Consider the following 57,671-nt stretch of genomic DNA (forward strand, 5'->3'; position numbering starts at 1 on the left):
CCAAACTTGTGTTTTGCTGGACATGTTGATGTTGTACCACCAGGTGAGTTAAAAGATTGGATATCTGATCCATTTAAGCCAGAAATTAGAGATGGAATGCTATATGGAAGAGGAGCAGCTGATATGAAAAGTGGAATAGCCGCATTTATTGCTGCTATGGTAGATTCAGTTGCAGGTAAGTTTCGATTCAGTGGTTCAATCAGTGCATTGATTACCAGTGCTGAAGAAAGCGCGGAAGAACATGGAACAAAGGAAGTTTTGAAATGGATGAAAAGTAAGCAAAAAAAGATAGATTTTTGTGTAGTTGGCGAACCAACTAGTAGTGAGAAATTAGGTGATACAGTAAAAATAGGTAGAAGAGGTTCTGCAACATTTAAATTGATTTGCCATGGTAAACAAGGGCACGTTGCCTACCCAGATCTAGCAGATAATCCAATATATAAAATGGTATCGATACTAAGTAAGATAAAAGATACCACTTTTGATACTGGTAATAAATACTTTCAGCCTTCACATTGCGAAATTACTACTATCGATGTTGGAAATAATACTAATAATCTAATACCTAGTTCAATAGCAGCAGGTTTTAATGTTCGATATAACAATACACAAACACCAGACGTTTTATATAACATGATTGATGCAATATGCACCAATGTGACTAACGATTATAAACTTTCTATGCAGAACAGCAGGGACGTTTTTCTCTCTACTCCTGACAGAAATACTGATATTATGCTTGATGCGATAAATAAAATTACCGGTATTGATGCTGTGCTGAGCACAAGTGGTGGCACATCTGATGCTGCGTTTATTAAGGATATTTGTCCAGTAATTGAATTTGGTATGATCAACAAAACCGCACATCAGGTAAATGAATGCGTATCAATAGACGATATACATAAATTAACAGCTATATATAAGGAGTTTATAAAAAATTATTTTTACCCCACTAATAAAATATTAAACCAGATCAATGTAATTGGTAATACGCCTGATGGTCCATTATTAGCCTGAGGTGCAGTTGCATAGAGAAGAAAACTTACTAGACACATTTTACCAGCCCCTTATTATAATATTAAGGGTATTTTTGACTCAAAACTTGTCTTTGATCTGTGCAAGCTCAATAACAAAAACTCAGTAAAAAGCTTATTAGCGAGAATTATCTGTTCAGCAAAGTGGCAAAATAAGATAGACAAAAAAGTATAAGAGAGAAATCGGTGTCATGCAAGTAGCTGACATAGGTTTCTTTATAATGCCAGTGCTCATACCAAAATCCATTACTGACGGAACAAATAAGAAACATTACAAACTCGTTTAATAGTAGTACTGGAAATATTGACAATAAAATTACACAAAACATCTTCAAGTAAACCTATGGTATCGTAGATACTATTGCGTAAAGTATTGTATTTGATATATTGCCACAACCTTTCAACAGGATTCAGTTCCGGTGAATAAGGAGGCAAGTATATGATGGTAATGTTTTCCTGAATTTTCAAACTTTTTGATCTATGCCAACTTGCACAATCCATTACAAGAAAGGCTTCTTTCGTGCCTAAATCTTTCGACATCTGCTCCAGAAATATATTCATACAATCAGTGTTTACATATGGAGCAAGTAGGCTGATTTTCTTACCACTTCTTGGATTTACCGCACTTTAGATATAGAAATTTTGTCTACCAATTTTCATTTTAACCTGCGTTCTGACCCCTTTTAAACCATCCGTGTCCGATTTTTGAATGAGTCCCAAATCGTGATTCATCAAAAACACCTCCCTTTTAGGGTGGAAATTGACTATTTTATTGAAGTATCTTTTAAACTCTTCTTGCTTGTTTTTATCTTGTTTATGGTCCATTGGCCTCGGTGTTATGTAAGAAAATTTCATCCTTTGTATCTCACGGTGGACTGTTGATTTGCTGATGTTTAGGGCAAATTCCTCTGAGATTTTTATTTGTACTTCCTTAATAGTAATATTTGGATTTCTTTCTACCCATATTTCAATTTGCTCACGTTGATTTTTGTTTAATTTGCTTTTTCTTCTCCGCTGAAACGGGGCAAATAATTTTTCTACTCTACCAAATTTTAGATGCTTTATCCATTCAGTCAAAGCAGTCCTTGAAATTTTACATATTCTTGCCACAGCGCTTATACTATAGTATTTCCCAAAGCAAATGATAAAGGTATAACAAAGTATTTGAGTTATAATGGCATATAGTGTGGATTTAAGGGAAAAGGCAGTATTGATGATAGAAAAAGGGAAGACAAAGGTTGAGATAGCAGAGCTCATGGAGATAGGAATAGCAACTCTGTACCGCTGGTTAAAAAAGAAAGCTGCTGGTGAAAGCTTAAAGCCATCTAAAAACGGTAGCTTTATTCGAAAAATAGACCCAAAAATACTCGAAGAATATGTTACAAAGAATCCAGATCATACTCTGGCAGAGATGAAACAAAATCTTGGATTTGGAATAAATTCAATTTGGTATAGACTAAAACAGCTAAAAATTACTTTAAAAAAAGTCACACTATATCAAGAGCGCAATCAAGAAGATAGGCAGCAATTTATTGATAAAATCTCAAAATAGAACATTCCAGCATCTTATATATAGATGAAGCAGGAGTTGATAATAAGTTATACCGAGAAAATGGACGTGCTCCAAGAGGAAAGAAAATTTATGCAGATGTTCCAGGAGAACTCGAGAGAGAATCAGTATAGTAGCCGGGTGGATTGGAATGAGATTTATTGCACCAATGACTTTCAAAGGTGGGTGTGAAAAAGAGGTATTCAATATATTGTTGGAGAAGATGTTATTACCTAAATTGCCACTTGGCACAACCATAGTTATGGATAATGCTACATTTCATAAGACCACTAAAACAAAATCATTAATAGAGTCTTTTGGCTTTCATGTGCTGTATCTTCCAACATATTCACCAGATTTGAATCCCATAGAACACTGTTGGCATACCATCAAAAGCCGCCTCAGACCTCTAATGTATAAATGTACAGACTTACAACTTTTGGTTGGTAATACCATAATGGAAATTTATCCATTCATTTTAGAAAATACTATACTTTCTTTTCCTGCTATCACCGCTTGTAACTTTTTTGAAACATATGCGTTATTTCTTACCTTTTTTAACATTTCTTTCGCTAAATTTACAACTCTTTCGTCTAATAGTTTTGACCTTAATGCCATTTATACCTCGCTATTTCACTTACTCTAGTATGACTTTTTTCCCCATTATTCTCTATCTGTTCTTTCTATAGCGGGAATTGGTATCAGACACTGGTTTTTGATCGAAAATGTTGTCTTATTTGTAATCAATTTTCCAGTGTTGCGCATTGATCATTTTTTTCTATAGTTGTCTTTTCTCGTCTACCTTATTTTGCTACCCGGCTCTACCGATCCAGATGCTTCTAGAGAATTTCTTAAACATTTATAGCTCATACAAAACCCGGTCTGACTGTCATAAAGGCTGCTCGCTTCAGCAAGACAACTTTCGCACTACTTTAAATCCTAATTTTCAACTTAAAGAGGTACATAATGCCAAATAACTTCAATTTCAAAGAATTTTTTCACCATCACGAAGCAAATAGCACTTTAGATGATATACAAAGGTACTGCATACTGTGGCAATCAGTGATATCACAGGCAATGATTGATGCAGCAAGTAACTGTAAAAAAACAGAAAGCTTGGTAGAGAAACGCAAAGCAATTTCCTGGCTATCAGAGTTCAGTCAAGATTTTGTTGAAACATGTATACTGGCTGAATGTGATCCGTTATACATAAAAAACAAAATACAGCCAATTCTAAAAAAGATAAAGCCCTTTTAATGAGGTTTACCCCTCTCACCAAGAAAAATATCATTTAATCTTTTTTCTATAGCTTCATCTATATCTTGGATTAATAGCTGCTTTATCATATTCACTTTCCGTTCTGCCTCTTGAAGATTATTGTTACCGTAACTGTTCTTATTACTATAACCATAACTACTGCCATTTGGTTTATTACTCATTTTTCTTCTTGTGCTGAGTATCTGAACTATCTTCTCCTTGAAAAAAGACTTCCAGCCTGTGCCAGAAAATAATTTGTAGAGAAAATGCGGAGTAAGAAACGCTACTAATATTCTAATAGAAACTCCATAACCCAAATCATCTCTATTTTCATAATACCATTTTAAATATTGATACAAATGGTAAAATGCATTTTTGAAAGAGCTAAACTCCACAGTATACCAAAAGCCATTGGTGAGAAACATGAGCATAATGCTCGATGTATAAAGATACAGAGTGAAAAGAAATAGCTTGACAACCATATCTTTCAAACTGCCCAGTATGTAATTAAATAACCTTAATTTATAAAAAAGTGATATCATTTCACGCACACTTCAATAAAGCTGGGGTGGAAGGATTCGAACCTTCGCGTGGCGGTATCAAAAACCGCTGCCTTACCACTTGGCTACACCCCAATATTTTTTATATCAATAACATTATTAACCCAATTAGTAAAAGATTTATTCGCTTTTCCTATGGGTATTATCACAACGGCTGGTTGATCATAAGAATGCATTGCCTCGATTTTTTCTACAATCTTATCAGCCTGATCATTCCTACTCTTCATAATTGCCACTACTTCACAATTACTATTAATTTTACCTTCCCATAAATACAGAGAATTTACTTCAGGAAATATATTTACACACACAATTAACTTCTCGTTTAACAATTCTTCAGAAATAGCCTTAGCCTCTTTCAAGTTCGAAAAAGTTATATAGACTAAAACTAAATTGCTCATTAACCGCTACATAAATGCATTTTTACTATACTCTACTTAGATTTATTCATCAAGAGAAAATAGGAGAGACCTCTTCAGTGCTTGACACACAGAAATTGAAGATGTCATTTAGTAGCTCTCCCCTTGTTATCCCAGTCTGGGATGGCTTTGTTGCATCGCTCAAGTGAAAAGAACTGGCAGTTACTGACAAAATTCATTATAAATAGCCATTTAACTGTTGAAGAAAAAATATGCCACAAAAAATGAGAGTCAGTAACTGCCATGAATATAACAAATTTCTCCAAGAAAGAGGAAGCATTTTTTGTTATATCAATGACGCCATAGAAAATTGGTATGAAAATAGTCCAAAAATGCAGGGCGGCAACTATATTTATAGTGATAAAGTTGTGATTTTAGTTCATATAATCGTCAGTTTCTTTAGAATTGGTTTAAGACAAACAGTAGGGTTTGTAAAAGGATATCTGCAACAAATAGGAAGAGATTTGCAGCTATTCACAAGCATCAAAAAAAACTTAGTATTAAGATAAATGATTGCAGAAAATAATATAGAAGATATTGAAATTGCTATAGACAGTACGGGAATTAGTATATACAACAACACACAGCAAGGAAAATAGCACTGACAGAGTGGCTATGAGCAAACGAGAAAATCGTACGTAATGTTGAATATAAACAACAAAAAGCCATAGCTGTAAAATACAGTAACGGTGTCTACTCTGATCACTTGTGATTTGCTAAAAGAAGTTGATTTTCAGCATGCCATAAAAGTACTATATGCAGATAGAGCATGTGATAGGCACAAGTTTTATAAGTTGTGTAACGAATATGATATAAAGACAAAAATTCCACCAATAAACAATGCGGCAGAACATCCAGAAATAAATTATATGTCTGACAGGAATGCTGCTATTAGGTTAATAAAATTATACGGTGAAGATGGCATGAAAGAATGGAAAAAGAAGTAAATTATGGGAAAAGATCTTATATTGAAGGGTTTTTCTCAAGATTAAAGCAAATATTTGTTTAGGAATAAATCTGAGATAAATCGAGAAAAAGAACTAAATGCTATTTGCTTAATAAATTCACTGATATAGGTATGGCTAAATTTGAGATAGTTACATGAATTTACCATAAATCACCATCTCATAAAGTGTTATGCAACAAAGCCATCCCAGACTGGGATGAAAGGAAAAAAAGGCATTCTGATGACACTATTTTTTGTACTTTTGCATTCAATATTCGTACAATTATGTGTCAAGCAGTGGAATGACATTATCTACTATGCAAGATGTGAATTATAATAAGAAATGGAAAATATGAACATAACTATACATTCACAAGAAGACTTTGACTTTATGCGTAAAGCTGGCAGGCTTACAGCTGAAACCCTTGATTTTATTGCACCATACGTCAAAGTAGGCGTAACAACTAATGAATTAAATGATCTATGTCATGATTTTATAATCAATGCAGGTGCAATTCCAGCACCACTGAATTATAAGGGATATCCGAAATCAATTTGTACTTCGAAAAATGCTGTTGTATGTCATGGTATTCCTGATGATAAACCTCTTAAAGATGGAGATATTTTAAATATTGACGTTACAGTGATTTTAAATGGCTGGTATGGTGATACAAGTCGCATGTTTTGGACTGGTAAACCCTCAATAAAAGCAAAGCGTTTGTGTAATGCTGCCTACAATGCGCTAATGGAAGCGATAAAACAAGTTAAGCCCGGCAATAAGTTAAATGAAATAGGATTTGCTATAGAAAAATATATTGAAGATTTTGGATATTCTATCGTACGCAATTATTGTGGACATGGCATAGGAAAGGTTTTTCATGCTCCACCAAATGTTGTACATTTTTATGATGAAGGTGAGGATCTTATCTTAAAAGAAGGCATGTTTTTTACGGTAGAACCAATGATCAATGCTGGAAAACATGAAACTCTGCTCAGCAAGCTAGATGGCTGGACAGTGACAACACGTGATCTTTCACTTTCTGCACAGTTTGAGCATACGCTTGGAGTCACAAAAGATGGAGTTGAAATATTTACACTATCACCTAAAAATTGGCATTTTCCACCTTATGATTAGATTTTTTAAACACTTGGTTTTTGAAAAAATCTAACTCTTAACTTGTGATATAGCAACTAACCCAATTAGTGCACAGAAAATCATGTAAAAACTTGCTAAAGTTCCTTGTCCTGTAACTTTGATAATAGTTGTGCATATAAATGGTGCAAGACCACCAAAAAATCCCGAAGCTATATTTCTTGATAAACCAAATCCACTGTATCGTACCTTTACTGGGAATAATTCGCACATAAACGCGCTAACAGGACCAAGAGAAGCAGCTATTGGGATTATAAAAAGAACGTGCGCCATTATGGTGAGCAAATTATTACCACTTAGTATCATTGAAAAAACTGGATAACTTACTACTATAAAAGTCACAAATGCAAATTTCATGACTCTTTCTCTCCCTACCTTATCAGAAAGTATTGCAAATAGTATAGTCAATCCTCCAAGTGCAACCTGATTCAATATTTCTACTGCGTGATTAAAGTGAGTGTTTATTGTTGATGCAAGTAGATTAAAAAACACTAAATATATGTAAAGAGATGCATTCTCAACTATGTCAACTCCAATTGATATTAAAAAAGGTTTTTTATAGCCATTTAACAGTTCTTTTAACGGTAATTCATGTGGCTTTTCCTGCTTTTTATATTCTGGGCTTTCATCGAGTATATATCTCATATATATACTGATTAATCCTATTACAAAACTGAAAATAAAAGGCAATCTCCATCCCCAAGATTCAAAATCGGATACTTTTTTGCATATAAGCACCACTATAAGACTTAATATTGAGCCAAGAATTGCGCTCAATACTTCAATACTGCCAAAGAATCCTCTTTTATTTTTAGGAGCATGCTCTATTAAAAATGGGGCATTTCCTGCCTCTCCTCCAAGAGATATACCCTGCAATAATCTTAAACATACCACCAGTACTGATGCGAGTACCCCAATGTTCTGATACCCTGGAACAAATGCAATAAGTACGGTTGATAGAGTCATCAATATGATAGAGAGAAATAGAGCAATCCTTCTTCCATATTTATCGCCAATGTGGCCAAATATAGCAGCACCAATTGGTCTTATTAAGAAACCCAATGCAAATACTCCAAAAGCTTTAAGTATGCTGACTAATTTGTGGTCTGATGGAAAAAACACATCTCCGATTATGCTTATTAGATGGCTGAAAAGCATGTGATCATACCACAACAAAGTGTTACAAATTAAACTCGATAGTATTACTTTTGTTATTTGTTGCACGAAATCTTCCGTAATTTGTTTGATACTATAGTAATATTACTTACTTTTTCAAACGTGAATTATGTAAATGTTATATTAATAATATTATCTTATTAAATTTTTATATCGTTGATTATATTTAAATATTCTTATACTATACCTATATATTTCCATATATTTTTTGGCGAGAAAGTTATTTTAATTTAAGTGCACAAAGTCTCTTGATATGACACATATTCCAGTTTTGTTAAAAGAGATGCTACTGCAATTGTCACCACACAGTGGTGGTATATATGTGGATGCCACGTTTGGAGCTGGAGGATATAGCAAAGCAATATTGGAATCCGCTGATTGCAAAGTGTATGCAATTGATAGGGATGAAACAGTTACCAAATTTTATGATGATCTGAACGTTAAATACCCTGATAGAATAAATCTATTTATTGAGAAATTTAGTAATATTAAAAATTTATTAGATAGTAATAATATTAAAGGTATCAATGGAATAGTTTTCGACGTTGGAGTTTCATCTATGCAGCTTGATAATGGAGATAGAGGATTCTCATTTCTACGTGATGGCCCACTTAACATGAGAATGGATAACTATTCTCATATGAATGCTTCGACGTTTGTTAACGCTTTACGTGAAGAAGAGATTGCGAACACTATATATAATTATGGGGGTGAGCGTCATTCTCGTAAAATCGCAAGAGCGATAGTAAATGCGCGTAAGAAGAAAATTATCAAAACTACATTTGAACTTGCGGATATTGTACGTTCTGTAGTGTTTCGTGGAAAAAGCAAGATTGACCCTGCAACTAGAACATTTCAGGCAATCAGAATATGGGTAAATGATGAGCTAGGAGAGCTTGAAAAGGGTATTAAAGCTGCATCTGAGATTTTAAGTGAAAACGGCAAATTAATTGTAGTTACCTTTCATTCTCTAGAAGATCGTATAGTTAAAACCCTTTTTAAAGATTTGTGTGAACCAGGACCTACAAAGACATTCTCCCTTTTAAACAAAAAAGTGATTAAAGCAAGTGCGGAAGAAATAAATGCAAATCCGCGTGCGCGTTCAGCAAAATTAAGAGCTATACAGAGGTTGTCATGAGAACCTTCTCTATTATTTCAATAACTATGTTTTTACTATAGGGTTATTTAAGGTAAAATTACATGTCCACTCACTAAATAAATAGCTAACACAAATAAAACGTGAAATTAATTTAGTGCAAAGCAACATAAAAGTTCTTCAAGCAGAATGAGGTTATTTGAGTAATCCAAAAAAACTTGCAGTCTTACGGAGAAATACCTAAAAAATAACTCTTTGATACTATAGTATTTTCTAAAATGAATGGATAAATTTCCATTATGGTATTACCAACCAAAAGTTGTAAGTCTGTACATTTATACATTAGAGGTCTGAGGCGGCTTTTGATGGTATGCCAACAGTGTTCTATGGGATTCAAATCTGGTGAATATGTTGGAAGATACAGCACATGAAAGCCAAAAGACTCTATTAATGATTTTGTTTTAGTGGTCTTATGAAATGTAGCATTATCCATAACTATGGTTGTGCCAAGTGGCAATTTAGGTAATAACATCTTCTCCAACAATATATTGAATACCTCTTTTTCACACCCACCTTTGAAAGTCATTGGTGCAATAAATCTCATTCCAATCCACCCGGCTACTATACTGATTCTCTCTCGAGTTCTCCCTGGAATATCTGCATAAATTTTCTTTCCTCTTGGAGCACGTCCATATTCTCGGTATAACTTATTATCAACTCCTGCTTCATCTATATATAAGATGCTGGAATGTTCTATTTTTGAGATTTTATCAATAAATTGCTGCCTATCTTCTTGATTGCGCTCTTGATATAGTGTGACTTTTTTAAAGTAATTTTTAGCTGTTTTAGTCTATACCAAATTGAATTTATTCCAAATCCAAGATTTTGTTTCATCTCTGCCAGAGTATGATCTGGATTCTTTGTAACATATTCTTCGAGTATTTTTGGGTCTATTTTTCGAATAAAGCTACCGTTTTTAGATGGCTTTAAGCTTTCACCAGCAGCTTTCTTTTTTAACCAGCGGTACAGAGTTGCTATTCCTATCTCCATGAGCTCTGCTATCTCAACCTTTGTCTTCCCTTTTTCTATCATCAATACTGCCTTTTCCCTTAAATCCACACTATATGCCATTATAACTCAAATACTTTATTATACCTTTATCATTTGCTTTGGGAAATACTATAGCTAGCCAGGTTCGACTATCTAAATGACCTTAGTGTGTTAGCAAAATCATAGTAACGATTAGGTTTAGGTTTTTAGATAAACACACTACGATAAAACTTACTTTGATACGAAATTATTTGCATAAGATTTTGGCAGTCTTTTAACATCTTTTGGCATTTCAATTGTGTACTTTGTGTTGTGTTTCTTTGCGTAAGATATTGCTTTTTCAAGAGAATCAAACTTTAATACAATCTGTTTTTGGGGATCTTTTGAGCCAACCCATCCCATCAAAGGTTCAATATAGTAAGAACAAGGCTCAATTTTTAGGTACCAGAATTTTGTATTACCTAAGCCAGATTGTGTTGCAGTTTTTGTTGGCTTATAAATCTTAAAAACTACTTGATCGTTAATACCCATAGCTCTTACTACGTAATCTTAAGTATATATCTAAATAAATTTTTCCACAAAGAATTAGTGTGAAAGAATGAAGTTTGAAATAAATATTTTTATGTTATATTATTAAATTATATAAAAAGGATTAGCTGAATAGGAGTAATCGATGGCACAGCAAGAAATGGTAACAATTAATGCAGAGTTACGTGATGTAAAAAAAAAGAAAGCGATTCAGGCTCTGAGGGAGAAGGGAAGTATACCTGCAGTTATATATGGTAAAGTGCATGATAACGTAAATTTGACATTGTCTGCAAAGGAATTTACTAAACAATATAAATCAGGTGCTCTTTCTGCACATTTAATAGAACTAGATATTTCAGGGAAAAAAGAATATGCTCTTGTTCGTGATATTCAATGGCATGTAGTAAAGGATACTGTGCAACATGTTGATTTTCAGTTTGTTGATAAAGGTAGTGAAATTAAAATAGATATACCTTTATCATTCATCAATGAAAGTAAATCACCAGGAATCAAATTAGGTGGAGTGCTTAATGTTCTGTGTCGTTCTATTACTGTCAAATGCTCTCCTGAGAAAATACCTCAAGTCATAGAAATTGATTTGTCTGGCAAAATGATTGGTCAGTCTATACATATCAATGATGTAAAATTGCCAGAAGGTGTTAAATTTGTAGCTCATGAGGAAGAAAATTTCACCATTGTAACAATCTCTGCTGCCGATAGTGATGTTGAAGAGACTCAAACAAAAACAGAGGAGTAGTGCATTTAATAGCTGGGCTTGGTAATCCTGGTAGTCAATATGAGTTAACTCATCATAATATTGGTTTTATCGTTATTGACGCAATCTACAAATATTGGAATTTTCAGTCATTTTCTAAGAAAGCCGATTACTTGATAACCTCTGGCATAATTAACAATAATAAAGTTATGCTAATAAAGCCTTCTTCATTTATGAATAATTCAGGTATTCCTGTTGCAAAAATAAAAAATTTTTACAAATTATCGCTAGACAATATTGTTGTCATACATGATGATGCTGACTTAAAATTTGGAAGAATAAAAGTAAAAAAAGGTGGTAGTTATGCTGGACACAATGGACTTAAGTCTATAGATAGCTTTATTGGTAACGATTATTGGCGTTTGAGATTTGGAGTAGGTAGGCCTGAAAATCGGAAAAGCTTAGCAGATTATGTATTATCAAAATTTGAAAATTTTGATAACGCTATCCTCTTAGTGGAAAAAATAGCAAAGAATATACATCTAATGCTGCAAGGAGATAACGCAGCTTTCATCAACTCGGTTGAGAGTGAAACTTTAGTGTAGCAATTGAATACTGCCCAATACAAGCATCTAGATTAGAACACTGATTCTTCTAGAAGTTGTTCACGCTCCTCTTCTATTGCAATAGAGTTATCGTGATTTTTAAATAAATCTTTGATTTTTATTTCTATTTCATTTGCAATTTCTTTATTCGCCTTGAGGTAGCTTTTTACATTTTCTCTTCCTTGCCCAAGACGCGTATTGTTATATGAATAATAAGCGCCTGCCTTTTCAAGGACACCAAGTTTTGCTCCTATATCTATTATTTCCCCAAGTTTTGATATGCCTTCATTATACATTATATCAAATTTTGCCTCTCTAAATGGAGGAGCGACTTTATTTTTTACAACTTTAACTCTCGTTTCATTACCCGTAATATTCTCTTTATCCTTTATCGCACCAACTTTTCTTATATCAAGTCTTATAGAAGTATAGAATTTTAACGCATTTCCACCAGTGGTAGTTTCAGGATTTCCATATACTACTCCTATTTTCATACGAATTTGGTTGATAAATATCAATATACAGTTTGCTTTTGAAACTACAGAAGTTAGTTTCCTGAGTCCATGGCTTAGAAGCCTTGCTTGCAATCCCATGTGCTGATCGCCCATATCCCCTTCAATTTCAGCTCTTGGAGTTAGTGCTGCAACAGAATCAATAACTATTACATCAACTGCACTAGAACACACTAAATACTCAACAATATGCAAAGCCTGCTCTCCAGTGTCTGGTTGTGAAATTACCAAATCATCAGTTTTCACTCCAAGTTTACGAGCATATATAACATCCAGTGCGTGTTCCGCATCGATAAATGCACATAAACCTCCTTTTTTCTGTGCTTCAGCAATTACATGCAAAGCAAGGGTAGTTTTACCAGAACTCTCAGGGCCAAATATCTCAATTATACGTCCTTTTGGCAATCCCCCAACACCCAGAGCTGAATCAAGTGCAATCGACCCTGTAGATATCGTGTCTATTTTTTCTACAGGGTTTTGCTTTAGCTTCATTATTGCACCTTTACCGAATGCTTTTTCAATTTGACTTATTGCATTATCTAGTGCTTTTTGCTTATCATTATTTCTTTCTTCTGGATTATGTGCCATGGATCATTTATTAACTTGTATAGTCTCCATGGTAATTGAACGCAACCAATCTGCCAAGGGTTTTTTAATAACGAAGAACGTTAGTTACCTAAAATTAGATAGATAGACTTTGTAGTGCGATACAAAATAACGATAGAATACAATGGTAGTGGTTTCTCTGGCTGGCAAAAGCAACAACACTCTGCTAACTCAATTCAGGAAACCATAGAAAACTCTATATTTAATTTCAGTGGCGAGAGAGTCTCTTTGCATTGTGGTGGCAGAACTGACACAGGGGTTCATGCTTTAGGGCAAGTTGCTCATTTCAATATGGAAAGGCAATTTGAGCTTTACAGAATAAGAAATGGAATAAACTATCACTTAAAAGCGATTCCTATAGTTGTGCTTAGTGCAGAAGCCGTAGATGATGCATTTCATGCGCGATTTTCAGCAAAAAAAAGATATTATGAATATAGAATAATTAATCGCTACGCTCCTACAGCTCTGGAAATCGGTTATGTGTGGCAAGTATTTAACCCACTTGACGTAAACATCATGCGTGAAGCTGCTAGACACCTGCTTGGAAAACATAATCTTTCAAGCTTCCGCTCAAAAGATTGTCAAGCTACAAATCCGGTCAGAACAATCGATGATATTGATATAGTACAAAATGGAAGTCACATATACATCAAAATATCTGCGATTTCCTTTTTGCATAACCAAGTGAGGATTATTGTTGGCACTTTAGTTGAATTTGGAAAAAACAAAACTAATCCACAAGAAATGCTAAATATATTAAGTCAATGTAAAAGAAAGGCTGCTGGAATCACTGCGCCGCCTCCCGGCTTATACTTAGTAAAGATAGATTACTAGCTTAAGTCCTCATTGGCATCACTATGTATAGTGCACTTGGATCATCTTCATCAGTGATAATTGTAGCGCTATTACCATCTGATAAGCTAAATTTACACTTGTTTTCTATACAGGATAAAACATCAAGCAAATAACGAGAATTAAATCCTACTTCCATAAGAGCTCCATCGTAATCCACTTCTATAGACTCAGTTGCATCACTACACTCTTGAGAGTTTGAATGCAGAGTTAATAAATTCTTTTGCAATGAAAATTTAATGGATTTTATTTTATCGGACACAACAACAGAAACTCGGTCTATAACACTAGCAAGTTTGCTACTCTCAACAATCATTTGTTTATCTTGAGACGTTGGAATGACAGCTTTGTAATCTGGAAAAGTCCCATCTATCAATTTTGATATTAGAATATACTCACCACATGTAAATTTTATTTTTCTATCTGAAAGTTTTATATTTATCTCATTACAATCACCCAATACTTTCAACAGTTCCATGATAGTTTTACGTGGAATGATCACCCCAAATTCTCCGTTGATATCTTCAGATTTAGGCCTTTTTATACATGATAAACGGTGGCCATCAGTTGCAACGCAGTGCAGAAATTTCTCATCTGTATGAAGATATATCCCGTTTAAATTATACCTTGTATCATCCAGCGACACAGCAAACTTCGTTTTAGTCAACAAGTCTACCAAATCTGCACTTAGTAGAGTGAAATCGTATTGATGATCACCTTCTTCAAGAACAGGGAAGTTATTTGAAACTACGTTCGGTAAAGAAAAATTTGCATTTCCGCAGGATATCAATAATTTTCCTTGATTATTCATTTCGAAATTGACATCCAAATTAGTTGGCAATTTTTTCACTATGTCATGTAAAGTATGTGCTGAGATTTTCACTTCTCCTTCTGCTGATACATTTGCAGTAAGTGAGGCAAATATTGAAATGTCAAGATCGGTAGCCTTTAGTTTTATGCTGCCATGTTGTGCTTTGATATTTATACACGCTAAAACGTCTACCGCGTTGCGCCTTTCAACCACCCCGCTCACTCTGGATAGCGTATTTAAAAGACTTGCTCGGCCAACGCTAAAACGGATTTGCTCACATACAACTTGCTCTTTACCTGCAACCTCTAACATACTAATTCTGAAAAGTATATTTTAAATGATATCCACATTCTATGTAAAGTGCTATTTATCTTTTTATCTGAGAGATAAAAACAGCCTATCTTATACTTTAGTAATCAATAATTTACTTTGTATGGCATAAGTCGTGCATTTTTTGGTAAGCTTTTTGAAACCCAAGCAAGGAATAAGTATCATCAACATTTGCTGTTTTTACTTTTCCATTAACTACCATTGATAATCCCTGCTTCATTTTTAGAATCAAATCTTGGTCCATTTTTGTATCATCTGTCCACGCAAGACTTCCCTGTATTATTGGCAATTGATATTTAATTTTTTTATCGATATTGAGAACTACAGGCTCATTATTATACTGAAAGCCAGAAGTGACGCTCACCTCATCTGCTTTTTTATCAACGTAACTGACCATTACATACGGCTTGCGATCGGCTGTATAATGTTCACTTTTTTTCTTAGGATGAGATACAATATAACACACTTTTTCACCATCTTCCAATGCAGTATAAACAAACCAGTCTTTATATTTTTCGCTCAGTTGTACATTACTAACCGATGCAAGAGTGTCTATTGAAAGAAATATTAGAAATACGAAAAGACTACGCATGTAAACCGAATTTCAAACTCTCTGATTTTATATGTTGTTTTACCTTACTCATCGCTTGCTCAGCCAGCTGTCTTATTCTTTCTCTTGAAACACAATATTTTTTGCTAAGCTCATCCAAAGTCTGAGTATTCTCAGACAAGTATCTGCTAATGAAAATGTCTCTTGATCTTTCATTAAGACTTGCTAATGCATTGCTTAATATTGTTTCTTTTAATGCCTTTTCTTCATGATTCTGGTAAGCTACTTCTTGACTAACTAAATTACACGGAATCATATCTTGTAACTCCTTTTTAGAGTCATCACCTATTTTTATACAATTATTTAACGACTGATCCTTACAAGCCAGACGATAGCTCATCTGTACAACATCTTCTTCAGATACAGAAAGCTCATTTGATATTGCTTTTATTTCTTCTTTACTCAAAGTTTCTCTGTTTGTGTATTGTAAAATTCTTTTTTTTATTTTACGTAAACTAAAAAACAATCTCCTTTGTGCTTGCGTTGTACCTATTTTTACAAGTGACCAAGATTTTAATATAAAGTCTTTCATTGAAGCTTCAATCCACCATACTGCATAAGTTGAAAAACGAAATCCCAAGTCAGGATTGAACTTTTTCACTGCATGCATTAAACCCATATTTCCTTCCATGACCAGGTCCATCAACAATAGACCGTAATTCTTAAATTTCATTGCAATTTTTACTACCAAATTCAAATGGCTAGTAATCAACCTGTGAGCAGAAGAAATATCCTGGTATTCTTGCCAATTTTTTGCTAATCGCACTTCCTCTTCTTGGGAAAGGATAGGAAATTTTCGCACTTCAGCAATATATTGCATGAGATTAGTGCTACTATTAACACATAAATTTACTACTGGGGTCAACATAATAACTTAAATTAAAACTCTATACATATAATATATTGATTTTCAGTGAAAAATTCAAGCTTTAATTAAAAAAGCACAATTTTACATCTAATTGAGATCTTAGTAGCAATACACTTCAGTATCAGCTACCTGATTAACATTGCTAGCGTGTAAGGATAAAAACTACATTAAATAAATAATGTGTTATTCCAGTGCTAAAACACTGGAATTCACATTTCTTTTTTCTAGATCCCAGTGTCATGCTACTTGAATGACAAGAAAAACCCACTGGGATAATAAGACAAAGATAGACTAGAAATTAAACGCTACTCCAGCTTCTGCACCAACAGTGCTGTAAAGAACATTTTTGATACCAGTATCATCCTTATTTGCCTTATCAAAACTAGCACCATAAGAACCGAAGTAACGAGCTCCAGCAAAGAGTTTGATTTCTGGGGTTACATCATAACTAACACCAGCTTTTGCTTGATAAGCAAAACCAAATCCTTTTTGATCTTTAACTTCATTAGCTTTTGAAGGATTGCTGATATATGCTGCACCAACACCAACACCAACGTATGGAGTGATAGGCATATCTTCAATCGCTATATCGTAATAAACGTTAACCAATCCTGAAAATGCTGTTACACTATCTGCAGCCTTGTCATCAGATACTACAGTTGCATCTTTAGCCAATTGTGAGTAAAGCCCTTCAACATCAACTCTAATGTCATCCATTTTATAACCAAATGCACCACCACCAGCTAGAAAAGATGCTTTTAAGGGACTTTTACCTGATGTATGTGTAATACCATCAACTTTTGTATAAAGAGGTAAAATTTCACCGTTGTATTGTAAACGAACGTAGTAGCTAGTTTCTTCATCACTTATTGGACCAATAGGGTCTGATGAAAAAGCAGAGTTTGATAGGCTTAGCAACGTCACTAAAGCAGCTGCCGAAAAAAACTTTTTATAATGCATAATTGCCCTCGTTAAAAAAATTAAAATTCCACTTTAGCAGTCTAAATAATCACTAAAGTTAAGTCAAGTGCTAACTTAATAACACAAAACCTTCTGTATCTTAACTAACTTTTAGGAAAATACAAAGATTTTATTAATTAATAAATAGAGTTACTCTACTTTTTTTTACTCTTGATCTTCTTACACCTATTTCACTAATGTCTTTTTATCTTCTGATCTGCATTCATCATTGTGAATTGCTGAATATTCATGCAGTAATATGAATGTACTTCATGGAAGTACTAGTATAAAAGGAAAACACTTAGTTACTGCATTAAGGCAAACTTCAGTAGTAAATTTAAAAAGGAAGTTTAAATCCAGGTGGTAACCCCATCATACCTGCAAGATCAGAGGTTGCATTTTCCATATCTTCTTCTGCTTTTTTAATGGCATCATTAAACGCTGCTGTCACTAAATCTTCTACTATATCTTTTTCTTCATTTCTCATAAGTTCTAAGTCTATATTTACCTTTTTAGCTTTATAGCCACCTATTTTTATAACTTCCACTAATATAGAAACTTTGCCACCACCAGAAATACCTTGAAACTCTTTTCCAATATATTTTTCTTGGGCTTCCGCAAGCTTTTTTTGCATTTCTTGCGCTTGCTTCATTATTTGACTAAAATCCACAACCTACTCCTTATTTTCTATATTAACTACCTTTGCACCTTTAAACGTATTTAATATATCCTTAACTACAGGTGTATAATTTAAATTGCTCACTTCCCTATTCATATAACCCGTATCAACTATAATAACCCACTCCTGATTAGTAGCTTGATTTAAGTAACTTTTCAAGTCATTACAAAAATTATTGTTCAAGTTAGATACAGCTTTTAATTTTAAATACCCAAATTTACAATCTATTAATTGTAGATTACTACACAGTTGTTTGTAAAGATAAATTTGGTTACTCCGCCTTAATAGTTGCAAAATCTTATCAAAATCGTAATTTTGTTGTTTATTTTTCACATGGATCCCAGTGTCGCGCACTGGGATGACAGAGTGGGGTTTTTCCACATATTTTTTTGGATCCGAGTAGTCAGCTACTTGGATGACAGAGGGAGAAGGTGCAACAGGTCTGCCCTGTCTATTTCCTTGCTCTACATTCTGTGAAAGAATTTTTTTGATCACCTGTTCCGGAGAAGGCAAATCAGAAAGATAACAAAGGCTAATTAACATCATTTCAGCAGCAACCTCATTGCATGTTGAAATTTTTATATCTTGAATACCCTTAAGCAGCACCTTCCACAATCTCGAAAAAAATATTAAAGACTTTTTTGCACTCAAATCTTTTACTCTGCTCTTCTCATATTCTGTATCAATCTCTTTTGTAATTAAAAAACGGCATATTAACTGGATTGTTTGCAGCAGATCTTCAAAAATATTGAGCGGATTTGCTGTTTTTACCACATTGTCGAATACTAACAAAGCCTTCTGTAAATCACTATCTAATACTGCTTCCAGTAGATCAAATATAACGTTTCTATCTACTAGACCAAGTATGTCTGTAACACTTTGAGTGGATATTGTACCATCTTTGCTATATAGCACTGCTTGATTCATCAAAAATAAAGCGTTACGCATTGAATTGCTACAGTGGTGAGCAATTAATTCCGATGCTTCTTTTTCAATAAAATAATTTTCTTTTTGTGCAATATCATTTAAACGCTCCATTATCTTAGCTGAAGGAATGTTATGTAAGTCAAACCTTTGACAACGTGCAATAACAGTTATTGGTATCTTTTTTATTTCTGTAGTTGCTAGAATAAACTTTACGCTAGATGGTGGTTCTTCTAGAGTTTTAAGTAATGCATTAAATGCATTACTGGATAACATGTGTACTTCATCTATAATGTAAACTTTAAATTTAGAACTTATTGGTAAATAGCAAATATCTCCCAAGATCGCTCTAACATCCTCAACACTAGTGTGACTTGCCGCATCGATTTCAACTACATCTGGATGGCTTGAATTTTTTATTGCCAGACAACTTGTACATGATCCACAAGGTTCAAAAGTTGGCCCCAATGAGCAGTTCAAACATAAAGCTATTATTCTTGCAGTGGTGGTTTTACCAATTCCACTGCTACCAGAAAGCAGTATAGATTGTGGAATTTTGTTGAGAGTAAAAGCATTTTCTAGTATACGCACCAATATATCTTGACCTACTAAATCTTTAAAGCTACTAGGACGATATTTTAATGCTATGTTCATAGCCTAGAATAAAACAAATAGTACAAATAGGTATGCAACCCAAAAAGATTCTGATATGGTTGCTTCATTTCTGACCTGACCAAGTTACAGAATTTTTGCCTGCATACCTTATCAAAGGTTATACTTTTTTTTTTTTTTAGCAAGGTATATTCTATATTAGTCTTATAATTTATATGTTAGACCTTTTGCAACATTACTTTGGAGTAAACAGCTGTTACCTAAAATACTCTTCTTCTGTCATCCCAGTCTGGGATGGCTTTGTTGCATAGCACCTTAAGCAGTGATGGTTTACGACAAATTCATGTAATGATTTCAAATTTAGCCATACCAATATCAGTGAATTTATTAAGCAAATAGCATTTAGTTCTTTTTCTCGATTTATCTCAGATTTATTCCTAAACAAATACTTGCTTCAACCTTGAGAAAAATCCTTCTATGTAAGATCTTTTTCCATAAATTGCTTCCTTTTTCCACTCTTTTACACCATCTTGTCCATATAATTTTATTAACCTAATAGCAGCATTTCTGTCAGACATATAATCTATTTTTGAATGTTCTGCTGCATCCTTTTTTGGTAGAACTTTTGTCTTTATATCGTATTTCTTACACAATTTATAAAGTTTTTGCCTATCGTATGCCCTATCTGCATATAATGCTTTTATGGCATGCTGAAAATTAACTTCTTCAAGCAAATCGCAAGTGGTCAGAGTAGACGCCATTACTGTATCTTGCAGCTATGGCTTTTTTACTATTCACACTTAACATAACATGTAACTTTCTTACTTGCTCGTAGCTTCGGTACTTTCTATCTTCACTGTTTTCCTTACTTTGGCCAGGAGTGTTACTGTAAATTTGTGCTATCTATGATAATTTCAATATTTTCCATGTTGCTTTGATCAATCCTGCAATCATTTATCTTAATATTAAGTTTTTTTTTGATGCTTGTGAATAGCTGCAAATTTTTTCCTATTTGTTGCAGATATCCTTTTATAAACCCGACTGTTTGTCTTAAACCAATTCTAAAGAAACTGACGATTATATGAACTAAAATCACAACTTTATCACTATAAATATAGTTGCCGCCCTGCATTTTTGGACTATTTTCATACCAATTTTCGATAGCTTCATCGATGTAACGAAAAATATCCCCCCTTTTTTCAAGGAATTTGTTATATTCGTTTTGGTTACTGACTTTCATTTTCTGTGGCATATTTTTTCTTCAACAGTTAAATGGCTGTTTTATTTTGAAACTTGTTTGAGAAACGTAGCTATAAAAACCGCAGGTACCAGTTGGTTTTTATCAGCTAAAGTAAAGGTAAAATATCTGGAATTCTGGACATAAAATCCCCCTGTAAAAAAGATTAGAAAAAAATGCAGCGCACACATGACAGAAATTAAGTATACACTGAAGAATACATTTTTTATGAGTTTAATAAAAAAGGTCTGCAGACGGAGATAGATTTTTGAGCTCAATAAATATCTCTAATTGTTATTATAATCAGATTTAAAATATGCGGAAGTAATTTTTTTAGCTATAAAATAATTCTGTCTTGTAAAAGTTTAACAAGAGAACCAAAAAGTTAGTGTCATAAATATTTTTATCAAAAACTATTTTAAAAAAATTTAAATAGAGTTGAAAAATTTTAAAGATGAGATACCCTAACTGAAATGCAACCCCTGTAAAATAAAGAAATATGAAAGGTGAAATAAACACTGCAGCAAATTTTCACGCAGAAGACCTTGAGTCTAAAAATGCTACAGATCTTGATTGTTTAGCTCACTCTCTAAATTCTTTGAATGCAAAGAGTGCTGAGATTAAAGATAAAAAGAACGATGTGCCTTTTTCCAGTAGAAGAAGCAGCTCGCATGTTTTAGAACTTTTTTCTAGTGAAAATGTTGAGATTAACATTCCAGATGAAACACCTTGTGCCACTCGGAGTGAATCAGGTATAGCTGAACTGTTTAGAGGTATAGCTGGGTTGTTTAAAGGCAGGGGTAGTATGAACATAAACCTTTATCAATCTAAAGTGAAACGTAGCTCTGCAATTGATTACAGTACTACAGAAAGTACAGGGTCACGGCTATTAAATATCTGTGAAGGAGAAGAAGATATCTATTTTGACCAAGAGATTGATTCTCTATATAAAGAGGGCTGTTTGTATGATGCCTTATTGTTGCAAGATAAGAAAAATCAGGACACACCTTTACATTTGGCCATAAAAAAATCGTGCTGATTTTGTAAAAAAGCTTTTGTCTATTCTCAAGGAACCATACTGTTCGAATGAGTTTTACAAGCACAAATATTTTGAACGTAAGCAAGAGAATGAAAAGCCGCTTTCTAAAGTTATTAATACTAAGAACAAAGACGAAAGAGATGTAATTACTCTGGCTATTGAAGGTAATAATTCAAAATGCGTTTCAGTTCTTTTCGACTACTTAACTCGTGAACATATTAACAGAAGGAAAGATGTTGAAAGTGATACCAATTCCCGCTATAGAAAGAACAGATAGAGAATAATGGGGAAAAAGTCATACTAGAGTAAGTGAAATAGCGAGGTATAAATGGCATTAAGGTCAAAACTATTAGACGAAAGAGTTGTAAATTTAGCGAAAGAAATGTTAAAAAAGGTAAGAAATAACGCATATGTTTCAAAAAAGTTACAAGCGGTGATAGCAGGAAAAGAAAGTAGTATAAGCGCTGTGGCAAGAATATGTAAAATTTCAAGGACTGCTTTGACTGAATGGATAAAGCATCTAAAATTTGGTAGAGTAGAAAAATTATTTGCCCCGTTTCAGCGGAGAAGAAAAAGCAAATTAAACAAAAATCAACGTGAGCAAATTGAAATATGGGTAGAAAGAAATCCAAATATTACTATTAAGGAAGTACAAATAAAAATCTCAGAGGAATTTGCCTAAACATCAGCAAATCAACAGTGCACCGTGAGATACAAAGGATGAAATTTTCTTACATAACACCGAGGCCAATGCACCATAAACAAGATAAAAACAAGCAAGAAGAGTTTAAAAGATACTTCAATAAAATAGTCAATTTCCACCCTAAAAGGGAGGTGTTTTTTTTTTGATGAATCACGATTTGGGACTCATTCAAAAATCGGACACGGATGGTTTAAAAGGGGTCAGAACGCAGGTTAAAATGAAAATTGGTAGACAAAATTTCTATATCTAAAGTGCGGTAAATCCAAGAAGTGGTAAGAAAATTAGCCTACTTGCTCCATATGTAAACACTGATTGTATGAATATATTTCTGGAGCAGATGTCGAAAGATTTAGGCACGAAAGAAGCCTTTCTTGTAATGGATTGTGCAAGTTGGCATAGATCAAAAAGTTTGAAAATTCAGGAAAACATTACCATCATATACTTGCCTCCTTATTCACCGGAACTGAATCCTGTTGAAAGGTTGTGGCAATATATCAAATACAATACTTTACGCAATAGTATCTACGATACCATAGGTTTACTTGAAGATGTTTTGTGTAATTTTATTGTCAATATTTCCAGTACTACTATTAAACGAGTTTGTAATGTTTCTTATTTGTTCCGTCAGTAATGGATTTTGGTATGAGTACACACCTCTACACGAAGCTGTGCTTCTTGGCAAGAATGAAGTAATCAAAGAGCTTCTAAAATCAAGAGATATAGATACTGAATTTATGGATAAGGAATCTTGCAAAGCATGTAATTATGCTAATAACAAAGAGGCAATAGAATTGTTTATTAAGCACTATAGTAGTAAAATTAGTGAGTTGCGTATAAAATTAGAAGATAATAATAAAAAACTAGCGCGAATTAAGTGCGTCCTAAACAAAACAAAACTTACTTGCGTATGCTTAGCAGCCTTCGGCTCTTGTTTTAGAATGTATAAAAATTCTCATGACATAATAAATGAAGAAGTGAGTGAAGATATGTTATATTATTCTCTTGAATTGCTCTCCAACACTACAGGTCTAATATTATTTTTTAATTATTTGATCGATACAATACTTTCCAAGTATGAAGAAAAAAATTCTAGTTTGAATAAAGAATAGGACAGTTATGTGGAAGAAAGAAATATGTTGAAAAATAAATTACGTCATTTTCAAAAAGGAAGTACCGTAGTATAGCTCTTTTCATAATAGTCCGGAAAGTTCATAGAAAAGCAGAATCAACAGCATGACGAAAAGATGTGAATAGAGGGATGTTTTTCCTAGCTCTATTTTTTATAGCAAACCAATGATGCTCAATTTTATTGAAATCTGGGGAATACGTAGGAAGATACAAAATTTCAGCACCAACTTCTTTAGCAAGTTCAGTAATCTTATTAGACTTATGAAAAGTAGCATTATCAAGGATAACAGTTTGTCCAGGTTCCAAAATAGGTGTCAAAAACTGCTCAAACCATTTATTAAAGATATCCATATTACAATGGCCCTCAAATGTTAACGGAACAACTATTTTTCTACTATTTAGAGCTGCAATCATGCTAATTCGTTGAGTTTTCTTTCCAGATTTTAGGGCATAAAATCGCTGTCCTTTCTGGAGAATATCCATAGGGATAGTCTTCGGTATTATCAATACCAGATTCATCTATATATACTAAGTTTTGAGGTTCTTTCGTTGCTATAATTTTCAAAAATTCAGCACGTTTTTCTTCATTCCTTTCTTTGTATCCATATGTCTTTTTTTGCGTGTGAGTCCAATTTTTTTAAGAGCTAGATGAATCGTTGGGATACTAACATTACTCCAAAGCTTAGCCATTTCCGATAGAGTTTTTCCACCATGTTTTTTGGCAAATTCAGTAAATTTATTCCAGTCGGTAATTTTATGATTATAACCTCCATTTCCAAGTTTTTTCGACTGAAAATCTCCTGTTTCTTTTTTTCTTTGCTGCCACTCCCATAATGTAGTTCTTCCAATTTTAAATCTTTCTGCTACCGTTTCTCTGCTTTCCCCTTCGTCTAGTACCTCCATTGCTTTTTTTCTTAAATCATAACTATATGCTGCTGGCATACTTACCTTCACTACTATAAACTCTTATTTTAAACCGTTTGGACCATTATGAAAAGAGATATAACTACGCAAATGCGTGAGATAATTTCAGTTATACCTGAATCAGAGTTGGGTTACAGTAGATTGTGATTACATTAATTTTTTCAAGACAGTTCTAAAAAAAAAGTGGGAAATCTTTTTCATAGCCAATCAAACTAAGCTTTCTTTACGAAAGGTTTGATGTTATCATTTTATAAACTATATCCTGAATTTGTTAAATGAACATTAATATAAAGAATTTAGTTCATGCTTTTTCTAAATTGCCAAGTTTAGGTCCATCATCATCACGAAGGTTAGTTATACATTTGCTCCAGAACAAAGAGAGAGTCATGCTACCACTTGCATCTTTGATTAGAGAGCTGGCAGATCTTATAATAGAGTGTAAGATTTGTGGAAACCTAGATACTAAATCGCCGTGTTCTATTTGTACTAACCCAAAGCGTGACACCAAGTTAATGTGTGTAGTAGAAGAATTGGGTGATCTATGGGCACTTGAAAAAGGAAATATATATTCAGGTATGTATCATGTTTTAGGTGGCAGACTATCAGCAATAAATGGCATAGGTCCAAAAGAACTCAATCTTGATAGCATTCCTAAAAGAGTTACAGAATTTAAAATTGAAGAGGTCATTGTTGCAATCAATCCGACATTAGAAGGCCAAGTTACTGTACAATATATAATTGAATTGCTAAAGAATTTGAATGTAAAAATATCGCGCCTTGCTTGTGGTATACCGATGGGTGGAGAAATTGACTACCTAGATGAAGGGACGCTGAAGATAGCGCTTACGTCAAGACAAGAGTATGAGTTAAATATAAAGTAAGGTATGTGCTTAAAAAAACTTACATCCCTAATAACCTTCAGAAAAAAAGAAACGGAACATCTACCCAAGGTAACAACTTGGGAAGGTGATTGCTTAGGCTATAAGCAAGTTGCAAGTAGATTTAGTAATATAATTAAGACAATTGATCAGTCTTTTTCGATCGCATCCTTAGAAGGATATGATAAGTGGGGTAAGACATTTTTTTTGAAAGAATGGGTAAAGGATCTAGAGCAGCAAAATGAAATTGCAGCTTATTACAGCGCATGGGATATTAGTGCGCTAGATCAACCATTGCCTTCTTTTTTGCATTTCTTGTTTGAGGATCTATTTGCATCATACGAAGTAAAAAGAAGTGTTATACAGCAATTTAAAAACATAAACCAAGAACTATTTTCTCTCAATACATTAGGAAAACTAATCAGTAAATCTCCACTCGCTATGCTTTCAGTATTTCTCGATGCTGCAAAAGAGGCTGACAAGAAAGACATAGGTTTTGTCTTGGGTGAATTAAATCTTCTCCAAAGGAGAAAAGAGAACATTAGAGATTTTAAAATACAACTAGCAGATGTGGTTAACAAAATCAGAAAAGGTAAAAACATTTATATAATGGTCGATAATCTTGATATATGCCGTCCTAAATTCATTGTCGATTTTTTAGAATCCATAAAGTACATGCTTGATGTTGAGGGACTGGTTTTCATTATCTCTGTTAGTCAAGATAAAAGTAACGTGCAAAGAGCAATCAGCACAATACTTGGACCAAATTTCAGCCTAAAATCTTTTACTGATCTCTCTTTGCATTTGCCAAAACAGCCAATAGAGAAATTTACAAGAAAGCTGTTTCGAAATATTGAATTGCCGAAAAAATCAAAGAGCCTAATTATAGATAGCTTTATATTTTATGCAGAAAGCTTCTCATTATCATTGCAGGCAATAGAATACTGCGTAAAGAAAATAAAGCTATGTTATGCGAAAATTGATCCGAATTTATTTACATTTTTAGTAATACTACAGTCAGTAAACACTAATTTGTATGAGGAATTATATTCATCACCTCAGAAAGCACTGGAGAAGATTGAGAGCGCTTTGATTCTAAACGGTCAGAAAGAATGGGAAAAGCTTAAAACTTCTCTTGAGACTACTTTTAAAGAAAAAGAATCAAAGACTCACAAATCTTTGAAGCAAATAAGAGATGTCTTATTCTAAGAATAAAGAGAATTGTGGAACAGAACCCTCTTCTTATCATTTCAGCTTGCATGACAATTGGCTCACATAATTTTAGCATATATGACCTTGAAAGATCGCTGTGCAATACTTAAATTATTAGAATAGCAGGCTAATAATGGATCTCAAAATGCACAACATACAAGAAACTGAAAGTTTAAAATTTGACGCTGAAGTAGGCAAAGTACTAAATATAGTAATTCATTCACTTTATACCAATAAGGATATTTTCTTGCGTGAGTTAATATCAAATGCATCAGATGCATGTGATAAATTGCGCTATGAATCACAATTAAATGCTGATTTATTAGATTCAAGTGATGAGTTGAAGATTACTATTAGCTCCAGTAAAGATAAGAATGAGCTGTATATAACCGACAATGGAATTGGCATGAACAGGCAAGATTTAATAGATAATCTTGGCACGATTGCAAGTTCTGGTACGCAAAAATTCTTGGATGCAATTAAGAATAATAAAGATTCGAGCCAAGCTGTAGAGCTGATTGGAAAGTTTGGTGTTGGTTTTTATTCAAGCTTCATGGTTGCTTCAGAAGTTATAGTAGAATCAAGGAAAGCCGGAGAAGAAGAGTCTTGGGTGTGGAAATCTAAAGGAGATGGAGAGTATTCAATCAGCAAATTAGATGGTCAAATCTCTCGTGGCACAAAAATTACGCTCATCATGCGTCCTGAAGAAAGCGAATTTTTAGACAAATTCCGTATTGAAAACATTGTTACTACTTACTCTGACCACATAAATTTTCCCGTTGAGTTTGTAAATGAAGAGGGAAAAAGTGAAAAATTAAACAGCAAAGCTGCAATTTGGACTAAGCCAAAAAATGACGTTACTCAAGAAGAGCACAACGACTTCTTCCGCGGTGTTGCCCATGTAGGTGGTGAGCCTTGGATGATACTGCATAATAAAAATGAAGGTGCAATAGAATATACGAATTTGCTTTATATTCCTTCTATCAAGCCTTATGATTTGTTTCATCCAGATAGACGCTGCTCTGTAAAGTTATATGTCAATAAAGTATTTATTACTGAAGATAATGTACAAATTATACCACAATACCTGCGTTTCTTGAAAGGTGTGGTTGATTCACCAGATTTGCCTCTTAACATCAGCAGAGAAACACTGCAGAATAATCGCGTTGTTGAGCAGATTAGGAAATCCCTAACTAAACGCGCGGTATCAGAGCTCGGCAAAAAAGCAAAAGATAATTTAGAGGAATACACAAAATTCTGGGGCAATTTTGGTGCGGTGTTAAAAGAAGGTCTTTGCGAAGCTATGCCAACTGATGAAAGAGAAGCATTGCTTTCCATTTGCAGATTTCATAGCACCAGTGATGATAAGCTAGTTAGTATTGATGATTATATAAGCAGAATGAAGCCTGAACAGGAACATATCTACTATCTCACAGGAAATAGTCTCGATTCAGTAAAAAACAGTCCACAACTTGAAGGATTCGTCAGCAAAGGATTGGAAGTGCTTCTATTTGTTGATCCAGTTGATGATTTCTGGACTAGCGTGATTCATGAATATAAAGATCAAAAATTTAAATCTGTAACTCGTGCTGATGTTGATTTAGAAAAATTCTCTTCAGAAAAAGGTAAGAAAGATGAAGAAAATAAATCAGATGAAAACAAAAGCGAAGAAAACGCGGATTCTATACTCGAATACTTCACCAAGGTTCTTGGAAGCTTAGTAAAAAGTGTAAAGATCTCTAAGAAATTAACCGATAGTCCTGTGTGTCTAGCAGTTGATGAAGGAACTATGGATCTTCGTATGGAGCGTTTTTTACGTGAACAGAAGCAGCTAAATTACCGCACGCCAAAAGTACTTGAAATTAACATTAAGCATCCTTTGATAAGAAACATAATGGAATCTCACGCTGAAAATGGTGAAAATCCAACACTTGGAGATATGATTTACTTATTGTTCTATCAAGCTTGTATAGTGGAAGGTGAAGAGATGGAAGACGTAAGTCTATTTGCTAAAAGACTCAATAATTTGCTTGGCAAAATTTCTGTTTAATGTTATAATTAACAATACTATAATTAATTTAGCTAATCTTCAGGGGGTAAATCATGGGTGGTTGTAATTTACTTGGTGAGCTCGTGCCGCCAACAACAAATCATGCAGAAGAAAAAGAGCGTCTCCATTACAGAGATTCAGGCAATTGTTCAGAGGTTGAGGAAGGACAAAATACTAACAGAGCAATTGAATTGGAATTTCAGCTAACACAATCTTTGCTAAGTCAAGTAAAGGCAGGTGAGAATAATAGGTATGCAAATTCTGGCAAGCAAGCACGACTTGATTTGGAAAGAATCTCTTTTGTAATTAATGGGAAAGAAATAACCAGCGATAATGTTCAAAGTTTATATTGCAAGCTCGATCAATTAATTTCGGGTGAAAATGCAAATTACCGCCTTTTTGCTAAGCAAGTTTTCACAGAAATCTTTGAATATGCTAAGGCAGAAATTCCAAATGACAATATATTAGAAGAGTTAATTACTAATTGCAATCAGGCTGGGTATGATGGCTCTTTGTTCACGCAGCTCTATCATATATTCTCTAATCATCAACTAACATTGCTTAGTCCCAAAGATAGAAAGATAAGTATTGTATGTAATAGCCAAGGTTCTCTCGATATTCAGTATTGTACAAGTATCGCTGTTCGAGAACTTGATACGAATAAGAAAATATGCAGGGTTGATGCTATTTTAGAGTTCACCCTTGAGTTTCGAGATAGTAAGGTAGAGTATGAAAACGGCAAAGTAAAGTTTGCCATTCCTGAACAATTAAAGAATTACAAAGATGATGGCAAAAGTTTGTCAGGTGAAATAAGTAGGTATTTCAAAGATGAGGATAATAGAATTATAGAGACTCTTGAGAAAAATATGAATGAAGGACCCAGGTCATTTGCTGCTGAAGACTTGTCTATTACTGAGAGTTCATCTGATAGTAGTGAAGTAGCAAACAAAGTAGTTACTCATCCAGGCATTTTAGGTAATGTTGCGAATTTATTGCTAAGTGTTGCAGAAGTTGTATCAGTTGTAGTACCAGAGTTATTGTGGCCTAAATATCAGGTTAATATAGAACCAAGGCATAATGAAGAAGAATTTGCCATTATCCCTGAAAATTTAACCTTTGATGAATTAATGGACATTATAAATAAAGCAAAAAATTATGGTGATTACACAGGTTTAGATAAAAATATAAATAATAAAGAGGAAAGCGTCAGATTTATTACTCATTTGAATTGTGGTAATTTGAAGGATTTTTTCTCTCAACATCTTAATTTGACTGATCATATGCACAATGTGCTGTTGAGTCATAGACATGATGAAACAAATGGTTATTATAATTATTCAGTAAAAGAGCTTTCACTACTAGCCATTGCAGCTGATGACACACTTGTGCAAAGGTATGTAAAAGACTATGTAAAAGAACATAAAACTATATTATTTAAGCAAGATGAAGATCTCGATAGGCTACTTATTGGTGTTGGTGGACAGCGCTATACTCAGCTTTTATTAGAATATTTGGAAAAAGAACGAGTTTCTTATATGCCTTGGTATACCATATGTCAAAAACTTCAAAGGGCGTTGTATATTGGTAATCAAGAATGCGTGAAAGCGGTATTAGATAAATTTAAAGATACTGAACCCATCTGTATGATTGATGGTCTGAAACACAAATTTTTGCACTATGCTATACAACTAGATTTTATAGATGTAGCAAAGGCTATTATTGATCATAAAATTATTGCTGATATTAATATTATAGATCATTATGGAAGTGCACCTTTGCATCATGCTTCACTACGTAATAATTTAGAATTAGTGGGCTTGCTTATTCGAAATGGCGCTGAGATTGATATTCAAGATCTGAGCCGTGGCAGAACATCTTTACATTTGGCTGCTTGCGGTGATAAATTTGAAATAGTAAAATTACTTGCAAACAAGGGAGCTGATTGGAAAATTAAAGATAAAGATGGCAAAACAGCTTTAGATCTGGTACTAGAGAAAAGTTTACGTCCTTCAAGCAAAGGAAACAGGGAAAAATCTTCTAATGAATTAGAAATCACAAAATTTCTTCGAGGTTTAGATGATAAAACACCTTTGCATTTAAATATTAAAAAAGATCCAGAATCCAAAAATATTGATAATCAACAGCCCCAAAGAAACATTGTTGATAAAGTAGAGAATATTATGAATAATGAAGAGGCTTCAATAGAAGAAGCTATAGGTAATAATTGTGAGGAGGGTAAAATGCCTGGAAATGAAAAAATTATAGGAGAAGGTCATGAAACAAGAATATCTGTAATTGACACAGTGGAAGCTGAAGCAACAGCTAATGGTACTGTTTCTAGTAATTCTGTTCCTTGTACTTTAGGAGTAGAATTAACAAGTGATGATGAAGATCTTAATAATGATATTAACGTTAATCAACCTACTGAGCATGTAGAACAAGTTGCTAACGGAAATCGACAGCCAAAAACAGAATTGCCAAGAATTAATGAGCAAAGCAGCAAAAGTGGCCTCAAAAAAAATCCACAAAATACAAAGAAGTATGTTGTAGCTGCTTCTGCGCTTGCAATAGCCGGTATTGTTTCAGGGGTGGCTGTTGCAGTTTACTTGGAAATGTTAGCGGTAGGAATAGCAGTTGCAGCTTGTTGTCTTATTGCAGCTACAGTTACATACTGCTGTAGACCTAAAAGCTTAATTGAGAATGGTGAGCCTGCAGAGATTGTGTTCAAGGAAAGGTCTGTATACTAAATATAGTAGTCTATTATTTAATAATTTATTATAATTATATTGATTGTTAATAGATAAAAACTTGGTGTACTACGAAGAGGTGCTTGCTAAGTTGACAAAATTGCCACTTAATGCTACACTTAGCTTAGCTACTAATTAGTGAGGGAAAACATGTTAGGTTCAGATTTTGTATCACAGGAATCAAACAAAATTTTAAAGAAATCAGATTCTAGGGATTCGGGAACTGAAGAAGGGTTTGAAATTTTAGAACGAGAGGAAAAAGAACGCCTTCGTTCTGAGGATTCAGGTAATGAAAGTCAAGAGGAATCTGGCGTTAATAATTCTGATAGTAAATCTAGTGCAGTAACTACGTTAGAATTTCAGCTAACACAATCTCTGCTGGGTCAAGTAAAGGCAGATGAGAATAATGAAGATGTAAAGTCTGGTAACACAGCTTATCAAGACCTATATAGAACGGATTTTTTTGTAATCAATGATCGCACTATAGATAATAGTTTAATTAAAGGATTATATGATAAATATAATGAGGGAAATGATAAACGTCTGTTTGCAAAGTATGTTTTTACGGAAATTTTTAAACATGCTAAAGTAGAGGTTCCGAATGATTCCCTCATAGAGGAATTAACTACAAGTTGTAATCAAGCGGGGTATATGTCTTTCCTTGCTATCCGAATGCATAGTATATTAATAAAATATCAGGTACTTTCTAGCGATTCTTACAAGAAGATCATGTACATCGATTGTTTTGATGAGAATTATGTACGCATTAACTATAAGTCATCAATGGTGGTACGCAATTCTTATAACCCAGAAAAGAAGATATGTGAATTAGACAGTTTACTTAGATTCACACTTAAATTTCATAAGGGTGAAGTAGAGTATGAAAATGGTAAAGTAACACTTATCATTCCTGAGGAATTAAAAGCTGGTAGGGAAAGTTTACTAGACGATATTAATGAACGTTTCACAGATTATGATGATGATGGATTTATTCATTTACACGTTGCAGCACAAGAAGGTAATGTTGAGCTTGGCAGGCGTTTACTAGAATGTGGTGCAAATATTGAGATTAAATCAAAAACAAAAGTAGGTGGTGACACTGCACTTCATTTAGCTGCTAGAAATGGTCATAAAGATTTTGTGAAGCTTTTACTTGATAGCGGTGCAAATGTTAACTCAGTGAGCAGTACAGGCAGCAGAGTAACTCCTTTACATGAAGCAGCGTACGATGGACATTTAGATGTTGCGGAATTGCTAATAGATCGTGGCGCAACAGTTGATGCTAAAGAACGATATAATCTTACTCCTTTGATGTATGCTTCTGCATAAGGTAATTCGGCAATGGTGGAATTACTTTAAAAAAAAGGCAGATCTTTATTTACAACATCATAATGGTGAAACTGCATTGCACTTAGCTGCTGATAATGGTCATTCTGATGTAGTTGCCATTTTGATAGGTGCAGCAAAAGATAAAAAAAAAGTATGTTAATACACAAAGTAGGGATATTGGTACTGCGCTACATGTTATAGCTTATAATCGAAAAATAAATGAAGGGCATAAAAAATCTGCAAAATTGATAATAGACAATGGTACAAGCCCCTATTTAGAAAACGATCCAATTATTAATAAACCATCAGATACTCTTTTGAAAGGAAGCTATTTAGATATGGCAAAAAAACGAGGAAATAAGGGATTTTTGGAATTTATGTCATCTTTAGGCTATTCAGCAACCGTACCAAGCAATTCAAAGAATGATCCACAAAACACAAAAAAGTATGTCGTAGCTGCTTCTGCGCTTGCAATAACTGTTATTGCCTTAGGAGCAGCTGTTGCAGTTTACTTGGAAATGTTATACCAAAATCCATTACTGACGGAACAAATAAGAAACATTACAAACTCGTTTAATAGTAGTACTGGAAATATTGACAATAAAATTACACAAAACATCTTCAAGTAAACCTATGGTATCGTAGATACTATTGCGTAAAGTATTGTATTTGATATATTGCCACAACCTTTCAACAGGATTCAGTTCCGGTGAATAAGGAGGCAAGTATATGATGGTAATGTTTTCCTGAATTTTCAAACTTTTTGATCTATGCCAACTTGCACAATCCATTACAAGAAAGGCTTCTTTCGTGCCTAAATCTTTCGACATCTGCTCCAGAAATATATTCATACAATCAGTGTTTACATATGGAGCAAGTAGGCTAATTTTCTTACCACTTCTTGGATTTACCGCACTTTAGATATAGAAATTTTGTCTACCAATTTTCATTTTAACCTGCGTTCTGACCCCTTTTAAACCATCCGTGTCCGATTTTTGAATGAGTCCCAAATCGTGATTCATCAAAAAAACACCTCCCTTTTAGGGTGGAAATTGACTATTTTATTGAAGTATCTTTTAAACTCTTCTTGCTTGTTTTTATCTTGTTTATGGTGCATTGGCCTCGGTGTTATGTAAGAAAATTTCATCCTTTGTATCTCACGGTGCACTGTTGATTTGCTGATGTTTAGGGCAAATTCCTCTGAGATTTTTATTTGTACTTCCTTAATAGTAATATTTGGATTTCTTTCTACCCATATTTCAATTTGCTCACGTTGATTTTTGTTTAATTTGCTTTTTCTTCTCCGCTGAAACGGTGCAAATAATTTTTCTACTCTACCAAATTTTAGATGCTTTATCCATTCAGTCAAAGCAGTCCTTGAAATTTTACATATTCTTGCCACAGCGCTTATACTACTTTCTTTTCCTGCTATCACCGCTTGTAACTTTTTTGAAACATATGCGTTATTTCTTACCTTTTTTAACATTTCTTTCGCTAAATTTACAACTCTTTCGTCTAATAGTTTTGACCTTAATGCCATTTATACCTCGCTATTTCACTTACTCTAGTATGACTTTTTCCCCATTATTCTCTATCTGTTCTTTCTATAGCGGGAATTGGTATTAGCAATAGGAATAGCAGTTGCAGTTTGTTGTCTTATTGCAGCTACAATTACGTACTGCTATAGGCCTAAAAGCTTAGTTGAGGATAATCAGGTCAAAAAGGTTATGCAGACAGAAGAATGTCAGTCTAAGTAATAAATATAGTAGTCTATCATTTAATAATTTATTATAATTATATTGATTATTAATAGATAAAAACTTGGTAGACTACGAAAAAATATTCTTAAATAAAATCAAAGATATAAAAGAAGAAGGGCGCTATCGTGAATTTACGCATTTTGCGTCATTACCTGGCAAACTTCCCTATATTATGGATTATGAAAGAAATAGAGAGGTTATTGTCTGGTGCAGTAATAATTATCTGGGAATGTCACAAAACGATAGTGTCATTGCTGCTATTCAAAATTCATCTCTTGGTGCTGGAGGAACAAGAAATATATCAGGTACAACAAAGGAAGTTGTTGAGCTCGAGAAATCTTTGGCTGACTTGCATAAAAAAGAAGCTGCTTTAACTTTTGCTTGTGGCTATCTTGCCAACCAAACTACACTTAGTACTTTATCGTCTGTTATTCCGGGCGTGGTAATTTTTTCAGATGAGAAAAACCATTCTTCAATGATAGAAGGTATAAAATCAGGAAAAAGACCGAAGCACATATTTAGGCATAATGATGTTGATCACTTAGAGCAGTTGCTAAAGTCTATAGATATAAAAACGCCGAAAATAATAGCACTTGAATCTGTATACTCAATGGATGGTGATGTAGCACCGCTTGAAGCGATATGTGATCTAGCAGATCAGTATAATGCAATTACCTATTTGGATGAGGTACACGCAGTTGGCATGTATGGACCGCGCGGTGGCGGAATTGCAGAAAGAGAAGGTTTGATGGATAGAATAACTGTTATTCAGGGTACATTATCAAAGGCTTTTGGAGTGATGGGTGGATATATAGCGTCTTCAAAGAGCTTGGTGGATGTAATAAGAAGTTCAGCCCCAGGATTTATTTTTACTACTGCTATGTCGCCCGTTTTAGCAGCAGCAGCAAAGGCAAGCGTTGAGCATCTAAAATCAAGCAACATTGAAAGAGAAAAGCAGAAGCAGGTGGTTGAGAAAGTAAAAGACTCACTGAGAAATGCAGGAGTGAATTTTATGCAAACAGAAACTCATATAATTCCAATCATAATTGGCGATCCTGAGTTGTCCAAAAAAGCATCAAAATTGTTATTTGATGAGTATGGAATATATGTACAACATATAAATTACCCAACAGTTTCAAAGGGGAATGAGCGCTTCCGTATTACTCCTACGCCTTACCATACAAATGAAATGATAGAGCATTTAACAAAATCTCTTGTAAAAGTTTTTGAGAAATTGTCTGTTTGTGTCTGTTGTTGAGTTTAAAGTTGCCAAGAATAAGGTATCTATTTAAAAGCATGGTTAATGTACAAAATCAGTGCTTTATTTCTTATCATGAAAGTAGCTAACACTGGGATCTATAGCTCACACAGGTAAAGTTTACTCTTTTGTCATCCTATGGCTTGACCATAGGATCCAGTCTAAACAATCTGGATTCTAGTGTCACGTGCTGGAATGACACTTTATAGTGCACCCATTTGTCTAGACCATTTTTTTAAAGTGATCCGATTTTTAAAATGAATATGTTGATAAATACGTCGACACACATTTAAAGTATTTATCAATATATTCATTTACTGTTTATGATAATAAAGATCAGCAGGAACTTTATAATTTAGAGTCTGATGTAGCCTTCTATAGTTATACCAACCAACAAAGTCATTTATTATAAGATTCAAATCTCTGATACTATTTGGTCTATAATAATATATAGCTTCTTGCTTTAAAGTTCTCCATAAGCGCTCAACAAATATATTGTCGAAGCAACGTCCTTTATGGTCCATACTGATTTTAATATTAGCATGCTCTAATTCCGTAATAAAGTTGTAGCAAGTAAACTGTACCCCTTGATCACTATTAAAAATCTCATGTTTACCTTGTTTTAGAGCTTCTTTGAGAGTATAAAGGCAAAATCCAGCATCGAGATATGGTGATAATGAATGAGCAATAATATAGCGACTATACAAGTCCATTATTGCCACAAAATAGACAAACTTACCTTCTACCATAATATATGTTATATCAGTAGCCCATACCTGATTAACTCTACAAATAATCAAATCTTTGAGTAGATAAGGATATATTTTATGCTTTTTTCTTTAATACTTGTATTACATCTTTTTCTACAATACAGCCCACTAATCTTCATTTTTTTCATAATTCTTAAGATTTTTTTGCGATTGACTACTACCCCACTCGCTATGATTTCAGCAGTAATTTTACGATATCCATAACGGCAATCAGAAGCCAAATATACTTCTTGAATCAAATTTGCTACTTCACTTTCGTTATTAATTATAGGCCTATAATATAGGCTAGATCTGCAAATCCCCAATAAATCAGCATGTTTCCTAATTGACAGATCAGAATCTTTTTCTATAAACCTTACTCTATCTTTTTGCTTATTTCAGTAATTTTTTTTTCAAATAGCTATTTTCCACTGTCAATTCTCCTATTACTTTATGTAAACTTTCTATTTCTTGCGCTAAGATTCTTTGTTTTCTCGCACTTTCACTTTCTTCAACAAATAGGTCTTTTAACCTTGCCAATACTCTATCACGCCAATCATATAGATTTGTTGATGGTATTTTATATTCACTACATATCTCAGCTGTGCTTTTTTGATTTTTTATTGCTTCCAAAGCTATCTTTGCTTTTAACTCTGGTTCATATTTTTTTTTGTTGCCATTCTTTTACCCCTTTACCTTCCTACTCGGATCAACCATTTTTTTGTCTAGTTTATGGGGTGCGTTATAATCTATTTTGTATTAACGCACCAACTATAATTACAGCACTAATTACATATGGTATGGTAAGAAAAATGTCCTTATTTTTATTCTCTTGTATTTGATTATCTAATATTTTTTTCTTATTTTCAGAAATTGGCAAAACTATTGAAAAGTTTGCTTTTTGCGATCTATAAGACTTAAATTTGGTTTTATCTCTATTTTCAGAGCATTTTCAGCGATTTCACTCATCTCGTTGTCTTTGCCACCTCTAATTTTATTATTTATTAATTACTCTATCAACTTTTCTCCTTCTTTTATCTCCTGCTTATGCATATATCTCATAGCAGAAGAGGCTACAAAAGTTGTTAAAAGAATAATAGAAACCAAAGTGTAAATTGGCATGAATGTTGGGTTAAAAATATCTGTAATAAACCTTAGATCATTATGGGTTATTATTATTGCAGCTACATAAGCCAAAGAAAATTGAAGCCAAATATTTACAGTCGCTATGGGTAGAGTGTTACTTACAGAATATTTCTTTGTTGCACGCCATAACCTAGGAAAAAAAACCAACAGCATCATCTATTTTGGCAAAATTATGATCTACTTTAACATTGAAAGGATTTGTTGTATCTAAAGGCATAAATTTCCTCACATCCTAATTAAGTAATTATATATAAATGATACTTTAAAAACAAGTTTTTGGCTTATGCCAAGGACGATTAGAACGCACTTTACTAACCTTTATACCACTATCTGTTAGCCAAACAGAGTGTGTGCCATATTCCTCTAAGTCAGCGTATTTGATGATTTTAGTATTGCAAGCTGGATAGTTAAACTTGCTTAACTGAATTACTAGATCGACATTGTTACAATTTTCTAAAATATCTTCTCTTTTGTGAGATAGCAACACTGACTTATTATTTCCTTTATTATATATACAGTCATAATCATTACATTTTAGCCTTTTGTTTGAATTGCTGAATTTAGTATGATTCACAATTTGATTCTGCCCGTTTTGCTTTGCCCACGTTTTGACAACAAAATTTCTGTTTTTTCTAGTAAGGGAATATAGTAAATTGTCATCTTCTTTTACAGCAAGATTATCAGCACTGACTAGAATGTTAGGAGTTGTATACATAGCGCTAGAGAAAATACCTAGCACAACAAAGAAAATTCCAAAGAAACGCCAATTCCTTTCCCACAAGCATAACCATAATAGCCCAAGCGTTGTTATAATAATTAATGAGGCAGGAAAAGTGCGAATAGGAATAACCAAATACTGAAGACTGGCAATTGCGTTTGTTATATATAAAACGCTGTCAATTGGGCGTTCCATGAGAGGCGTTATAATCCACTGAGTACCTAAAGGAATCAATAAAACATAAATTATTCCAAGTGGAATAATAATGAGTGTAACTATTGGTATAGCAATCAAATTTGTGATAATGCCACTGATTGAAAAATAGTTAAAATTGTATATTGTGTACGGAACAGTTGCTAAACTTGCTATGACTGAGCCGATCATTATCGACACAAAATATTTTATTATTTTTATTTTGAATAACTTATTAGCATTGATCTGATAGCTTGCAACTAGTGCCAAAACAGCAGAAAATGACATTTGAAAACCTGGCTTTAAGATTGCTTCTGGCTCCACTATGAGTATCACCGAAGCAGCAAACGCAATTGCTATTAATCCTTGATATTTCCTTTCTATGATTATTGCAACAAGTACCAAGATCACCATGATGTAGGCACGCTGAGCAGAAATTTGCATACCGGTAATCAACAAATAAAAGGTAGTTGGCAAGATAGTAAAGAATGCAGATATTTTTTTAGTGTTATATTTAAGAGTCAAAGTTTCAGATATTGCAAATAAATTACGGAATACTATAAAAAATAGACCAGCAACAAACGATAAATGTAAACCAGATATAGCGAATAAATGTGCTATACCTGAATCTCGTATCGCATTCATAGTTTTTTGATCTATCCCGTCTTTTTTGCCAATTAATAATGCAGAGATTATGTCCGCGTGTGGCTTTTTGGTATTTTGCTGTAGGTTTTCATAGATATATTGACGGAAAGATTCTATATACTCTTGAAATTTTCTTGCTTCAGCCTTTTTGTACAGGACTATTTTGCTTGTTGCAAAGCCTGTTGCACTTATTTTCTGATAATATGCTATTCTTGCAAAATCATATGCATATTCCGAAGGCGCAATTTTTGGAGGAAAGAGTTTTGCTGATAATTTTACTTGATCCCCTATTTTAATGCCTTCTTCCGCTTTGGTTCTAACTGATATTCTGATGCTATCTAACTTAAACTTCGTGTTTTTTATTTCATAAAGCAAAAATTGCTCATACGAGACCTTGTTATTAATATCCTTCACTGTAGCAACAATATCTTTCACATACCTTTCCTTATCAAGAATGTGAGTATTAACTGAATCTGTTCTGAATTTGCTGGCTGTAAATCCTATGAGCACTGCAATTAAAGAAATGCATAATATTGCGTATTTCCTGTATAATATTGCAGTCAGAATTAGTATAGGTGAAAGCAAGAGAAAAATAGATATAGTGAAAGCACAGCTTGGTTCAAAATTTAATGAGAAATAGGTTAAAATTCCTGCACACTGAAAAACAGGGAACCACAATATCAAGTTATATTTTTCATTGCACAGATTGTTATGTATATAATTTACTATCATGTTAAGAAAGGTTAATAGATATATAAATATATGTAATAGTGTGATTTTATTCTTTTATTTATTATTATTACGCATATAATAATAAATAAGCAACGACGCGGGATGGAGCAGCTCGGTAGCTCGTCAGGCTCATAACCTGAAGGTCGTAGGTTCAAATCCTACTCCCGCAACCATCTTTCAACTGTACAAATATTGTGATTTCGGACGGCTTTGTTGCATCGCTATCTACGGCGGATTAAAGATAAAAAAGATGAAGAATATCAGTAGCTTATTATTCTAGCATTTATAGTAAGGACGGTCAGTGAATGTCTAAATTTGAGTAAAAGAAATTTTACTACCATTCACTAATCTAGCTAAAATTCAAGAATTTCAATGCTTTAGCTATTTTAAGTAGAATTAAATTTACTAATACAAACAATAAATTACTATTCTTAAATTTGATCAGATTGACTGCAAAAAAATAAGATTTTCAATAAGTTGCTTGTATAGTTAGCCTTTCATAGGTAGCGATGCAACAAAGCCAATCGGGAGCCGCAATGGCTTTGTTGCATAGCTCCTGATAGGGCAGGTAGGTACAGTAAATTCATGCAGCTAATTCGAACTTAGCCATACCTATATCAGTGAATTTATTAAGCAAATAGCACTTAATTAGTAGTTCTTTTTCACGATTTATTTCAGATTTATTCTTGAGACTAAACCCAAACGTTTTTTCAACCTATAGAAAAAACATTCAACAAAGGATCTTAGTCCATATTTTGTTTCTTGTGTCCATTTCTTTATACCGTTCTCATAGTTTTCACATAATTTAATCACATTAATGTTGCTATTTCTTTCTAATTGATAATCAATTTTCTCATAGATTTTCGCACCTTTTATTGGTCGAATGATTGGTTTTATATTATGTCCTTTACGCACTTTATACATACTAGCTTTATCATAAGCTGCATCTGCGCGAACAGATGAAATATTATATTTATCTACTGTTCCCTTTAACATATCGCATGATAATCAAGTGTAGTACCATTAGTGCACTTCATATCTATAACTTTTTTATTATTTATACTTAAAATAATATGTAACTTTCTTACTTGATCATATCCATTATATTTTCTTACTTTTGCATTTTCTTTATTACGTTGATGGGTGTTGTTATAGATACAAATACTGGTGCTATCTATAGCTATTTCAATGTTTTCCATACCATTTTTATCAATTCTACAATCATCAATTTTCAAGTTAAGCTTTTTGAATCTTCTAGAAGCTTGAGTATAGCTAATGACTTTGAGGTCTTTTCCCATTTGCTCTATACAACCTTTTACTAAACCAACTGCTTGTCTTAAGCCAATCCTAAAAAAATGGACTACTATATGTATCAAAATTACAACTTTATCACTATAAATGTTATTGCCACCTGCAACTTTTGGACTATTTTCATACCAATTTTCTATGGCTTGATTAACAAAATGAAAAACATTTCCTCTTTTTTGAAGAAATTTGTTATATTCGTAGCAGTTACTGACCTTCATTTTGACTGGCATATTGGTGGTTAAATACCTGTTTTATAATGATTTCTGTCAGTAACTTCGAGTTTTTTTACTTGAGCCATCCAACAAAGCCAGCCGCAATAGTAAAAGTGAAAGAAATCTTCAAAGTAGAACTATCCCCCAAAGCTGCACATGGACATAGAATATCCTTTATCAGGGATGGACGTAAACATTGAAGATCTTCCCCTAGAGCTGGATATAGATATAAAGTCATTTATACCATTCCCTATATTTGAGAAAAACATCACATGCCAAGAACCTTGTCAAAATTATATAATCTATCTCTAGAGCAGGTTATTGAGAATGTCAATCCACATAAAAGAGCCAGGTATTCCTAACACCACTAAACTCACAAATTCATTTGCTAGAGTTTATAAGTTCTTGTTTATAATAATTTTATTATATCGTAAAACCATCTATATCGGCCTATTTAAACAGTATTTTACTTTCCTTAAGGATTTTTTAAAGATCATCTATTGAATTCTATGATATTATTTTTTGTGAGATTGTTATACACGTTATGGCAAGGAAGGCAGAGAGATTTGTTAAGTAGTTTTTGCATCTATATTAGCTACTTGAATAATGGTTACAATATAATTGTACAGCATGAGCTGAGTTCGCTTAGCCCTTATCTACATATTCAGTTCCACCAACAGTTATTGCATCGACCTTGAGTGTTGGCTGACCAACTCCAACAGGCACATTTTGTCCGTCTTTTGAGCACGTACCAACACCAGGATCTAACTTTAGATCATTACCAATCATTGATACTTTTTTTAGTACTGTTGGCCCATCACCAATTAGCGTTGCTCCTTTGACTGGTTGTGTAATTTTACCATTTTTTATTAGGTAAGCTTCCGAAGATGAGAAAACAAATTTTCCTGATGTTATATCAACTTGTCCACCACCAAAATTTACTGCATATAGGCCTCTCTTTACACTGGATATTATTTCTTCTGGTGTATATTTTCCTGGCAACATATAGGTGTTTGTCATGCGTGGCATAGTAACTTCTTTGTAACTTTCTCTTCTACCATTACCAGTTGGATTTACACCCATAAGTTTAGCGTTCATATGATCTTGCATATATCCTTTTAGAATTCCATCTTCTATAAGCACATTATAGCCAGGTAAAGTACCCTCATCGTCTATGCTAATAGAACCACGCAAATTAGGTAGAGTTCCATCATCAATTACAGTAATGTTACTGGCTGCCACTTGTTTACCCATAGAATTTGAAAATGCCGAGATTCCTTTACGGTTAAAATCACCTTCAAGTCCATGACCTACAGCTTCATGCAATAATATTCCTGGCCAACCTGAACCTAAAACAACTGTCATCTCTCCAGCCGGAGCTGGAATTGCCTCAAGATTTACTAGCGCTTGCTCTAACGCTTGGTTTGCAACTTCTTTCCACTTCTTCTCAGAAACAAACTTACTATAAGCGTCTCTTCCACCATGCCCTGCAGAACCTTTCTCCGCTCGGCCATTTTTTTCTACGATGACTAGTACATTAAAACGTACCAAAGGCCTAATATCGCTTAACCTGTGATCATCTTTTATTATTTGTACAACTTGCCATTCTCCACTTAGAGTTATTTTTACCTGCTTCACGCAGTTATTCTTCGACCTTACATACTCATTAACCTCATTAAGTAGTTTAATTTTTGAGTTCAGATCCATTTCATTTATGGGATTAGTCGTTGAGTACAGGCTTTTTGTCTCCTCATTTAAGTTTATTGAATTTGTTTTTCTTAAAGATGCTGAACTTTTTACCATAGAAGCAGCGTTACTAATTTCCTTTTCGCTAATTTCAGAAGAGCAAACAAAAGACGTACTATCCTCACAAAAGGACCTTAACCCAAATCCCCTTCTGATATTCAAATCCATGTGTTTCAATATGTTATCATCAAAAACCAGGGACTCTGATTGGCAAAATTCTAAAAATAATTCACCACCATCACTATCGCTCAAAGCGTTGTTGACTATTTTATATACATTATTAATATTAACATTGTTTTGAGCAAAAAATATTTGATCTAGATTTGGCATTACCTTTGAGCTAAAAATTGTTTAAGTATATTATTTAATTTTAACATAGTAAATCACAAAAAGCCCGGGTGGCGGAATTGGTAGACGCGCTAGCTTCAGGTGCTAGTAACTTTTTAAGTTGTGGAAGTTCAAGTCTTCTCTCGGGCACTCTATATTGATTTTTGAGTCAATTGATGCTATGATATAATGTATTTACTACTAAGTTTATGAGTTATGAAGAAAAAGCTTGTTTACAGAAAGAAAATAAGAACTTATTCAAAACGCTTGGTTACTGCACTATCTATTGCTTCTTTGATGGGGTATACACCAGCATTAGCCCTAAATATTTCTTCCTTAAGCTTGTACTGTACTATTGTCAGCACTATGATAAGTTCACTTTCGCTTGCTTTAAATATATGGTCATTAACTGATCATTTTAGACAGTGTGGCCTTAATAAGCAACTCGATACCTCTTGGCAAGATAAATTAATGAAGATCTGCCTCGACATTACATCTAACGTTTCATTTTTAATAGGAGGAATTACATCTATATTACCTCTTGAATTTCCTATTATCCCCTTTATTTCCGTTGCTTTTTTTATTCTAGGCTGTACCTTTATGGCAACCAATTTCGTTTGTACTATGATTAGTCAGCCGCAAATAGATGAAAGTAATAATCTCAAATCTAGTAGTCATTTGAACGATCAATCCACGATAGCTGTCTAATTATCACATGTTAATAAATTAGCTTATTTAACTTGACAAATTACGCCATCCCCCTTACTATGAAAGTAAGAGTATTTATCCTTGTTTTTAATCTCCGCGGATTTAACAGCAAAATTCAGATATTTATTGGCAAATTACATAAAAATTATAGCGTCTGCATGTCTTTTAAATTTTTTCTACATTCAGCCAAATCGCGCTTGTTAGCACATTATTACAACGCCAATTTACATTATTAAAACTCACTACCGGGAATTCTTTTGCCTTTTTTTTTGCTTGGTATAAATTTCTTAATATTTTTGATTAGTTAGGAGTCCTATAGAGATGTCATCCCAGTGCTTCTTATTACCTGGTCAGTCTTCTGGATCCCAGTGTCAAGCACTGGGATGACATCACAGAGAGGGTGCTGGGATTACACAAAAAGGGCTACTTAAGTGACAAGATAGATAGAACTGGCATGAATTGGATTTGAGTAACTCAAATGACCAATGAAAACTGTAACCCTAAACATTGAAGCACTATTATGCGCTAAATGATAATTTTCATACACTTGTCATGGTAATCGTGAAAGAAATAATTCATACAATAAGCATGAATGGAATAATTGACATGATTTGGAAATTTATATATTATAAAGTATTAATAGTTAATTAATTTATAGGGTGTGGATGGAAAAATTTTAAATGAAAATGAGTATCAAACTTTTAAGCAGTTGTTTTTAATATTTAATATTCAAAAGCAGGATGTGGTAAATTCTGATATTGAGAATATTAAGAAAAAGTTTAAAAAACAACATCGTGAATTATCGTTAAAATATCACCCAGATAAAAATCCAGATAATAAAGAATCAGAGGAGCAATTTAAGGTTATTGCACAAAATAAACCATTTTTTGAAGAATTTGCAATAGAGCAGTTGGAGAAGGGCTTAAACAAAAGGAATAATTTAACGAAAGGATTACGTGGTAAGTTATGGAACCATAGTTATGAAGAATTAGAAAAATATCTAGATGATAAGAGTAGAAGTAGGGTATTTAATAAGAAGCGGTCTATAATTGCTTATTCAAAATATTCTTCTTATTCAAATCTCTTAGGAAGTCTTTTAGTATTCTTCACATCCATTGCATTTTTTATAAGCAATGGTGTTACCTATAATGTCCCCTTAGCAGTAGGTTTCTTTGCTCCTTTGTTAACAGGATTTGTTTTGAGTTCAGCTATTTCGATCGTTTATACTAGAAATGGAAAAGAGTTTAATAATCAGACTAATATTTTATTATTGTTTAACTTTGACCAAGAATGCAAAGATTTTTCAGAAAGCGATAGAACTAAATTAAAGTGGCTAAAGAATTCACTTATTTTGAGCAAAATAATCTGTGCATCTTTAATGTTTTCCGGTGTGGGATTAGATTTAGTTGCCAGCGGCTTTGGTATAACTAACTCTATGATGTTATCCGGATTATTACTTTCATTACCATTCACGCTTTTAATTGTTACTTCACCTGTTTTAAATGCTGTAAGTGAGTATACTCTCAAAAAGACATTCATAAATTCAATTGAGAAGCAATTTAAAGGTGATGATCAGTTTATAGAAGTCGATAACGAAAAGCCAAGCAGTACTATGAGCAATCAAAGTTATTTCCCCATCGGTCAGTTAATATCATCAAAGTTAGCTATTCTCCATAGCGAAGTCTCTAGCTAGGAACAATGAGCCACAGATTAGTATGGTTTTGACGTTTTGAATAGAGGCTTTCAATATGTAATTTGATATCGCATCGCCGATTGATTCACATTCAATAGCATTTATTCCTACATTATTAGCTCCTTCTCTGATTAGATCTGTACTTGTTGCTTTAGGCTCAGATTTAACACAAACGGCGCATAGTAGTTTGATATATGGCTTTAAGTGCTCTAAGAACTCTGCCACGTTTCTGTTACGAGTAACGCCAAAGATCATATAGACACCTTCAGTAAAATTGTCTTTTATCCACTTAGCTAACACTCTGGCACCATCATTGTTGTGTGCACCATCTAGAAATAATTGCCAATCTTTTGGTAATAAAGAAATTAAATTACCTTTTTTTATAGACTCTAGCCGCGCAGGCCAATAAGTGCCCTGTAAACCTGAAGCAATGTCCTCTTTTCCAATATCAAAGCCATATTTTCCACTTAAAATGCTACATGCTGCAATTGCGTTTCCTGCATTGATTATTTGATGATCTCCTTTTAAAGATGGCAAAGAAAATTCTATTGATTGAATAGTCGATTGAAAGACCATCCTGTTATTCTGTTTTTCGCAATTCCATTCAATTCCTCCTCTATACAGAGGAGATTTCTTATTTATTGCATGATGTTCTAATGTGTTCGTTATAGATTTTTCTTGTGGTGCTATTATGCAAGGAACATTAGGTTTCATTATTCCAGCCTTTTCACCTGCTATAATTTCTACAGTAGGACCAAGATATTCTGTATGGTCAAAGGCAATTGAAGTGATGATCGTTAGAATTGGATTATCTATAACATTTGTTGCATCAAGCCTTCCACCCAGACCCACTTCAACTAAAGTAATATCAGCTTTATGACGAGAAAAAGCTAAGAAGGCTGCAGTCGTTGCGGCTTCAAATAGAGTGATGGGTTGTTCTGCGACTGCTATACGGCATTCTTCTAGTGAGTTATGTAATTCACTATCATCGATATCATTGCCTGCAATAACTATTCTTTCATTAAAATTCACTAAATGTGGAGAAGTGTAGGTATGAACTTTATACCCTGCTGCTTGCATTATATATCTTATAAATGATAGTGTTGATCCTTTGCCATTAGTGCCAGCTATGTGAATTATTGGCGGTATTTTTTCTCAGGATTACCCAATTCATTTAGAAAACTTTTTATGCGATCAAGAGAAAAATCCTTTGGTCTACTGCCAAGCGGCTTAGGCCAATGAGGCATGTATATCATAGATTATTGTTACATTTTAATTCATCTATTACACTTGCCATGCCGTGCGTGTCGATTTTTTCACTAAATTGAGAACGTTGATTAATAGCAATACTTATCCCACTCATTACAACATCGTTTATTAAGAAAGAATTGTCACTTTTAGTCACTTTAAAGTCAATGTTTGTAAATTCCTCATCACCATAAGAAAATCTTGTTCCTATCAGACAAGTTTCATCGTCAACTGCTTTTGTACTCATTATGATCATTTCACTATTATTTATGTATTTATACAAAATTTTAGCGCACAAGCGCGCGAGATATACTTCATATTCTTTTAGAAACTCTTCTTTTTCTTTGTGAGTAGATAAATTCCAATATTTCCCTATGACAAATCGAGATATTCCTTTGAGGTCAACATTATTCTGAATAATTTTCAGAAGTTCTTCTTGTACATGTTCTAGATTTTTTCTATTCCCTTTCATAGACGTGTTGTCTACTTGCTGCTTCATGGCAAGCACAAAAGTTTTGTGCCCTATACAATTCGCGTAAGCACTTGAGGAGATTATAATAAAAATGGTTAAGAACTTAATAAGATTCATAAGATATATTTATTAGCTATGATACTTAAAATGCAAAATTTAACAAAGGCAAAATAATGATCGCTAGTTTTAATATATCTATAGACATACTCTATATAAATAATCTATAATTAATTTAGGGGTCTGTGCTATGCGTTATGAGTTAAGTTAAATTTCCCGAGCGATAATTTCTGATCAAGGGAATTGCCTCTGTTAATTTCATTGAAATTAGTACGTGATGCCCACCTTAACTTTAGGTCTCAGGAATCTACTAAGACTGACGGTAGATATGGATCCCTTTTCCATTATTTAGGTTTATGTTACACCAATATAAAGAACAAGGTGTTTTTTTCTGTTCATCTCATGAGATATTTCAAGTTGTAATTGACGTTGAGAAGTATCCTGATTTTGTTCCTTGGTGCAAAGCTGTTTATATAAAAGAAAAAACTGATAGCCAAATGATTGTGGACCTCCTTGCAGCTTTTCATGGCATTAAAGGAAGTTACACATCAGAAGTGACCTTCCTTTCTCCAAGTGGAACAAATGAAGGTTGGATAAAAGCTGTGTCGTCAAATGGAATATTTAAACATTTATACAACGAATGGAAATTCACTCCTATGAACGAAAGTAGAACTATGGTAGAGTTCTATATAGAGTTTGAATTTAAATCCAACTTGTTTTCCACTTTATTAAACTCAGTGTATAAATACACACAAAGCAGAATAATTGCTGCATTTAAAGACAGAGTAGAAAGCCTTGCTAAACAAAAGTTATCTTGACATCATTTATATAAATGCATAAATTCTTTAATAAGTTAAGTGTTTCCATTGTAATGATTTTTAGATTATTGTTCTTACTTATTTTTATAAGTGTTAGTTCTTATGCAGCTATTGAACAAAACTTACCCAACACTCAAAAAACTGATGAAATAACATCAAAAGAACTACTGTCGCTATTGCCTGATGATAAATTATTAGGAGATCGAAAAGCACCAATTTTAATGATAGAATACGCCTCGCTCACTTGTTATCACTGTTCTCTTTTTCATAAGAAAGTTTTTCCTAAAATCAAAGAGAAGTACATAGATACAGGTAAGATGTTATACATATTCCGTCATTTTCCTCTAGATTACAGAGGATTAAAAGCTGCAATGCTAAGTTATTGCTATGAAAAAGAAGAAGACTATTTTAATTTTAACAAAGCTGTGTTTAATGCAATAGACTCGTGGAACTACTCTAATTTTAGTGATTTAACTATACTACAAAAAATTGCTGCACTAAGCAATTTGAAGCAAGATGTATTTAACCAATGCATTAATGATAAAAAGATGATGGACAAAATTATAAATGATAAATCACTTGCAATTAATAAACTTGATATCACAGCTACTCCTGTATTCATCATCAAGCTTAACGATGACAAATCATACGTAGAGAATGGTAAAATCAAACATGAAGGATATAGAGAGCTGGAATACTTCACTAATGTAATAGATGAGGTATATGGAAAAGCTATAGTGAAGTAATAACACTGTAGCTTACCATATAAAAACCCTATGCTGAATCATTATTTTTTGATACTGTTTGTTGCTTTTTACGCTCAAACTCTCTTTTTTTACTGTGCCAAGCATAATAATACATAGCAATTTTATTCTCTATTAATACTATCGTCCCGTCATAAAATTGGACCATATCCATAACTTTTTTCTGAGCTTCGTTAAAGCGTTCTTTGTACTTCTCGCGATAAGCTGGATTGTGCAGTAATTTCACTCCTTCATTATTATTAGATTTCTTTCTTAACGTTTCAACTTCGTTAGCAATGTTATAAGACATGTAACCCCCTCTAATTGATTATAAAAATTACATTTTAAGAGAGATGTAAATAAACGATCCCTTAATTCTAGTATAACAATTGGTTATTATACTAGTTAACCATAGTAAAATATATAATAATCTTTGTCACTTAAAATTTTACTTTATGAAATAACAACTTAAAATAAAAAATTTTATTATTCTTAACTCTATTGTTATATTTATAAATCTTATATAGATTAAACCTCCTTAGTTTATATTATAAAACTTAATGCGTCATAACTTTAGCAGAAAATCGTTGTACATAAGAAGCTTATTTGCAAAAGAGTATAAAAAAATAGAAGAACATTGTACTCTTGATAAGAAACAACGTATTCAAATCACTCCTGAAGAAGGAAAATTATTAAATTTATTTATCAAAATCCATAAAGTTAAAAGCATAGTTGAAATTGGCACGTTATATGGTTATTCGTCAATTTGTATGGTAAAAGCTTTACCGAAAGATGGTCATATATATACAATAGAAAACAATCCTCAACACTCAAGAATAGCAAAAAAAAATTTTAGTGTTTTTAATCTAAGTGATAAAATTACTCTAATAGAAGGTGATGCACTGGAAAAAATTAATGAATTATCAGCAAAGGCACCATTTGACATGATATTCATCGATGCTGACAAAAGTAGTTATCCTAAGTATTTAGATTGGGCAGAGTCATACATTAAACAAGATGGGCTAATCGTTGCAGATAACACTCTATTATTTGATACAGTATTTTTAGAATCTCCTCCAAAAGAAGTATCAGAAAAGTCATGGCATGCTATGAGAGAGTTTAACGATAGATTGTCAGATGAAAAAAAATATTTCTCCATATTGATTCCTACTGACGAAGGAATGACTGTAGCTTTAAAACTCACGCAAGTTAAAAATCAAGGTCAGCGTAATGTCTAGGGGGAGTTAAGCCAAAAACTCTCTCTAATAATATTTCGCGAAAACAAGGCCTTGATTTAACAATGGAGTACCATTCTTTTAAAATCTTACTTTTTCCCATGGGAAACTATTTACGTAGTCTATTATAGAAATATGTGATGCTAAAGTAATATCGGCTAAAGTGAACTTATCGGTTGCAAGCCAAACGTTCTTGTTAATTAAGTGTTCGATGTATTCCATATGGCAAGGCAGGTTATTCTGAGCTGCATGAAGAAATCTAGAGTCAGGGCTGCGGTTAGTAATTACTTTTTCATTCATAATATACTTAGTAACTTCATTGTAAAATTTGCTATCGAACCAATTGATTAAAGCGCGTATTTTAGACTTAATAATAGTGGATGAACCAAGTAATTTGACGTCGCTATTGTAAGTCTCTTCTATATATTCACAAATGGCATTACTATCCGCTATTACAAAGTTATTATCTATTAATACTGGTACTTGTCCGATTGGATTGATCTCCATGAATTCATTCCGCTTTTCCCATGGATTTTCATATACCAAATCACAACTCAGCTTTTTTTCCTTGAGAAGAGCTCTAACTTTTCGTGAAAACGGACAAAGAGGAAAATGATATAAAATCATAATATTCCTCTTTTGTTATTCCAATACCCATATGTTGTCATTCCAGTACGTGACATTGGAATCCATCTTATTTCATTATGGACATTACTTTTAACATATACTCCTAGAATCTATTGTCCATTATATAATTTCCAAATATTTTTATACTTTAATCCCAGTACAACTGTAGGAACATTGTAGTCTGAGAGCAATCCCCACCAGAAGGGTGTCATTTCAGTCTGGGATGGCTTTGTTGCATCGCTCAAGTGAAAAGAACTGGCAGTTACTGACAAAATTCATTATAAATAGCCATTTAACTGTTGAAGAAAAAATATGCCACAAAAATGAGAGTCAGTAACTGCCATGAATATAACAAATTTCTCCAAGAAAGAGGAAGCATTTTTTGTTATATCAATGACGCCATAGAAAATTGGTATGAAAATAGTCCAAAAATGCAGGGCGGCAACTATATTTATAGTGATAAAGTTGTGATTTTAGTTCATATAATCGTCAGTTTCTTTAGAATTGGTTTAAGACAAACAGTAGGGTTTGTAAAAGGATATCTGCAACAAATAGGAAGAGATTTGCAGCTATTCACAAGCATCAAATAGTGATGATTGTTTTTATACAGAGTTTTTCCTTTTAACTCTTACCAAAAGAAATTGTCTGAAGGTAATAAATTTTGGTGCCAATGAGGAAAGAGGTGGTTTCTAATCTAAAGTTTTTGCTAGCTAATGAAATTGCGCGATTTGCAACAGATCTTATTAAAGAGCAAAAAAAAGAAGACAAAAAAAATCGGAACTAGGTTGTAAGGATCTATCAAATGATATAGAGGAGGAGATAGAAAATCATTTAGATTATATAATTGATGAAGTCTTTGATAAGGGATCTTATCTATATGGTGCGGAGTGTGTTGATAGAAATTTGCAACGTTCTTTTGTAGATTTGCTCTCATCGAGGATAAAAGGTTATGAAAATGGTCCTAAAAAAACTAAGGATTTTTTAGAAGAGAAAGGAAATTATGTATATCTAAAGAAAAGCATTTTTGATAATCCTAAGCTCATTAAAGACATAGCAAAGCATGAATTATCCTTTCATTGTCGTGATTTGGAAGTTTCAAGTACCGAGGATGAAATGAATGACACTCTGAAGTTCGCAGTTGTTGATTTAATTTGTAAGGCACTACCGCACCTACCAATTGATTCTATGTGGCATACTTCCCATAAAGAAAATGAAGATGAGTATTCAATTTTGGCTCCTGTTATTGATTATGATAATTACATAGAGTTTTTAAATGAAAAAGAAGTTGATCATATTAATAATAAGGTGTTTGGTGGTTCACCTAAGAATTCAGTTATAGGTAAATCACATAATGGAAACTCAAGCAAATTCCTTAGGCCAGACTATAGTATTTCCCAAAGCAAATGATAAAGGTATAATAAAGTATTTGAGTTATAATGGCATATAGTGTGGATTTAAGGGAAAAGGCAGTATTGATGATAGAAAAAGGGAAGACAAAGGTTGAGATAGCAGAGCTCATGGAGATAGGAATAGCAACTCTGTACCGCTGGTTAAAAAAGAAAGCTGCTGGTGAAAGCTTAAAGCCATCTAAAAACGGTAGCTTTATTCGAAAAATAGACCCAAAAATACTCGAAGAATATGTTACAAAGAATCCAGATCATACTCTGGCAGAGATGAAACAAAATCTTGGATTTGGAATAAATTCAATTTGGTATAGACTAAAACAGCTAAAAATTACTTTAAAAAAAAAGTCACACTATATCAAGAGCGCAATCAAGAAGATAGGCAGCAATTTATTGATAAAATCTCAAAAATAGAACATTCCAGCATCTTATATATAGATGAAGCAGGAGTTGATAATAAGTTATACCGAGAATATGGACGTGCTCCAAGAGGAAAGAAAATTTATGCAGATATTCCAGGGAGAACTCGAGAGAGAATCAGTATAGTAGCCGGGTGGATTGGAATGAGATTTATTGCACCAATGACTTTCAAAGGTGGGTGTGAAAAAGAGGTATTCAATATATTGTTGGAGAAGATGTTATTACCTAAATTGCCACTTGGCACAACCATAGTTATGGATAATGCTACATTTCATAAGACCACTAAAACAAAATCATTAATAGAGTCTTTTGGCTTTCATGTGCTGTATCTTCCAACATATTCACCAGATTTGAATCCCATAGAACACTGTTGGCATACCATCAAAAGCCGCCTCAGACCTCTAATGTATAAATGTACAGACTTACAACTTTTGGTTGGTAATACCATAATGGAAATTTATCCATTCATTTTAGAAAATACTATAGTATAGCTCTTTTCATAATAGTCCGGAAAGTTCATAGAAAAGCAGAATCAACAGCATGACGAAAAGATGTGAATAGAGGGATGTTTTTCCTAGCTCTATTTTTATAGCAAACCAATGATGCTCAATTTTATTGAAATCTGGGGAATACGTAGGAAGATACAAAATTTCAGCACCAACTTCTTTAGCAAGTTCAGTAATCTTATTAGACTTATGAAAAGTAGCATTATCAAGGATAACAGTTTGTCCAGGTTCCAAAATAGGTGTCAAAAACTGCTCAAACCATTTATTAAAGATATCCATATTACAATGGCCCTCAAATGTTAACGGAACAACTATTTTTCTACTATTTAGAGCTGCAATCATGCTAATTCGTTGAGTTTTCTTTCCAGATTTTAGGGCATAAAATCGCTGTCCTTTCTGAGAATATCCATAGGGATAGTCTTCGGTATTATCAATACCAGATTCATCTATATATACTAAGTTTTGAGGTTCTTTCGTTGCTATAATTTTCAAAAATTCAGCACGTTTTTCTTCATTCCTTTCTTTGTATCCATATGTCTTTTTTGCGTGTGAGTCCAATTTTTTAAGAGCTAGATGAATCGTTGGGATACTAACATTACTCCAAAGCTTAGCCATTTCCGATAGAGTTTTTCCACCATGTTTTTGGCAAATTCAGTAAATTTATTCCAGTCGGTAATTTTATGATTATAACCTCCATTTCCAAGTTTTTTCGACTGAAAATCTCCTGTTTCTTTTTTTCTTTGCTGCCACTCCCATAATGTAGTTCTTCCAATTTTAAATCTTTCTGCTACCGTTTCTCTGCTTTCCCCTTCGTCTAGTACCTCCATTGCTTTTTTTCTTAAATCATAACTATATGCTGCTGGCATACTTACCTTCACTACTATAAACTCTTATTTTAAACCGTTTGGACCATTATGAAAAGAGCTATAATTTTACGATATCCATAACGGCAATCAGAAGCCAAATATACTTCTTGAATCAAATTTGCTACTTCACTTTCGTTATTAATTATAGGCCTATAATATAGGCTAGATCTGCAAATCCCCAATAAATCAGCATGTTTCCTAATTGACAGATCAGAATCTTTTTCTATAAACCTTACTCTATCTTTTTTGCTTATTTCAGTAATTTTTTTTTCAAATAGCTATTTTCCACTGTCAATTCTCCTATTACTTTATGTAAACTTTCTATTTCTTGCGCTAAGATTCTTTGTTTTCTCGCACTTTCACTTTCTTCAACAAATAGGTCTTTTAACCTTGCCAATACTCTATCACGCCAATCATATAGATTTGTTGATGGTATTTTATATTCACTACATATCTCAGCTGTGCTTTTTGATTTTTATTGCTTCCAAAGCTATCTTTGCTTTTAACTCTGGTTCATATTTTTGTTTCCATTCTTTTACCCCTTTACCTTCCTACTCGGATCAACCATTTTTTGGTCTAGTTTATGGGGTGCATTATACGCTTTACAGGATGCCGGTCAGGCATTGATTCACACTGTTGTTCTAAAGAACACTGTTTAATTGTTGTTTTGGGCTTATTAAAAGAAGATCGTGCTGAAGAAACGCAAATGCCACTATCCTTAGCCGAATTATCATCTTTAATCCTTTGTGCATCTTCATCATAGTAATTGAGGCCAAGGAATTTGCTTGAGTTTCCATTATGTGATTTACCTATAACTGAATTCTTAGGTGAACCACCAAAACCACTATCTGCACTTGGTCCATCTGTCCCTACTTTTTCTTCAGAAGGGCAAGAGTTTGTGGTTTCATAGCTGGTACACGCGCAGGATGAATGTACAGTTTATAATCCTTATTGATTACAGAGGTTTTCATGATCTTATCCATCACACAGTAAGCAATGTCTGGCTTAAAAGTCTATTGCATATATTCGTCCGTCACCATATGTTGGCAGACCTCTTTGTGCAATATCATCTTTTACATCACGCAATACTTTTGTACCACCAAACACCTTATTATTAATATGATCAACTTCTTTTTCATTTAAAAACTCTATGTAATTATCATAATCAATAGCAGGAGCCAAAATTGAATACTCATCTTCACTTTCTTTATGGGAAGTATGCCACATAGAATGAATTGGTAGGTGCGTTAGTGCCTTACGAATTAAATCAACAACTGCTAACTTCAGAGCGTCATTCATTTCATCCTCGGTATTTCGAGTATCAAAACAACGGCATGTCAGAGATACTATATGCTTTACTATGTCTTTAACAAGCTTAGGATTATCAAAAATGCTTTTCTTTAGATATACATAATTTCCTTTCTCTTCTAAAAAATCCTTAGTTTTTTTAGGACCATTTTCATAACCTTTTATCCTCGATGAGAGCAAATCTACAAAAGAACGTTGCAAATTTCTATCAACACACTCCGCACCATATAGATAAGATCCCTTATCAAAGACTGCATCAATTATATTATCATCTACATGTTCTTCTATCTCCTTCTCTATCTCCTTCTCTATATCATCTGATAGATCCTCACAACCTAGTTCCGATTTTTTGTCTTCTTTTTTTTGATATATAATATTAGAGGTTGCAAATCGCGCAATTTCATTAGCTAGCAAATACTTTAGATTAGAAATCACCTCTTTCCTAATTGGCACCAAAAATTTATTATCTTCAGGCCATTTCCCTTGATCATAGCTAAAAGGAAAAAATTTTTTATAAAAAATATCATCAATAATAGTGTCATGCGGACAAAATCTTTCTATTACTTTTTCTTTCACACTTTTCAAGTACTTCTTGCCCTGATTAGTAGTCATATCTTCATGAAACAAGATAACAATATGATCTTCTTTGTAAGAAAAAGTACCGTCTACAGTACAATTAGTAAAAGCTTTATCATTAAAATTAAGAATACTATTAAATGCTTTTACTAATTCTCGATTTATTTCACTTTTATTAGACATAACGCCACCCCCTTAAACTAATATAATTATTTACTGCTACCCTGACCACTTTTACTACTACTGGATTGATTTTGCTTCATTCGTTCTTCTTGACGCTTAATCATATCGCTGAAGTTATCTATCCTACTTAGATCTAAATCTTTTTTATAAATCCTTGTTCTCCCTGAATCAGGTACTTTTTTATTTGGATCATTATTACCATGCATACCTGAATCAGGTACTTTTTTATTTGGATCATTATTACCATGCATACCTGAATCAGGTACTTTTTTATTTGGATCATTATTACCATGCATATTAGCCTCCGAATTAAATTATTATGTAATCAGTATATTAAGAATCAATTATTAGCACAAGCAGTTTTTTTACATAAATTTTATTCACCATTTTTATACTCCTGGATTCCAGACTGGGATGACATCAGAGGGCTACTTGAATGACAAAAGAGGCTACTTGTCCGCCATGTCATTCCAGCACTTGAAACTGGAATCCAGATAAAAAACCAGTCTGGAATGACAAAAAGAGAGAGAACCTTTACACACCTCTCTCTTTGACTGAAGAAGCATGGTTTTCAACTCTCACATCATCAGTTAATCCTCCTGGCAATTCCACAGCAGCATTAGACTTTTGCTGATCACCAAGCTTTCTCTCGCAGGAAGATCTATTTAGCTTTCCTTTCTTTGTTCTCTTTGTATCACGATCTCGTTGTCTTGTAACTCTCCTGTGTTCCTTTCTCTCTGGAGCAGGTGGACAGACAGCTAATTTTGGTTTTTCATTTTTCTCTTCTTTTGCTTCTTTCTTTTCTTTATTCATTTTTCCAGTTTTTGTACTTCACTATTTTTGTGACTTATAACAGGTTTAGGTAGAGTGTCTACTAATTTTTCTACAGGCTTTGGTAAAATAGCACGTTCTTGCT

Annotated in this window: 49 protein-coding genes, 3 tRNA genes, 2 other RNA genes and 16 pseudogenes (2 of these 70 only partly in view); 36 read left to right on the plus strand and 34 right to left on the minus strand. The window is 33.4% G+C overall.

Translation table 11 applies throughout. From position 1 onward, the window contains the following. Positions 1 to 1,017, plus strand: partial view of a succinyl-diaminopimelate desuccinylase gene (gene dapE / locus M3L71_RS07790; protein WP_280143575.1) — the 3' portion only. It extends 180 nt beyond the left edge of the window; the window shows 1,017 of its 1,197 coding nt (coding positions 181-1,197); the start codon falls outside the window, past its left edge; it ends in the stop codon at positions 1,015 to 1,017. 263 nt (positions 1,018 to 1,280) lie between these two features. Here dapE and M3L71_RS07795 read toward each other — a convergent pair. Further along, positions 1,281 to 2,168, minus strand: a pseudogene (locus tag M3L71_RS07795) (IS630 family transposase); the annotation flags it as partial. Between the two features lie 40 nt (positions 2,169 to 2,208). On the opposite strand from M3L71_RS07795, the gene M3L71_RS07800 reads away from it, so the two are divergent. The 3 genes and pseudogenes from M3L71_RS07800 to M3L71_RS07810 form a co-directional block, all read left to right on the plus strand. After that, on the plus strand, positions 2,209 to 2,586 hold the full coding sequence (locus M3L71_RS07800; protein ID WP_280143576.1) for an IS630 transposase-related protein: 378 nt from the start codon (positions 2,209 to 2,211) through the stop codon (positions 2,584 to 2,586). Between the two features lie 24 nt (positions 2,587 to 2,610). Continuing rightward, on the plus strand, positions 2,611 to 2,775 hold the full coding sequence (locus M3L71_RS07805) for a hypothetical protein (protein ID WP_280143577.1): 165 nt from the start codon (positions 2,611 to 2,613) through the stop codon (positions 2,773 to 2,775). Further along, a pseudogene (locus M3L71_RS07810) lies at positions 2,735 to 2,947 on the plus strand (transposase); the annotation flags it as partial. The gene M3L71_RS07805 and the pseudogene M3L71_RS07810, both read left to right, overlap by 41 nt. A 122-nt stretch (positions 2,948 to 3,069) precedes the next feature. On the opposite strand, the pseudogene M3L71_RS07815 reads toward M3L71_RS07810, so the two are convergent. Further along, a pseudogene (locus tag M3L71_RS07815) lies at positions 3,070 to 3,201 on the minus strand (IS630-like element ISWpi10 family transposase); the annotation flags it as partial. Between the two features lie 459 nt (positions 3,202 to 3,660). Here M3L71_RS07815 and M3L71_RS07820 point away from each other — a divergent pair. Next, on the plus strand, positions 3,661 to 3,840 hold the full coding sequence (locus M3L71_RS07820; RefSeq protein ID WP_280143578.1) for a hypothetical protein: 180 nt from the start codon (positions 3,661 to 3,663) through the stop codon (positions 3,838 to 3,840). Here M3L71_RS07820 and M3L71_RS07825 read toward each other — a convergent pair. The 3 genes from M3L71_RS07825 to cutA form a co-directional block, all read right to left on the minus strand. Further along, positions 3,837 to 4,199: a hypothetical protein gene (locus tag M3L71_RS07825; RefSeq protein ID WP_236681805.1), complete on the minus strand. Its 363-nt coding sequence runs from the start codon at positions 4,197 to 4,199 to the stop codon at positions 3,837 to 3,839. The genes M3L71_RS07820 and M3L71_RS07825 overlap by 4 nt on opposite strands. A 204-nt stretch (positions 4,200 to 4,403) precedes the next feature. Continuing rightward, positions 4,404 to 4,475 (minus strand) — tRNA-Gln (locus M3L71_RS07830). Further along, the gene (cutA, locus tag M3L71_RS07835) at positions 4,466 to 4,801 is read right to left on the minus strand and encodes a divalent-cation tolerance protein CutA (protein ID WP_264377446.1); all 336 of its coding nucleotides are present in this window, start codon (positions 4,799 to 4,801) and stop codon (positions 4,466 to 4,468) included. The genes M3L71_RS07830 and cutA overlap by 10 nt, the downstream gene beginning before the upstream one ends. A 230-nt stretch (positions 4,802 to 5,031) precedes the next feature. On the opposite strand from cutA, the pseudogene M3L71_RS08625 reads away from it, so the two are divergent. Both M3L71_RS08625 and map read left to right on the plus strand, forming a co-directional pair. Then, positions 5,032 to 5,924 (plus strand): annotated as a pseudogene (locus M3L71_RS08625) (IS5 family transposase). A gap of 193 nt (positions 5,925 to 6,117) precedes the next feature. After that, positions 6,118 to 6,900, plus strand: a complete 783-nt coding sequence (gene map / locus M3L71_RS07850; RefSeq protein ID WP_280144188.1) for a type I methionyl aminopeptidase — start codon at positions 6,118 to 6,120, stop codon at positions 6,898 to 6,900. Between the two features lie 30 nt (positions 6,901 to 6,930). Here the strand turns inward: map and M3L71_RS07855 are convergent, their stop codons facing one another. Beyond that, positions 6,931 to 8,142 (minus strand): MFS transporter, encoded by a 1,212-nt coding sequence (locus M3L71_RS07855; RefSeq protein ID WP_280143580.1) that lies wholly within the window; start codon positions 8,140 to 8,142, stop codon positions 6,931 to 6,933. A 205-nt stretch (positions 8,143 to 8,347) separates the two neighbouring features. Here M3L71_RS07855 and rsmH point away from each other — a divergent pair, with 205 nt between their 5' ends. Further along, entirely contained in the window at positions 8,348 to 9,232 is an 885-nt protein-coding gene (gene rsmH, locus M3L71_RS07860; RefSeq protein ID WP_280143581.1) for a 16S rRNA (cytosine(1402)-N(4))-methyltransferase RsmH, read from the plus strand. 184 nt (positions 9,233 to 9,416) lie between these two features. Here rsmH and M3L71_RS07865 read toward each other — a convergent pair whose 3' ends face one another. The 3 genes from M3L71_RS07865 to M3L71_RS07875 form a co-directional block, all read right to left on the minus strand. Continuing rightward, positions 9,417 to 9,965, minus strand: coding sequence for an IS630 family transposase (locus M3L71_RS07865; RefSeq protein ID WP_349292757.1), 549 nt, complete (start codon positions 9,963 to 9,965; stop codon positions 9,417 to 9,419). Then, complete coding sequence (locus M3L71_RS07870; RefSeq protein ID WP_280143348.1) at positions 9,944 to 10,321, minus strand: IS630 transposase-related protein; 378 nt, start codon at positions 10,319 to 10,321, stop codon at positions 9,944 to 9,946. The genes M3L71_RS07865 and M3L71_RS07870 overlap by 22 nt, the downstream gene beginning before the upstream one ends. 150 nt (positions 10,322 to 10,471) lie before the next feature. Beyond that, the gene (locus M3L71_RS07875; RefSeq protein ID WP_264375063.1) at positions 10,472 to 10,771 is read right to left on the minus strand and encodes an ETC complex I subunit; all 300 of its coding nucleotides are present in this window, start codon (positions 10,769 to 10,771) and stop codon (positions 10,472 to 10,474) included. A gap of 142 nt (positions 10,772 to 10,913) precedes the next feature. On the opposite strand from M3L71_RS07875, the gene M3L71_RS07880 reads away from it, so the two are divergent. After that, positions 10,914 to 11,525, plus strand: coding sequence for a 50S ribosomal protein L25/general stress protein Ctc (locus M3L71_RS07880; protein WP_280143582.1), 612 nt, complete (start codon positions 10,914 to 10,916; stop codon positions 11,523 to 11,525). Then, positions 11,525 to 12,088: an aminoacyl-tRNA hydrolase gene (pth, locus tag M3L71_RS07885; RefSeq protein WP_280143583.1), complete on the plus strand. Its 564-nt coding sequence runs from the start codon at positions 11,525 to 11,527 to the stop codon at positions 12,086 to 12,088. The genes M3L71_RS07880 and pth overlap by 1 nt, the downstream gene beginning before the upstream one ends. Before the next feature lie 32 nt (positions 12,089 to 12,120). Here the strand turns inward: pth and recA are convergent, their stop codons facing one another. Continuing rightward, positions 12,121 to 13,188: a recombinase RecA gene (gene recA, locus M3L71_RS07890; RefSeq protein WP_280143584.1), complete on the minus strand. Its 1,068-nt coding sequence runs from the start codon at positions 13,186 to 13,188 to the stop codon at positions 12,121 to 12,123. Between the two features lie 114 nt (positions 13,189 to 13,302). On the opposite strand from recA, the gene truA reads away from it, so the two are divergent. Next, complete coding sequence (gene truA, locus M3L71_RS07895) at positions 13,303 to 14,040, plus strand: tRNA pseudouridine(38-40) synthase TruA (RefSeq protein ID WP_280143585.1); 738 nt, start codon at positions 13,303 to 13,305, stop codon at positions 14,038 to 14,040. A gap of 1 nt (position 14,041) precedes the next feature. Here truA and dnaN read toward each other — a convergent pair whose 3' ends face one another. The 8 genes and pseudogenes from dnaN to M3L71_RS08630 form a co-directional block, all read right to left on the minus strand. After that, positions 14,042 to 15,181, minus strand: coding sequence for a DNA polymerase III subunit beta (gene dnaN / locus M3L71_RS07900; protein WP_280143586.1), 1,140 nt, complete (start codon positions 15,179 to 15,181; stop codon positions 14,042 to 14,044). A 112-nt stretch (positions 15,182 to 15,293) separates the two neighbouring features. Next, the gene (locus M3L71_RS07905; protein ID WP_019078627.1) at positions 15,294 to 15,791 is read right to left on the minus strand and encodes an invasion associated locus B family protein; all 498 of its coding nucleotides are present in this window, start codon (positions 15,789 to 15,791) and stop codon (positions 15,294 to 15,296) included. Beyond that, a complete protein-coding gene (locus M3L71_RS07910) occupies positions 15,784 to 16,677 on the minus strand; it encodes an RNA polymerase factor sigma-32 (protein WP_280143587.1) in 894 nt (297 codons plus the stop codon). The genes M3L71_RS07905 and M3L71_RS07910 overlap by 8 nt, the downstream gene beginning before the upstream one ends. Before the next feature lie 291 nt (positions 16,678 to 16,968). Continuing rightward, positions 16,969 to 17,637 carry a P44/Msp2 family outer membrane protein gene (locus tag M3L71_RS07915; RefSeq protein WP_280143588.1) on the minus strand — a complete coding sequence of 223 codons (669 nt, stop codon included), beginning with the start codon at positions 17,635 to 17,637 and terminating at the stop codon, positions 16,969 to 16,971. Between the two features lie 337 nt (positions 17,638 to 17,974). After that, complete coding sequence (locus M3L71_RS07920; RefSeq protein WP_280143589.1) at positions 17,975 to 18,289, minus strand: YbaB/EbfC family nucleoid-associated protein; 315 nt, start codon at positions 18,287 to 18,289, stop codon at positions 17,975 to 17,977. A gap of 21 nt (positions 18,290 to 18,310) precedes the next feature. Further along, entirely contained in the window at positions 18,311 to 19,894 is a 1,584-nt protein-coding gene (dnaX, locus tag M3L71_RS07925; protein WP_280143590.1) for a DNA polymerase III subunit gamma/tau, read from the minus strand. A 16-nt stretch (positions 19,895 to 19,910) separates the two neighbouring features. Beyond that, an RNA gene (gene ffs, locus M3L71_RS07930) (signal recognition particle sRNA small type) lies at positions 19,911 to 20,009 on the minus strand. Between the two features lie 184 nt (positions 20,010 to 20,193). Further along, positions 20,194 to 21,104 (minus strand): annotated as a pseudogene (locus M3L71_RS08630) (transposase). A 484-nt stretch (positions 21,105 to 21,588) separates the two neighbouring features. Here M3L71_RS08630 and M3L71_RS07945 point away from each other — a divergent pair. The 3 genes and pseudogenes from M3L71_RS07945 (at position 21,589) to M3L71_RS07955 (ending at position 23,940) form a co-directional block, all read left to right on the plus strand. Next, entirely contained in the window at positions 21,589 to 22,128 is a 540-nt protein-coding gene (locus M3L71_RS07945) for a hypothetical protein (RefSeq protein ID WP_280143593.1), read from the plus strand. 328 nt (positions 22,129 to 22,456) lie between these two features. Next, a pseudogene (locus M3L71_RS07950) lies at positions 22,457 to 23,462 on the plus strand (IS630 family transposase). Next, the gene (locus tag M3L71_RS07955) at positions 23,437 to 23,940 is read left to right on the plus strand and encodes a hypothetical protein (protein ID WP_280143594.1); all 504 of its coding nucleotides are present in this window, start codon (positions 23,437 to 23,439) and stop codon (positions 23,938 to 23,940) included. The pseudogene M3L71_RS07950 and the gene M3L71_RS07955 overlap by 26 nt, the downstream one beginning before the upstream one ends. Before the next feature lie 100 nt (positions 23,941 to 24,040). Here M3L71_RS07955 and M3L71_RS07960 read toward each other — a convergent pair. Then, a pseudogene (locus tag M3L71_RS07960) lies at positions 24,041 to 24,901 on the minus strand (IS630 family transposase). Between the two features lie 263 nt (positions 24,902 to 25,164). Here M3L71_RS07960 and recR point away from each other — a divergent pair. The 7 genes from recR (at position 25,165) to M3L71_RS07995 (ending at position 33,728) form a co-directional block, all read left to right on the plus strand. Then, positions 25,165 to 25,764: a recombination mediator RecR gene (gene recR, locus M3L71_RS07965; RefSeq protein ID WP_410543497.1), complete on the plus strand. Its 600-nt coding sequence runs from the start codon at positions 25,165 to 25,167 to the stop codon at positions 25,762 to 25,764. Positions 25,765 to 25,767: 3 nt separating this feature from the next. Then, a complete protein-coding gene (locus tag M3L71_RS07970; protein WP_280143596.1) occupies positions 25,768 to 26,970 on the plus strand; it encodes a KAP family P-loop NTPase fold protein in 1,203 nt (400 codons plus the stop codon). A gap of 148 nt (positions 26,971 to 27,118) precedes the next feature. After that, complete coding sequence (gene htpG / locus M3L71_RS07975) at positions 27,119 to 29,023, plus strand: molecular chaperone HtpG (RefSeq protein WP_280144190.1); 1,905 nt, start codon at positions 27,119 to 27,121, stop codon at positions 29,021 to 29,023. A 53-nt stretch (positions 29,024 to 29,076) separates the two neighbouring features. Further along, complete coding sequence (locus M3L71_RS07980) at positions 29,077 to 31,770, plus strand: ankyrin repeat domain-containing protein (RefSeq protein WP_280143597.1); 2,694 nt, start codon at positions 29,077 to 29,079, stop codon at positions 31,768 to 31,770. 150 nt (positions 31,771 to 31,920) lie between these two features. Then, a complete protein-coding gene (locus M3L71_RS07985) occupies positions 31,921 to 33,099 on the plus strand; it encodes an ankyrin repeat domain-containing protein (protein ID WP_280143598.1) in 1,179 nt (392 codons plus the stop codon). After that, positions 33,086 to 33,259 (plus strand): ankyrin repeat domain-containing protein, encoded by a 174-nt coding sequence (locus M3L71_RS07990; RefSeq protein ID WP_280143599.1) that lies wholly within the window; start codon positions 33,086 to 33,088, stop codon positions 33,257 to 33,259. The genes M3L71_RS07985 and M3L71_RS07990 overlap by 14 nt, the downstream gene beginning before the upstream one ends. Beyond that, positions 33,228 to 33,728: a TomO hydrophobic C-terminal domain-containing protein gene (locus M3L71_RS07995; protein WP_280143600.1), complete on the plus strand. Its 501-nt coding sequence runs from the start codon at positions 33,228 to 33,230 to the stop codon at positions 33,726 to 33,728. The genes M3L71_RS07990 and M3L71_RS07995 overlap by 32 nt, the downstream gene beginning before the upstream one ends. On the opposite strand, the pseudogene M3L71_RS08000 reads toward M3L71_RS07995, so the two are convergent. Next, a pseudogene (locus M3L71_RS08000) lies at positions 33,636 to 34,639 on the minus strand (IS630 family transposase). The gene M3L71_RS07995 and the pseudogene M3L71_RS08000 overlap by 93 nt on opposite strands. Before the next feature lie 76 nt (positions 34,640 to 34,715). Here M3L71_RS08000 and M3L71_RS08635 point away from each other — a divergent pair. Next, positions 34,716 to 34,856, plus strand: coding sequence for a TomO hydrophobic C-terminal domain-containing protein (locus tag M3L71_RS08635; RefSeq protein ID WP_458695204.1), 141 nt, complete (start codon positions 34,716 to 34,718; stop codon positions 34,854 to 34,856). A 64-nt stretch (positions 34,857 to 34,920) separates the two neighbouring features. Beyond that, the gene (gene hemA, locus M3L71_RS08005; protein WP_280143601.1) at positions 34,921 to 36,117 is read left to right on the plus strand and encodes a 5-aminolevulinate synthase; all 1,197 of its coding nucleotides are present in this window, start codon (positions 34,921 to 34,923) and stop codon (positions 36,115 to 36,117) included. 314 nt (positions 36,118 to 36,431) lie between these two features. On the opposite strand, the pseudogene M3L71_RS08010 reads toward hemA, so the two are convergent. The 3 genes and pseudogenes from M3L71_RS08010 to M3L71_RS08020 all read right to left on the minus strand — a co-directional run bounded on the left by M3L71_RS08010 (position 36,432) and on the right by M3L71_RS08020 (position 40,299). Beyond that, positions 36,432 to 37,505, minus strand: a pseudogene (locus M3L71_RS08010) (IS3 family transposase). 369 nt (positions 37,506 to 37,874) lie between these two features. Then, positions 37,875 to 38,159 (minus strand): hypothetical protein, encoded by a 285-nt coding sequence (locus tag M3L71_RS08015; RefSeq protein ID WP_280143602.1) that lies wholly within the window; start codon positions 38,157 to 38,159, stop codon positions 37,875 to 37,877. A 115-nt stretch (positions 38,160 to 38,274) separates the two neighbouring features. Beyond that, positions 38,275 to 40,299, minus strand: coding sequence for a ComEC/Rec2 family competence protein (locus M3L71_RS08020; RefSeq protein WP_280143603.1), 2,025 nt, complete (start codon positions 40,297 to 40,299; stop codon positions 38,275 to 38,277). A gap of 96 nt (positions 40,300 to 40,395) precedes the next feature. Here M3L71_RS08020 and M3L71_RS08025 point away from each other — a divergent pair. After that, positions 40,396 to 40,472: transfer RNA gene (locus M3L71_RS08025), tRNA-Met, on the plus strand. 410 nt (positions 40,473 to 40,882) lie between these two features. Here the strand turns inward: M3L71_RS08025 and M3L71_RS08640 are convergent. Together M3L71_RS08640 and tldD are read right to left on the minus strand one after the other, a co-directional pair. Further along, positions 40,883 to 41,837, minus strand: a pseudogene (locus M3L71_RS08640) (IS5 family transposase). Positions 41,838 to 42,464: 627 nt separating this feature from the next. Then, complete coding sequence (gene tldD, locus M3L71_RS08040; RefSeq protein WP_280143605.1) at positions 42,465 to 43,895, minus strand: metalloprotease TldD; 1,431 nt, start codon at positions 43,893 to 43,895, stop codon at positions 42,465 to 42,467. A 62-nt stretch (positions 43,896 to 43,957) separates the two neighbouring features. Here tldD and M3L71_RS08045 point away from each other — a divergent pair. The 3 genes from M3L71_RS08045 (at position 43,958) to M3L71_RS08055 (ending at position 46,293) form a co-directional block, all read left to right on the plus strand. Next, positions 43,958 to 44,042, plus strand: a tRNA-Leu gene (locus tag M3L71_RS08045). Between the two features lie 66 nt (positions 44,043 to 44,108). After that, positions 44,109 to 44,600 carry a hypothetical protein gene (locus tag M3L71_RS08050; RefSeq protein ID WP_280143606.1) on the plus strand — a complete coding sequence of 164 codons (492 nt, stop codon included), beginning with the start codon at positions 44,109 to 44,111 and terminating at the stop codon, positions 44,598 to 44,600. Between the two features lie 709 nt (positions 44,601 to 45,309). Beyond that, positions 45,310 to 46,293, plus strand: a complete 984-nt coding sequence (locus M3L71_RS08055) for a J domain-containing protein (protein ID WP_410543498.1) — start codon at positions 45,310 to 45,312, stop codon at positions 46,291 to 46,293. Here M3L71_RS08055 and M3L71_RS08060 read toward each other — a convergent pair. Then, positions 46,261 to 47,549: pseudogene (locus M3L71_RS08060) on the minus strand (bifunctional folylpolyglutamate synthase/dihydrofolate synthase). The gene M3L71_RS08055 and the pseudogene M3L71_RS08060 sit on opposite strands and share 33 nt — an antisense overlap. Then, positions 47,546 to 48,130, minus strand: a complete 585-nt coding sequence (locus M3L71_RS08065; protein ID WP_280143608.1) for an MlaC/ttg2D family ABC transporter substrate-binding protein — start codon at positions 48,128 to 48,130, stop codon at positions 47,546 to 47,548. Before M3L71_RS08065 ends, M3L71_RS08060 begins: the two are co-directional and overlap by 4 nt. A gap of 117 nt (positions 48,131 to 48,247) precedes the next feature. Here M3L71_RS08065 and ssrS point away from each other — a divergent pair. From ssrS to M3L71_RS08080, 3 genes are all read left to right on the plus strand, one after another. After that, a non-coding RNA gene (ssrS, locus tag M3L71_RS08070) (6S RNA) lies at positions 48,248 to 48,409 on the plus strand. Positions 48,410 to 48,426: 17 nt separating this feature from the next. Beyond that, positions 48,427 to 48,888: a type II toxin-antitoxin system RatA family toxin gene (locus tag M3L71_RS08075; RefSeq protein WP_280143609.1), complete on the plus strand. Its 462-nt coding sequence runs from the start codon at positions 48,427 to 48,429 to the stop codon at positions 48,886 to 48,888. A 53-nt stretch (positions 48,889 to 48,941) separates the two neighbouring features. Further along, entirely contained in the window at positions 48,942 to 49,634 is a 693-nt protein-coding gene (locus tag M3L71_RS08080) for a thioredoxin domain-containing protein (RefSeq protein ID WP_280143610.1), read from the plus strand. Positions 49,635 to 49,662: 28 nt separating this feature from the next. Here M3L71_RS08080 and M3L71_RS08085 read toward each other — a convergent pair whose 3' ends face one another. Beyond that, positions 49,663 to 49,941, minus strand: a complete 279-nt coding sequence (locus tag M3L71_RS08085; RefSeq protein ID WP_280143611.1) for a DUF2671 domain-containing protein — start codon at positions 49,939 to 49,941, stop codon at positions 49,663 to 49,665. Positions 49,942 to 50,191: 250 nt separating this feature from the next. On the opposite strand from M3L71_RS08085, the gene M3L71_RS08090 reads away from it, so the two are divergent. Then, a complete protein-coding gene (locus tag M3L71_RS08090; protein WP_265030743.1) occupies positions 50,192 to 50,869 on the plus strand; it encodes an O-methyltransferase in 678 nt (225 codons plus the stop codon). On the opposite strand, the pseudogene M3L71_RS08095 reads toward M3L71_RS08090, so the two are convergent. Beyond that, positions 50,841 to 51,493 (minus strand): annotated as a pseudogene (locus tag M3L71_RS08095) (glutathione S-transferase family protein). The gene M3L71_RS08090 and the pseudogene M3L71_RS08095 sit on opposite strands and share 29 nt — an antisense overlap. A gap of 323 nt (positions 51,494 to 51,816) precedes the next feature. Here M3L71_RS08095 and M3L71_RS08100 point away from each other — a divergent pair. From M3L71_RS08100 to M3L71_RS08115, 4 genes and pseudogenes are all read left to right on the plus strand, one after another. After that, positions 51,817 to 52,071, plus strand: a pseudogene (locus M3L71_RS08100) (transposase); the annotation flags it as partial. A 346-nt stretch (positions 52,072 to 52,417) separates the two neighbouring features. Further along, positions 52,418 to 52,900 carry a hypothetical protein gene (locus M3L71_RS08105; RefSeq protein WP_280143613.1) on the plus strand — a complete coding sequence of 161 codons (483 nt, stop codon included), beginning with the start codon at positions 52,418 to 52,420 and terminating at the stop codon, positions 52,898 to 52,900. Between the two features lie 29 nt (positions 52,901 to 52,929). Then, positions 52,930 to 53,310 carry an IS630 transposase-related protein gene (locus M3L71_RS08110; RefSeq protein WP_280143614.1) on the plus strand — a complete coding sequence of 127 codons (381 nt, stop codon included), beginning with the start codon at positions 52,930 to 52,932 and terminating at the stop codon, positions 53,308 to 53,310. Continuing rightward, positions 53,298 to 53,807 (plus strand): IS630 family transposase, encoded by a 510-nt coding sequence (locus M3L71_RS08115; RefSeq protein ID WP_280144191.1) that lies wholly within the window; start codon positions 53,298 to 53,300, stop codon positions 53,805 to 53,807. The genes M3L71_RS08110 and M3L71_RS08115 overlap by 13 nt, the downstream gene beginning before the upstream one ends. A 25-nt stretch (positions 53,808 to 53,832) precedes the next feature. Here M3L71_RS08115 and M3L71_RS08120 read toward each other — a convergent pair. Then, positions 53,833 to 54,688: pseudogene (locus tag M3L71_RS08120) on the minus strand (IS630 family transposase). A 47-nt stretch (positions 54,689 to 54,735) separates the two neighbouring features. Continuing rightward, positions 54,736 to 55,182 (minus strand): annotated as a pseudogene (locus M3L71_RS08125) (transposase family protein); the annotation flags it as partial. Positions 55,183 to 55,271: 89 nt separating this feature from the next. On the opposite strand from M3L71_RS08125, the gene M3L71_RS08130 reads away from it, so the two are divergent. After that, positions 55,272 to 55,451, plus strand: coding sequence for a hypothetical protein (locus M3L71_RS08130; RefSeq protein ID WP_280143615.1), 180 nt, complete (start codon positions 55,272 to 55,274; stop codon positions 55,449 to 55,451). A gap of 242 nt (positions 55,452 to 55,693) precedes the next feature. Here M3L71_RS08130 and M3L71_RS08135 read toward each other — a convergent pair whose 3' ends face one another. The 3 genes and pseudogenes from M3L71_RS08135 to M3L71_RS08145 all read right to left on the minus strand — a co-directional run. Next, on the minus strand, positions 55,694 to 56,755 hold the full coding sequence (locus M3L71_RS08135) for a hypothetical protein (protein ID WP_280143616.1): 1,062 nt from the start codon (positions 56,753 to 56,755) through the stop codon (positions 55,694 to 55,696). Positions 56,756 to 56,781: 26 nt separating this feature from the next. Further along, the gene (locus tag M3L71_RS08140) at positions 56,782 to 57,051 is read right to left on the minus strand and encodes a hypothetical protein (protein ID WP_280143617.1); all 270 of its coding nucleotides are present in this window, start codon (positions 57,049 to 57,051) and stop codon (positions 56,782 to 56,784) included. Between the two features lie 238 nt (positions 57,052 to 57,289). Beyond that, positions 57,290 to 57,671, minus strand: a pseudogene (locus M3L71_RS08145) (hypothetical protein); it runs 849 nt beyond the window's last position.

The organism is Wolbachia endosymbiont of Frankliniella intonsa (assembly GCF_029856955.1).
Taxonomy (GTDB): Bacteria; Pseudomonadota; Alphaproteobacteria; order Rickettsiales; family Anaplasmataceae; genus Wolbachia.

Coding starts and splice junctions, on each gene's coding strand:
- M3L71_RS07800 (WP_280143576.1), top strand. CDS start 2,209: ATGGCATATAGTGTGGATTTAAGGGAAAAGGCAGTATTGATGATAGAA.
- M3L71_RS07805 (WP_280143577.1), top strand. CDS start 2,611: ATGAAGCAGGAGTTGATAATAAGTTATACCGAGAAAATGGACGTGCTC.
- M3L71_RS07820 (WP_280143578.1), top strand. CDS start 3,661: ATGATTGATGCAGCAAGTAACTGTAAAAAAACAGAAAGCTTGGTAGAG.
- cutA (WP_264377446.1), bottom strand. CDS start 4,801: ATGAGCAATTTAGTTTTAGTCTATATAACTTTTTCGAACTTGAAAGAG.
- map (WP_280144188.1), top strand. CDS start 6,118: ATGAACATAACTATACATTCACAAGAAGACTTTGACTTTATGCGTAAA.
- rsmH (WP_280143581.1), top strand. CDS start 8,348: ATGACACATATTCCAGTTTTGTTAAAAGAGATGCTACTGCAATTGTCA.
- M3L71_RS07870 (WP_280143348.1), bottom strand. CDS start 10,321: ATGGCATATAGTGTGGATTTAAGGGAAAAGGCAGTATTGATGATAGAA.
- M3L71_RS07875 (WP_264375063.1), bottom strand. CDS start 10,771: ATGGGTATTAACGATCAAGTAGTTTTTAAGATTTATAAGCCAACAAAA.
- M3L71_RS07880 (WP_280143582.1), top strand. CDS start 10,914: ATGGCACAGCAAGAAATGGTAACAATTAATGCAGAGTTACGTGATGTA.
- recA (WP_280143584.1), bottom strand. CDS start 13,188: ATGGCACATAATCCAGAAGAAAGAAATAATGATAAGCAAAAAGCACTA.
- dnaN (WP_280143586.1), bottom strand. CDS start 15,181: ATGTTAGAGGTTGCAGGTAAAGAGCAAGTTGTATGTGAGCAAATCCGT.
- M3L71_RS07905 (WP_019078627.1), bottom strand. CDS start 15,791: ATGCGTAGTCTTTTCGTATTTCTAATATTTCTTTCAATAGACACTCTT.
- M3L71_RS07910 (WP_280143587.1), bottom strand. CDS start 16,677: ATGTTGACCCCAGTAGTAAATTTATGTGTTAATAGTAGCACTAATCTC.
- M3L71_RS07915 (WP_280143588.1), bottom strand. CDS start 17,637: ATGCATTATAAAAAGTTTTTTTCGGCAGCTGCTTTAGTGACGTTGCTA.
- M3L71_RS07920 (WP_280143589.1), bottom strand. CDS start 18,289: ATGAAGCAAGCGCAAGAAATGCAAAAAAAGCTTGCGGAAGCCCAAGAA.
- dnaX (WP_280143590.1), bottom strand. CDS start 19,894: ATGAACATAGCATTAAAATATCGTCCTAGTAGCTTTAAAGATTTAGTA.
- M3L71_RS07945 (WP_280143593.1), top strand. CDS start 21,589: ATGAAAGGTGAAATAAACACTGCAGCAAATTTTCACGCAGAAGACCTT.
- M3L71_RS07955 (WP_280143594.1), top strand. CDS start 23,437: ATGTTTCTTATTTGTTCCGTCAGTAATGGATTTTGGTATGAGTACACA.
- M3L71_RS07970 (WP_280143596.1), top strand. CDS start 25,768: ATGTGCTTAAAAAAACTTACATCCCTAATAACCTTCAGAAAAAAAGAA.
- htpG (WP_280144190.1), top strand. CDS start 27,119: ATGCACAACATACAAGAAACTGAAAGTTTAAAATTTGACGCTGAAGTA.
- M3L71_RS07980 (WP_280143597.1), top strand. CDS start 29,077: ATGGGTGGTTGTAATTTACTTGGTGAGCTCGTGCCGCCAACAACAAAT.
- M3L71_RS07985 (WP_280143598.1), top strand. CDS start 31,921: ATGTTAGGTTCAGATTTTGTATCACAGGAATCAAACAAAATTTTAAAG.
- M3L71_RS07990 (WP_280143599.1), top strand. CDS start 33,086: ATGCTTCTGCATAAGGTAATTCGGCAATGGTGGAATTACTTTAAAAAA.
- M3L71_RS08020 (WP_280143603.1), bottom strand. CDS start 40,299: ATGATAGTAAATTATATACATAACAATCTGTGCAATGAAAAATATAAC.
- tldD (WP_280143605.1), bottom strand. CDS start 43,895: ATGCCAAATCTAGATCAAATATTTTTTGCTCAAAACAATGTTAATATT.
- M3L71_RS08050 (WP_280143606.1), top strand. CDS start 44,109: ATGAAGAAAAAGCTTGTTTACAGAAAGAAAATAAGAACTTATTCAAAA.
- M3L71_RS08065 (WP_280143608.1), bottom strand. CDS start 48,130: ATGAATCTTATTAAGTTCTTAACCATTTTTATTATAATCTCCTCAAGT.
- M3L71_RS08075 (WP_280143609.1), top strand. CDS start 48,427: ATGTTACACCAATATAAAGAACAAGGTGTTTTTTTCTGTTCATCTCAT.
- M3L71_RS08080 (WP_280143610.1), top strand. CDS start 48,942: ATGATTTTTAGATTATTGTTCTTACTTATTTTTATAAGTGTTAGTTCT.
- M3L71_RS08085 (WP_280143611.1), bottom strand. CDS start 49,941: ATGTCTTATAACATTGCTAACGAAGTTGAAACGTTAAGAAAGAAATCT.
- M3L71_RS08090 (WP_265030743.1), top strand. CDS start 50,192: ATGCGTCATAACTTTAGCAGAAAATCGTTGTACATAAGAAGCTTATTT.
- M3L71_RS08110 (WP_280143614.1), top strand. CDS start 52,930: ATGGCATATAGTGTGGATTTAAGGGAAAAGGCAGTATTGATGATAGAA.
- M3L71_RS08130 (WP_280143615.1), top strand. CDS start 55,272: ATGGGGTGCATTATACGCTTTACAGGATGCCGGTCAGGCATTGATTCA.
- M3L71_RS08135 (WP_280143616.1), bottom strand. CDS start 56,755: ATGTCTAATAAAAGTGAAATAAATCGAGAATTAGTAAAAGCATTTAAT.
- M3L71_RS08140 (WP_280143617.1), bottom strand. CDS start 57,051: ATGCATGGTAATAATGATCCAAATAAAAAAGTACCTGATTCAGGTATG.